Origin of the sequence: Streptomyces sp. NPDC056231, assembly GCF_048270745.1 — a bacterium.
In the GTDB taxonomy this organism is placed as follows: domain Bacteria; phylum Actinomycetota; class Actinomycetes; order Streptomycetales; family Streptomycetaceae; genus Streptomyces.
The window spans coordinates 57,672-98,590 of sequence record NZ_JBLVKW010000020.1; the positions used below are offsets into that span (position 1 = coordinate 57,672).

At 70.1% G+C, this 40,919-nt stretch carries 43 protein-coding genes and 1 pseudogene (1 of these 44 only partly in view); 21 read left to right on the plus strand and 23 right to left on the minus strand.

Annotated features, from left to right (window positions below; all coding sequences use genetic code 11):
• The 4 genes from ACNPQM_RS17955 to ACNPQM_RS17970 form a co-directional block, all read right to left on the minus strand.
• Positions 1–1,592: the 5' portion of an ABC transporter substrate-binding protein gene (locus ACNPQM_RS17955; RefSeq protein ID WP_418084775.1), read on the minus strand. Its footprint begins 133 nt before the window's first position; 1,592 of the gene's 1,725 nt are visible here — the first part of the coding sequence; the start codon lies at positions 1,590–1,592; its stop codon lies beyond the left edge, outside the window.
• A gap of 232 nt (positions 1,593–1,824) precedes the next feature.
• A complete protein-coding gene (locus ACNPQM_RS17960; RefSeq protein WP_358860501.1) occupies positions 1,825–1,920 on the minus strand; it encodes an Ms4533A family Cys-rich leader peptide in 96 nt (31 codons plus the stop codon).
• Positions 1,921–2,076: 156 nt separating this feature from the next.
• Positions 2,077–3,444: a DUF3152 domain-containing protein gene (locus ACNPQM_RS17965; RefSeq protein ID WP_418084776.1), complete on the minus strand. Its 1,368-nt coding sequence runs from the start codon at positions 3,442–3,444 to the stop codon at positions 2,077–2,079.
• A complete protein-coding gene (locus ACNPQM_RS17970) occupies positions 3,429–4,391 on the minus strand; it encodes an alpha/beta fold hydrolase (RefSeq protein WP_418084777.1) in 963 nt (320 codons plus the stop codon). Before ACNPQM_RS17970 ends, ACNPQM_RS17965 begins: the two co-directional genes overlap by 16 nt.
• Before the next feature lie 110 nt (positions 4,392–4,501).
• Here ACNPQM_RS17970 and ACNPQM_RS17975 point away from each other — a divergent pair, with 110 nt between their 5' ends.
• The 4 genes from ACNPQM_RS17975 to ACNPQM_RS17990 all read left to right on the plus strand — a co-directional run bounded on the left by ACNPQM_RS17975 (position 4,502) and on the right by ACNPQM_RS17990 (position 6,441).
• Positions 4,502–4,717: a hypothetical protein gene (locus ACNPQM_RS17975; RefSeq protein WP_358860504.1), complete on the plus strand. Its 216-nt coding sequence runs from the start codon at positions 4,502–4,504 to the stop codon at positions 4,715–4,717.
• A 168-nt stretch (positions 4,718–4,885) separates the two neighbouring features.
• Positions 4,886–5,527, plus strand: a complete 642-nt coding sequence (locus ACNPQM_RS17980; RefSeq protein WP_030915445.1) for a TetR/AcrR family transcriptional regulator — start codon at positions 4,886–4,888, stop codon at positions 5,525–5,527.
• A 148-nt stretch (positions 5,528–5,675) separates the two neighbouring features.
• Complete coding sequence (locus ACNPQM_RS17985; protein WP_418084778.1) at positions 5,676–5,903, plus strand: DUF3107 domain-containing protein; 228 nt, start codon at positions 5,676–5,678, stop codon at positions 5,901–5,903.
• A 268-nt stretch (positions 5,904–6,171) separates the two neighbouring features.
• Positions 6,172–6,441 carry a hypothetical protein gene (locus ACNPQM_RS17990; RefSeq protein WP_418084779.1) on the plus strand — a complete coding sequence of 90 codons (270 nt, stop codon included), beginning with the start codon at positions 6,172–6,174 and terminating at the stop codon, positions 6,439–6,441.
• Between the two features lie 18 nt (positions 6,442–6,459).
• Here ACNPQM_RS17990 and ACNPQM_RS17995 read toward each other — a convergent pair whose 3' ends face one another.
• Positions 6,460–7,194, minus strand: a complete 735-nt coding sequence (locus ACNPQM_RS17995; protein WP_358860507.1) for a ferritin-like fold-containing protein — start codon at positions 7,192–7,194, stop codon at positions 6,460–6,462.
• A 475-nt stretch (positions 7,195–7,669) separates the two neighbouring features.
• On the opposite strand from ACNPQM_RS17995, the gene ACNPQM_RS18000 reads away from it, so the two are divergent.
• Both ACNPQM_RS18000 and ACNPQM_RS18005 read left to right on the plus strand, forming a co-directional pair.
• Positions 7,670–9,517, plus strand: coding sequence for a DEAD/DEAH box helicase (locus ACNPQM_RS18000; RefSeq protein ID WP_418084780.1), 1,848 nt, complete (start codon positions 7,670–7,672; stop codon positions 9,515–9,517).
• A 170-nt stretch (positions 9,518–9,687) separates the two neighbouring features.
• Positions 9,688–10,527 (plus strand): alpha/beta fold hydrolase, encoded by an 840-nt coding sequence (locus ACNPQM_RS18005; protein ID WP_418084781.1) that lies wholly within the window; start codon positions 9,688–9,690, stop codon positions 10,525–10,527.
• Between the two features lie 89 nt (positions 10,528–10,616).
• Here ACNPQM_RS18005 and ACNPQM_RS18010 read toward each other — a convergent pair whose 3' ends face one another.
• On the minus strand, positions 10,617–11,504 hold the full coding sequence (locus tag ACNPQM_RS18010; protein ID WP_358860510.1) for an NYN domain-containing protein: 888 nt from the start codon (positions 11,502–11,504) through the stop codon (positions 10,617–10,619).
• Positions 11,505–11,714: 210 nt separating this feature from the next.
• Here ACNPQM_RS18010 and ACNPQM_RS18015 point away from each other — a divergent pair, with 210 nt between their 5' ends.
• Positions 11,715–11,867, plus strand: coding sequence for a hypothetical protein (locus ACNPQM_RS18015; protein WP_358860511.1), 153 nt, complete (start codon positions 11,715–11,717; stop codon positions 11,865–11,867).
• Positions 11,868–11,945: 78 nt separating this feature from the next.
• Here ACNPQM_RS18015 and ACNPQM_RS18020 read toward each other — a convergent pair whose 3' ends face one another.
• The 3 genes from ACNPQM_RS18020 to ACNPQM_RS18030 form a co-directional block, all read right to left on the minus strand.
• On the minus strand, positions 11,946–12,551 hold the full coding sequence (locus ACNPQM_RS18020) for a MarC family protein (protein WP_358860512.1): 606 nt from the start codon (positions 12,549–12,551) through the stop codon (positions 11,946–11,948).
• A 114-nt stretch (positions 12,552–12,665) separates the two neighbouring features.
• Positions 12,666–13,532: a PHP domain-containing protein gene (locus tag ACNPQM_RS18025; protein WP_358860513.1), complete on the minus strand. Its 867-nt coding sequence runs from the start codon at positions 13,530–13,532 to the stop codon at positions 12,666–12,668.
• A gap of 107 nt (positions 13,533–13,639) precedes the next feature.
• A complete protein-coding gene (locus ACNPQM_RS18030; RefSeq protein ID WP_418084782.1) occupies positions 13,640–14,284 on the minus strand; it encodes a DUF6758 family protein in 645 nt (214 codons plus the stop codon).
• Between the two features lie 157 nt (positions 14,285–14,441).
• Here ACNPQM_RS18030 and ACNPQM_RS18035 point away from each other — a divergent pair, with 157 nt between their 5' ends.
• Complete coding sequence (locus tag ACNPQM_RS18035) at positions 14,442–15,674, plus strand: MFS transporter (RefSeq protein ID WP_358860515.1); 1,233 nt, start codon at positions 14,442–14,444, stop codon at positions 15,672–15,674.
• An 88-nt stretch (positions 15,675–15,762) separates the two neighbouring features.
• Here ACNPQM_RS18035 and ACNPQM_RS18040 read toward each other — a convergent pair whose 3' ends face one another.
• The gene (locus ACNPQM_RS18040; RefSeq protein ID WP_418084783.1) at positions 15,763–16,398 is read right to left on the minus strand and encodes a suppressor of fused domain protein; all 636 of its coding nucleotides are present in this window, start codon (positions 16,396–16,398) and stop codon (positions 15,763–15,765) included.
• A 408-nt stretch (positions 16,399–16,806) separates the two neighbouring features.
• Between ACNPQM_RS18040 and ACNPQM_RS18045 the strand changes: the two genes are divergently transcribed.
• Positions 16,807–17,922, plus strand: coding sequence for a magnesium and cobalt transport protein CorA (locus ACNPQM_RS18045; RefSeq protein ID WP_358860517.1), 1,116 nt, complete (start codon positions 16,807–16,809; stop codon positions 17,920–17,922).
• Between the two features lie 13 nt (positions 17,923–17,935).
• Positions 17,936–18,454 (plus strand): hypothetical protein, encoded by a 519-nt coding sequence (locus ACNPQM_RS18050; RefSeq protein ID WP_358860518.1) that lies wholly within the window; start codon positions 17,936–17,938, stop codon positions 18,452–18,454.
• A gap of 17 nt (positions 18,455–18,471) precedes the next feature.
• Here the strand turns inward: ACNPQM_RS18050 and ACNPQM_RS18055 are convergent, their stop codons facing one another.
• Complete coding sequence (locus tag ACNPQM_RS18055; RefSeq protein ID WP_358860519.1) at positions 18,472–19,236, minus strand: hypothetical protein; 765 nt, start codon at positions 19,234–19,236, stop codon at positions 18,472–18,474.
• 202 nt (positions 19,237–19,438) lie between these two features.
• On the opposite strand from ACNPQM_RS18055, the gene ACNPQM_RS18060 reads away from it, so the two are divergent.
• From ACNPQM_RS18060 to ACNPQM_RS18070, 3 genes are read left to right on the plus strand one after another with little or no spacing between them, the layout of a single operon-like run.
• Positions 19,439–20,713, plus strand: coding sequence for a magnesium transporter MgtE N-terminal domain-containing protein (locus tag ACNPQM_RS18060; RefSeq protein WP_418084784.1), 1,275 nt, complete (start codon positions 19,439–19,441; stop codon positions 20,711–20,713).
• Positions 20,703–21,260, plus strand: coding sequence for a DUF1003 domain-containing protein (locus tag ACNPQM_RS18065; RefSeq protein WP_358860521.1), 558 nt, complete (start codon positions 20,703–20,705; stop codon positions 21,258–21,260). Before ACNPQM_RS18060 ends, ACNPQM_RS18065 begins: the two co-directional genes overlap by 11 nt.
• Positions 21,261–21,304: 44 nt before the next feature.
• Positions 21,305–22,438 carry an Mrp/NBP35 family ATP-binding protein gene (locus ACNPQM_RS18070; RefSeq protein WP_418084785.1) on the plus strand — a complete coding sequence of 378 codons (1,134 nt, stop codon included), beginning with the start codon at positions 21,305–21,307 and terminating at the stop codon, positions 22,436–22,438.
• A 292-nt stretch (positions 22,439–22,730) separates the two neighbouring features.
• Here the strand turns inward: ACNPQM_RS18070 and ACNPQM_RS18075 are convergent, their stop codons facing one another.
• From ACNPQM_RS18075 to sigE, 5 genes are all read right to left on the minus strand, one after another.
• The gene (locus ACNPQM_RS18075) at positions 22,731–23,390 is read right to left on the minus strand and encodes a hypothetical protein (RefSeq protein WP_358863153.1); all 660 of its coding nucleotides are present in this window, start codon (positions 23,388–23,390) and stop codon (positions 22,731–22,733) included.
• Between the two features lie 119 nt (positions 23,391–23,509).
• Positions 23,510–23,986 (minus strand): sec-independent translocase, encoded by a 477-nt coding sequence (locus ACNPQM_RS18080; RefSeq protein WP_358863152.1) that lies wholly within the window; start codon positions 23,984–23,986, stop codon positions 23,510–23,512.
• A 99-nt stretch (positions 23,987–24,085) separates the two neighbouring features.
• Entirely contained in the window at positions 24,086–25,801 is a 1,716-nt protein-coding gene (locus ACNPQM_RS18085; RefSeq protein ID WP_418084786.1) for a trypsin-like peptidase domain-containing protein, read from the minus strand.
• A gap of 110 nt (positions 25,802–25,911) precedes the next feature.
• Positions 25,912–26,907: an anti-sigma factor family protein gene (locus tag ACNPQM_RS18090; protein WP_358863150.1), complete on the minus strand. Its 996-nt coding sequence runs from the start codon at positions 26,905–26,907 to the stop codon at positions 25,912–25,914.
• Positions 26,904–27,665: an RNA polymerase sigma factor SigE gene (gene sigE / locus ACNPQM_RS18095; RefSeq protein WP_358863149.1), complete on the minus strand. Its 762-nt coding sequence runs from the start codon at positions 27,663–27,665 to the stop codon at positions 26,904–26,906. The genes ACNPQM_RS18090 and sigE overlap by 4 nt, the downstream gene beginning before the upstream one ends.
• Positions 27,666–27,846: 181 nt before the next feature.
• Between sigE and ACNPQM_RS18100 the strand changes: the two genes are divergently transcribed.
• The gene (locus ACNPQM_RS18100) at positions 27,847–28,512 is read left to right on the plus strand and encodes an O-methyltransferase (protein ID WP_418084787.1); all 666 of its coding nucleotides are present in this window, start codon (positions 27,847–27,849) and stop codon (positions 28,510–28,512) included.
• 98 nt (positions 28,513–28,610) lie between these two features.
• On the opposite strand, the gene ACNPQM_RS18105 is transcribed toward ACNPQM_RS18100, so the two are convergent.
• Positions 28,611–28,778: a DUF3117 domain-containing protein gene (locus ACNPQM_RS18105; RefSeq protein ID WP_003966491.1), complete on the minus strand. Its 168-nt coding sequence runs from the start codon at positions 28,776–28,778 to the stop codon at positions 28,611–28,613.
• Positions 28,779–29,090: 312 nt separating this feature from the next.
• Here ACNPQM_RS18105 and ACNPQM_RS18110 point away from each other — a divergent pair, with 312 nt between their 5' ends.
• Complete coding sequence (locus tag ACNPQM_RS18110; RefSeq protein WP_358863147.1) at positions 29,091–29,906, plus strand: enoyl-CoA hydratase/isomerase family protein; 816 nt, start codon at positions 29,091–29,093, stop codon at positions 29,904–29,906.
• 85 nt (positions 29,907–29,991) lie between these two features.
• Here ACNPQM_RS18110 and ACNPQM_RS18115 read toward each other — a convergent pair whose 3' ends face one another.
• Together ACNPQM_RS18115 and ACNPQM_RS18120 are read right to left on the minus strand one after the other, a co-directional pair.
• Positions 29,992–30,579: a DNA-3-methyladenine glycosylase I gene (locus ACNPQM_RS18115; protein WP_418084788.1), complete on the minus strand. Its 588-nt coding sequence runs from the start codon at positions 30,577–30,579 to the stop codon at positions 29,992–29,994.
• Positions 30,576–31,115 (minus strand): cell division protein DivIVA, encoded by a 540-nt coding sequence (locus ACNPQM_RS18120; protein ID WP_418084789.1) that lies wholly within the window; start codon positions 31,113–31,115, stop codon positions 30,576–30,578. Before ACNPQM_RS18120 ends, ACNPQM_RS18115 begins: the two co-directional genes overlap by 4 nt.
• A 62-nt stretch (positions 31,116–31,177) precedes the next feature.
• Between ACNPQM_RS18120 and folP the strand changes: the two genes are divergently transcribed.
• Positions 31,178–32,050: a dihydropteroate synthase gene (gene folP / locus ACNPQM_RS18125; protein ID WP_418084790.1), complete on the plus strand. Its 873-nt coding sequence runs from the start codon at positions 31,178–31,180 to the stop codon at positions 32,048–32,050.
• 117 nt (positions 32,051–32,167) lie between these two features.
• Here folP and ACNPQM_RS18130 read toward each other — a convergent pair whose 3' ends face one another.
• Positions 32,168–32,926: a TIGR00730 family Rossman fold protein gene (locus ACNPQM_RS18130; RefSeq protein ID WP_366133917.1), complete on the minus strand. Its 759-nt coding sequence runs from the start codon at positions 32,924–32,926 to the stop codon at positions 32,168–32,170.
• 93 nt (positions 32,927–33,019) lie between these two features.
• The gene (gene dapE / locus ACNPQM_RS18135; protein ID WP_418084791.1) at positions 33,020–34,099 is read right to left on the minus strand and encodes a succinyl-diaminopimelate desuccinylase; all 1,080 of its coding nucleotides are present in this window, start codon (positions 34,097–34,099) and stop codon (positions 33,020–33,022) included.
• A gap of 166 nt (positions 34,100–34,265) precedes the next feature.
• Here dapE and ACNPQM_RS18140 point away from each other — a divergent pair, with 166 nt between their 5' ends.
• Complete coding sequence (locus ACNPQM_RS18140) at positions 34,266–35,204, plus strand: hypothetical protein (protein ID WP_358861928.1); 939 nt, start codon at positions 34,266–34,268, stop codon at positions 35,202–35,204.
• Between the two features lie 405 nt (positions 35,205–35,609).
• Positions 35,610–36,035 (plus strand): ATP-binding protein, encoded by a 426-nt coding sequence (locus tag ACNPQM_RS18145; protein WP_358861929.1) that lies wholly within the window; start codon positions 35,610–35,612, stop codon positions 36,033–36,035.
• 72 nt (positions 36,036–36,107) lie between these two features.
• On the opposite strand, the gene dapC is transcribed toward ACNPQM_RS18145, so the two are convergent.
• Both dapC and fdxA read right to left on the minus strand, forming a co-directional pair.
• Positions 36,108–37,205: a succinyldiaminopimelate transaminase gene (gene dapC / locus ACNPQM_RS18150; protein WP_358861930.1), complete on the minus strand. Its 1,098-nt coding sequence runs from the start codon at positions 37,203–37,205 to the stop codon at positions 36,108–36,110.
• A 150-nt stretch (positions 37,206–37,355) separates the two neighbouring features.
• Positions 37,356–37,676 (minus strand): ferredoxin, encoded by a 321-nt coding sequence (fdxA, locus tag ACNPQM_RS18155; protein ID WP_037688837.1) that lies wholly within the window; start codon positions 37,674–37,676, stop codon positions 37,356–37,358.
• 117 nt (positions 37,677–37,793) lie between these two features.
• Between fdxA and ACNPQM_RS18160 the strand changes: the two genes are divergently transcribed.
• The 3 genes and pseudogenes from ACNPQM_RS18160 to ACNPQM_RS18170 form a co-directional block, all read left to right on the plus strand.
• Positions 37,794–38,795 (plus strand): GNAT family N-acetyltransferase, encoded by a 1,002-nt coding sequence (locus tag ACNPQM_RS18160; protein WP_358861931.1) that lies wholly within the window; start codon positions 37,794–37,796, stop codon positions 38,793–38,795.
• 10 nt (positions 38,796–38,805) lie between these two features.
• The gene (locus tag ACNPQM_RS18165) at positions 38,806–39,642 is read left to right on the plus strand and encodes a tetratricopeptide repeat protein (protein WP_418084792.1); all 837 of its coding nucleotides are present in this window, start codon (positions 38,806–38,808) and stop codon (positions 39,640–39,642) included.
• A gap of 423 nt (positions 39,643–40,065) precedes the next feature.
• Positions 40,066–40,919: pseudogene (locus ACNPQM_RS18170) on the plus strand (hypothetical protein); the annotation flags it as partial.

A 40,919-nucleotide genomic window follows, 5' to 3' on the forward strand; every position in this document is an offset into this window, starting at 1 on the left:
TTCTTGTCGAGTGCGCCCCAGCGCTTCGCGGCCGCGCCCAGATCGGTCAGCTTGTTGATCTCGTCGACCTCCTTGTTGACGGAGGCGTCGTCGAGCTGGGAGGCGTTGAAGTTGTAGCCGTTCTTGACGATCTGGCGTCCGTCGAAGATCGGTGCGAGGAACGGACCGCCGGACGGCCAGTCGGCACCCCAGCCGGTGAGGAAGAAGCCGGGCTCGCTCTTCACGTTGTGGATCTTGTCCGAGTAGGCGTTGCCCTCCAGACCCTCCAGCTCGACCGTGATCCCGGCCTTCTTCAGCGCCTCCTGGACGGCGGTGGCGATCTCCGGGCTGGTGGCGAAGTTCTTCTCGTTGGAGTGCGTGAGCGTGATGGTCAGGCCCTTGGCGTAACCGGCCTCCTTCAGCAGCTCCTTGGCCTTGGCCGGGTTGCCGGTGCTGCCGGCCGGGAAGGCGTCGTACGCGCTGTAGCCGAAGGACGCCTGCTCCGGAAGGAAGGTGGTGGCGGGCTCGGCGAGCGAGGAGCCACCGGCCGCGTTGACGACCGAGGTGCGGTCGACGGCGTACGAGATCGCCTGGCGCACCTTCGGGTTGTCGAACGGCTTCACCTTCGGGTTGAAGGCGATGTAGTTCGTGTATCCGAAGTGGCCGGTGCCGACACGGGCGGCGAGCTTCTTGTCGCCGGTGACCTTGGCGAGCTCGGCCGGCCCGAGGTTGGTGTCGGTGGTGACGGCGGCTGCGTCCGCGCCCCGGGAAGCGGCGAGCCGCTGGTTGATGACGGCGGAGTCGAGTCCGGAGCGGACATCGATCCGGTCCGGGTACGCCTTGCGCTCCTCATCGGTGGCGGCCGACCAGAACGTGTTGCGCTCCAGGACGAGGCGCTCGCCGTCGCCCTCGTTCTTGACGACCTTGTACGGACCCGAGGAGATCGGGTGGTTCTCGTACTTCGTGCCGGTGTCCTTGGCCTTCGGCACCGGGGTCGTCTGGGTCTGCGTCGCCAGGTAGGGGAACTCGCCCTCCGGCTTGTTGAGGTGGAAGACGATCGTCTTCGCGTCGGGCGTCTCGATCGAGGCGAGGCCCTTCTTGTCCTTGTACGGGCCCTGGTAGTCGGCGCCGCCGATCAGCCAGTCGCGCAGGTAGGGCGCACCGCCGGAGAGTTCGGCAGCGAAGGAGCGCTCGATGCCGTACTTGATGTCGGCGCTCGTGATCGCGGTGCCGTCCTCGTACTTCAGGCCGTCCTTGAGCGTGTACGTCCAGACGGTGGCGTTCTTGCTGGGCGTGCCCAGGTCGGTCGCCAGGTCGGGTACGACCTTCGCGCCGGCCGCGCCGTCCTCCCGGTTGCGAGTGGTCAGCGTACGGAAGACCAGTGACGGGACGTTGCCGCCACCGGAGGTGTAGAGCCGCGCGGGGTCGAAGTCCTCCTGCGCGCTCGTGTTGAGGACGGTGAGCGTGCCGCCCTTGGCGGGCTTGCCCGCCGCGCCGGATGTGCCGTCGCTGCCCTTGCTGTCCTGGGGCCCGCACGCGGCGGCGCCCGAACCCACGACGAGAACCACGACGGCCGCTGCCACGCGGCGCGATATGACGGACGGTTGACGCATCGGAAGATGACCTCTCGGAGTACTGCTGACGGAAGAAGGCTGAACAGGGATCCGTGCAGGCAGCAGCGAGGGTGCGGGGTGGAACAAAAGGTCAAGGATCAGGATGAACCGGACCGGGACACCAAGACTGCCGCGCCTGCGGACGGAGTACGCCCGGCGCGGCAGTCGGGAAGAACCGTTCCCTGCGAGACAGGGCTCGGGGAAAGGGGGGCGACGCGCGCTCAGGCAGGCGTCAGCAACAGTGAATGTCGGCGACGCTGTGCCCGGTCACACCGATGAGCGCCAGCTCAATGGCGGCGCGTTCGAAGGTGACGGGCTTGCGTGACATGCCGAGAAATATGCGCGACGGCACCCTTGATGTCAACGCGGAATAAGACATCCGTCCCACATGTCGGACAACCTCTCCAAGGGTCGGACACTCGGACCGATCGCGGGCATCGGCCGGGAGGCAGCCGGACGGGGCCGAAGGGTGGTCCGGCCGGACTCAACTACGCGGATACACCCAGGCGTTGGGGCGGCACTTGATGCCGTCGATATCGAGGGACTTGGTCTGCTGCTGCATCACGGGAGCCAGGGCGCCCGGCGTGCGGCAGCTCATATGATTGTGACCCAGCCGGTGGCCGACCTCGTGATTGATCAGCATCTGGCGGTAGGAGAAGAGCTTCTCCGGGCCGAACGTCGACGATCCCTGCGCCCAGCGATAGGCGTTGATCATCACGCGCTCGGTCGCCGCCGAATCGCACGAGACGTTGTCCTCGGTCGTATCGAGACCCGACTTCCGGCACCAGTCACCGGTGGTTCCCGGGCTGGCCAGAGTGATCACGAAATCCGGATCGCCCTTGGAGATCCGCTCGAAAGTCATGATGCCGCCGTGCGCCCAACTACGGTCGTCATTAAGAGTTTTCTGCACCGCCTCGGCAAAAAGTCCGGCGTCGAGACCGAGCCCTTTCTCGACATCGATCCGGTAGCGGTACTTATGCCCCCGGCCCGGCGCCTTCGCGGTTCCCGGGACCGTCTCGAAGCGTCCGGAACCCTTGAGTTCCGGAGCGAGTGGATAGGCCATGGCCATCTTCTGCTCGTACGAAAGAGGTGCGGCCACCGCCGCTTTCGGCGCCTGCCGGTCGTCCGAGCGGGAGGAGGTGTCCTCACCCCTGTCCCGGTCGACACCCGTCCCGGGTGCGGCCATGCCGACCCGCCCGCTGCTGTCGTGCGCGACCTGGCCGGCCACAACCACCGCCAGCACGGCGGTCACGGCGGCGGCCGCGACACCGGTGACGGTGCGCCCCTTGCCGCTCCTGGTGACCGGCGGGGCATAGGCGTCGCCGGGCGACGGCTGCTCGCCCCCGTCGCCCACCGAGGTGAACGGGCCGACCGGCGGGGCCGGTGGGGCGGACGGGGAACGAGGGGCCCGGGGCGCGGGCGGTGCGTCGAAGGCGTCGACGAACTCGCGCCGCGGACCCGGTATGAGCGACCGCGTACCAGCCGCGGGCTGCCGGTCCGGCGCCTCCTGCGGCACCGGCCGGGCCACGGGCCGAGACGTCTGCAGCGCCCCCGGCCGCCCCGGAGCCTGCCGGTCGCCGACCACCGGCCGCGGTCCGGTCCCCCAGCCGCCGCCCGGCTCGCGCTGCTCGGGATGGCCGCCGCGCACCTGCGGGACCCCCCGGGACGGAGTGTGCCCGTCCCCGCCGGGCGGCGCTTCGGCCACCTTCCTGCGCCGTCCGCTGCCGGGCTCCACCCGGATCGCCTCACGAGCGCCGCCGCGGTCAGCCGCGGCGGCATCGATATCCGGTTCGTCGGCTTGGGGCCCTTTTCGGCTGTGTCGTCCCACGCCCCGGATCAGCTCCCGCCGCATTCGTCGAGCAGTTCCCGGAACGCCTGGGCGACCGCTTCCGGGTACTCCATCATCGCCACGTGCCCGGCATCGGGCAGTGTCAGCAGCCGCGAATCGCGGAAGGCCGCGGACGCTCTGCGTGCCATCCGGTACGAGACGAGCTGGTCCCGTCCGCCGTACACGAGCTGGGTCGGTGCGAGCACACGCTCGGCCTGGCGCCACAGTCCGTGCTGCCCGCCCAGCGTGTACGCATCGACGATGCCGCGCGCCGAGCGCGCCATCGCATCCCAGAAGTACGGCAGTTCCAGCCGTCGCTCCATTTCCGCCACCGCTTCGAGGAAGCCGACTTCGGAGACGCGTGCCGGATCGCCGTAACAGAGTGCCATGACTCCGCGCGTCCGTTGTTCCGCCGTCATGTCCCTGGTCATCCGGGAGAACAGGGATGCGACCCCCGGAACGGCGAGCAGTCCGGTCGGTACGGCGGGCCATTGCACTCGGATCTCGGGCAGCGCCGGCGAGACAAGAGTGAGCGTCCGCACCAGATCGGGGCGGACGGCCGCGACCCGGGTGGCCACCGCGCCGCCGAGCGAATTGCCGAAGAGATGGACGGGTCCGCGCTCCCCCGCGTCCAGAAGCCGGATCACCGCACGGGCGTGCCCGGTGACCGAATAATTGCCGTCGTCCGGCGGCGGGGAGTCCCCGAAGCCGGGCAGGTCGACCGCCTCGCCGTCCACCACGTCCTGGAGCAGCGGCATCAGCGCCGACCAATTCTGCGAGGAGCCGCCGAGCCCGTGCACGTAGAGCGCGGGCGGCAGCCCGGTCCGCTCCGGCGGCCGGGCGCGAACATTCAGCGTCAGGCCGGGGAGCGCGACGGAGCGCAGCTCCTCCCCTTCGGCGACCCGGACGGTGCTCACCGCGGGGGCCGCCGCAGCGGCGGCTCGGACTCCCGGCAGCTTGGTCGATGACATGCGGCAATGTTACGAGACGATCACGCTGTGGTTCATGTGTTCGCCGTCACAGATCGCATAGCGCCGTCCCCGGGTAGCTCCTACGCTCGAGTCTAAGGAAGGGAGTCACCATGACGGTCGACCCCAGCGACCCGGAGACCTTCGAGAAAATTCAGCCGGACGAGCCGGACCCGGAGGCACCCGAGGCTGACGCGGCCGAGCAGCAGGCCGATCTCCAGCCGAGGAGCGACGATCCGCTCACGGACATCGACCGGGACACCGCAAACGAGGCGGACGCGGCGGAGCAGGCGCGCGTCGTAGCGGAGGACGAGGACGATTACCGCTGATACGCCCCGCTTTGCCGTGCAGGTCGACGAATCTGTGGCTACCGCAGCCGTCCGGTCCGTGAAATTCTGCGTCCGCGCCGCGCGTACCCGGGTTACTCAAAAGTACGATGGCTGTACGGCGCAGCGTGCAGAAAAAGGCTGTGTTCGATCACAATTTTGGGAGGCGGCGTGACAGCCATCGAGCAGACAGAGGCGGCGCGCCCGCGGGGTACTCGCCTGCCTCGCCGCGCCCGACGCAATCAGCTGCTGGGCGCCGCGCAGGAGGTCTTCGTCGCGCAGGGTTACCACTCCGCCGCGATGGACGACATCGCCGAGCGGGCCGGTGTCAGCAAGCCGGTGCTCTACCAGCACTTCCCGGGCAAGCTGGAGCTCTATCTGGCTCTGCTCGACCAGCACTGCGAATCGCTGCTGCAGGCGGTCCGTACCGCGCTGGCGTCGACGACGGACAACAAGCTCCGGGTCGCCGCGACGATGGACGCCTATTTCGCATACGTCGAGGACGAGGGCGGCGCCTTCCGGCTGGTCTTCGAATCGGACCTGACGAACGAGCCGGCGGTACGGGAACGGGTCGACCGGGTCTCGCTGCAGTGCGCGGAGGCGATCTCCGACGTCATCGCGGGGGACACGGGGCTCTCCAAGGACGAGTCGATGCTGCTCGCGGTCGGTCTGGGCGGCGTGTCGCAGGTCGTCGCCCGGTACTGGCTGTCCAGCCAGTCGGCGATCCCGCGCGACACGGCGGTACAGCTCCTCACCTCGCTGGCCTGGCGCGGCATCGCCGGGTTCCCCCTGCACGGCATCGATCAGCACTGACGTCCGATCGGCGCTCCTCCGCATCCGCGGTACGTGTTCGCTGCGGGCGTTGCCTGCCGACCTCTGACAGCTCCGCTCACCGGGCTAATGTGTGGTGCGTACGGCGCGGCTCACGCGCAAGAGGACTGACCGTCGGAGGGACATAGCCGTGGAGGTCAAGATCGGCGTGCAGCACGCACCCCGGGAGATCGTTCTGGAAAGCGGGGTTTCCGCCGAGGAGGTCGAGAGCGCGGTCGCCGAGGCCCTGACCGGCAAGACGCAGCTGCTCAGCCTCACGGACGACAAGGGCCGCAAGGTCCTGGTGCCGGCCGACCGGCTCGCCTATGTGGAGATCGGCGAGCCGAGCACGCGGCGGGTGGGGTTCGGCGCGCTCTAGTGCCCCTCCCGGCAATGTTTGCCGGTCACGGCACTAGGGACAGAGGCACGGCAATGCGAAGCGGCCCGGGGGGGTATCCCCTCCGGGCCGCTTCTGCGTTCCGCCGCTGCTCCGTTCCGGTTGCCGCTGTGCGGCACCTGTGCGGAACCTGCCCGGGGAGGGTTGCGTTCCGCGGCCCACGGGTAGTACGGGCTACGACCGTTTCGCCCTCCCCCATCGCTCTGGAAGCAGGGGAGACACCCCTCCGCAACCCTCGAGGTGATCATCTGTGATCTGGGAATCCCTCGGCTCCGTCGCGCTTGGACTCGCCCTCTCCTGGGCGGCGCTCCGCTCGCTGTCCGGCCGGCTCCCGTCCCGCCGTGCCGTCTACGCCACCGGTGCTCTGGGTGCCCTGTTCGGCGCGTATCTGATGCACTCGGTGCTGGGACCAGGACACGTCCTGCCCACCCTGATCGGCGCGGCGCTGATCGGCGCGGTGACGCTGTCGCTGCTGATCCGCCCGCGCGGCCGCCGTCTGAGCCGATCAGCGGCGGCCTGAGGGGCCGTCGGCGGTCTGTCAGGCAGCCAGTCCGAGCGCGGCCATCCGCTTGGTGTGCGCCTCGGTGATCCGCGAGAACATCCGGCCGACCTCGGCCAGGTCGAACCCGTCCGCCACCCCGCCCACCAGCATCGTCGACAGCGCGTCGCGGTCGGCGACCACCCGCTGGGCCTGGGAGAGCGCCTCCCCCATCAGCCGCCGCGCCCACAGCGCGAGCCGGCCGCCGACCCGCGGGTCGGCCTCGATCGCGGCGCGCACCTTCTCGACAGCGAAGTTGCCGTGGCCCGTGTCGTCCAGCACGGCGAGGACGAGCGAGCGGGTGTCCGAGTCGAGGCGGGCGGCGACCTCACGATAGAAGTCACTGGCGATCGAGTCGCCGACGTACGCCTTGACCAGACCCTCCAGCCAGTCCGACGGGGCGGTCTGGCGGTGGAAGTCGTCGAGCGCCTTGGCGAACGGCTCCATGGCCCCGGTCGGCTCGGTGTCGATCGCGGTCAGCCGGTCCGTCAACCGCTCGAAGTGATGGAATTCGGCGGACGCCATCTTTGCCAGCTCCGCCTTGTCGGCCAGCGTCGGCGCGAGTTTTGCGTCCTCGGCGAGCCGCTCGAAGGCCGCCAGCTCCCCGTACGCGAGTGCTCCCAGCAGATCCACGACCGCTGCACGGTACTGCGGCTCTGCGGATGCGGTGGCCCAGTCCTGGGCGGCGATTCCGGTGGGCGCGGGGGCTTCAGTGGCGTTGTCAGGCGTCTCCATGAACCGCAGAATAGCCCGCCCATCGAAGGATGGAAGGGCCTGGTCAGCCAGTGGCATCACACCGTTCCAATGAATTCGCCCAACACACATGCGCGAATCCGGGGTACAGTGGTATTGCGGCTACTGAGTATTCTGGATGTACCGGTGGCGCGAAATTGAATGAGGATGCCCGGTCGGTGGCCCGATCGGCTCCGACCCGACAGCCCTCCCAGCGGGGCGTACGCCACGTACGACCGCAGATGAGGGGCCCCCTCAGCGGCACGAGCGCTCGAGCGACGGCAGTGGTCCCGCGCCACCCGGCCCATCCACGGCCGGATGACCAACCCCGGCACGGTACGACCCCCAGCGTTCGCCTCGGACCGCGTCTCACAGAAGAGGCAGCACCCTGACTACGTTCCGAGACCTCGGGATTCTTTCCGAGACGGCCGAAGCCCTTGAGGCCGTCGGCATTGTGTCCCCCTTCCCCATCCAGGAGATGACGCTCCCCGTCGCACTCTCCGGCTCCGACGTGATCGGACAGGCCAAGACCGGTACCGGCAAGACGCTCGGTTTCGGTCTTCCGCTGCTGGAGCGCGTCACCGTCCCCGCGGACGTCGAGGCGGGCCGGGCCAAGCCCGAGCAGCTGACCGATGCACCGCAGGCGCTGGTCGTCGTCCCCACGCGTGAGCTCTGCCAGCAGGTCACCAATGACCTGCTGACCGCCGGCAAGGTTCGTAACGTCCGCGTTCTCGCGATCTACGGCGGCCGTGCGTACGAGCCGCAGGTCGAGGCCCTGAAGAAGGGCGTCGACGTGATCGTCGGCACCCCGGGCCGCCTGCTCGACCTGGCCGGCCAGCGCAAGCTCGACCTGTCGCACGTGCGTGCCCTCGTCCTCGACGAGGCCGACGAGATGCTCGACCTGGGCTTCCTGCCCGACGTCGAGCGGATCATCACCATGCTGCCGCCGGCCCGCCAGACGATGCTGTTCTCGGCGACCATGCCCGGTGCGGTCATCGGCCTCGCGCGGCGCTACATGTCGCAGCCGACGCACATCCGCGCCACCTCGCCCGACGACGAGGGCGCGACCGTCGCCAACATCTCGCAGCACGTCTTCCGCGCCCATTCCATGGACAAGCCGGAGATGGTCTCGCGGATACTGCAGGCCAACGGCCGTGGGCTGGCGATGATCTTCTGCCGCACGAAGCGGACCGCCGCCGACATCGCCGAGCAGCTGGAGAAGCGCGGTTTCGCCTCCGGCGCAGTCCATGGCGACCTCGGCCAGGGCGCCCGTGAGCAGGCGCTGCGCGCCTTCCGCAACGGCAAGGTGGACGTGCTCGTCTGCACCGATGTCGCGGCCCGCGGTATCGACGTCGAGGGCGTCACGCACGTCATCAACTACCAGTCGCCGGAGGACGAGAAGACCTACCTCCACCGCATCGGCCGGACCGGCCGTGCGGGCGCCAAGGGCATCGCGATCACGCTGGTCGACTGGGACGACATCCCGCGCTGGCAGCTGATCAACAAGGCCCTGGACCTGGAGTTCAACGACCCGGTCGAGACGTACTCCACGTCGCCGCACCTGTTCGAGGAGCTCGACATCCCGGCCGGCACCAAGGGTGTGCTGCCGCGCGCCGAGCGGACCCGTGCGGGTCTGCGGGCCGAGGAGATCGAGGACCTGGGCGAGACGGGCGGCCGCGGCCGCAAGTCGTCCGCGCCGTCGGCTTCTGCCGCACGGGAGGAGCGGGCGCCGCGTACACCGCGTCAGCGTCGTCGTACGCGGGGCGGATCCGCGCTCGCGGAGGGCACCGCTGCCGCGGTGCCGGCGCCGGCCACGGAGCCCGTGCAGGCCGCAGTGGCAGCGCCCGCCGATGACGCCCCGGTGGAGCCGCGTACGCCGCGCCGCCGTCGCCGTACGCGGGTCGCGGTCCCGGATGTCGCGGCCGAGGCAGCGGTGGCCCTGGCGGAGACTCCGGCCGTCGCCGGGACACCGGCCGTGGCCGAGGCGGAGGTCGAGGCCAGGCCGCGTCGCCGGCGGACCCGCACCGTCACCAAGCCTGCGGACGAGGTCGACTTCCAGATCGCACCCATGGCCGAGCCGGTGGTGGAGGCGAAGACGGTGACGAAGCCGCGGCGCCGCGCCCGGATCGTCGCCAAGCCGGCCGAGGACGAGGTCGACTTCCAGATCGCGCCGATCGCCGAGCCCGAGCGGGAGAGGCCGCGTCGGCGGACCCGGGCCGCGGCGAAGCCGAAGGCGGAGACCGCGGTGGAGGTTCCAGTCGCGGAGGGCGAGGCCAAGCCGCGGCGGCGGCGCGCGCCGCGTACTGCGGCCAGGACCGAGGGCTGAGGACACGCCGATGGTCGTTCGGGGCTCTGCCCCGGACCCCGCTCCTCGACTGCCGGAGGGGCTTGATCGTGCCGGACGGGCTTGAGGACATCCTCAGGCCCGTCCGGCGTTTGAGGTCGGCTCGAGGGCGCAGTCGGCCCATCCGGCCGGTGAGGACATAGCCTCGTGTCATGAGTCGGCCGCCCACCTTCACTCCGCCCCCCCGCACCCGCGCCCACGCGCTGCTCACCGCGCGCGGAGCCTTCGCCGTGCTGGATGCCTCACCGCCCGCCGAACCGCGCGGCACCGCCCTTCTGCTGCCCGGATACATGGGCAGCAAGGAGGACTTCATCGCGCTCCTCGAACCGCTCTCCGCCGCCGGCTACCGCATCGTTGCCGCCGACGGGCGCGGGCAGTACGAGACCGAAGGAACGGACCGTCAGGACGACTATGGGCAAAGCGAGTTGGCTCGTGACGTACTCGCGCAGGCCGACGCGCTCGGTGGCTCCGTGCATCTTCTCGGGCACTCACTCGGCGGGCAGATCGCCCGCGCCGCCGTGCTGCTCGACGCCTCACCGTTCCGTTCGCTGACCCTGATGTCGTCCGGCCCCGCCCAGGTGGTCGAGGCCCAGCAGCTCAAGGTGAAGATGCTCAGCGACGCGCTCGCGACGCTGAGCATGGCCGATGTGTGGGACGCGATGCGTGCCCTCGACCCGCCCGAGGACGCGGCGGCGGCGAACGACGAGGGGCTGCGCCGGCGCTGGCTGCGCCACCGCCCCGCCCAGCTGATCGCCACCGGGCGGCAGCTGGCGACCGAGCCGGACCGGGTGGCCGAACTCACCTCCGTACCGCTGCCCTTCCATGTGCTCTCCGGCGAGCGCGACGACACCTGGCCGGTCCCGTTGCTGGACGAGATGGCGCAGCGGCTCGGCGCGCACCGCAGCCGGATCGCGGGCGCCGAGCACTCCCCCAACACGGACCGCCCGGAGCAGACCGCCGCCGCGCTGACCGCCTTCTGGGACGGCGTGTAGCTCAGACCGACCGGTCTCAGACCGGCCGGCACATGGGGGGTGGGAGAAGGACCGGCCCCGCGACGCCGCCTCCCATGTGCCGGCCGGTCTCAGTACTGCGCCTGCAGGTGCTGCCAGAAGCCGTCGCGCAGCGCCCGGCGCAGATGGGCGTGGCCGCGCAGCGAGTGCTGGAGCACCCGTTCGGCCTCGACCAGCAGGTCCTGGTCCACGGAGCCCGGCAGATAGGGGTGTCCGGGCAGCAGGTCGGCGAGGGCGTCGCGGCCGCGCGCGGAGAGCCAGGTGGCGGCGATCTGCGCGCCGACGAAGCGGACGTCCTCGCGGGAGGGGGCGGGAGTGTCGTCCTCGTACGTGGTGACGGGGCGTCTGGTGACGTACGGGCGGCAGAACTCCAGGTCGAAGGTGCGCTGGCTGTCGACCTCCCAGAGCAGCGGTTCGGCCTGGTTGCGCCCTTCGCCCGCCTCGATGCCCCAGAGGTGGACCCGGGCCCCGTATCCCTGCGCCGCCTCGACCGCGGACACCAGGTCCTCGTCGCCGCCGACGAGCGCCGCGTCGCTGATCGCGCGGTGCCGGGCGAGGGATTCGAGGTCGGTGCGGATGAGTGAGTCGACGCCTTTCTGCTGGTTGTTGGCGTTGAGGTTGCCGAGTCTGACCTTGACGTCGGGAAGTTCGGCGATGGCCTGCTGCTCGGCCGTGTGGATCCGGCGCCTGGCCCCGTCGTACCAGTACACGCGCAGCAGTCTGCTGTCCGCGAAGATGGTGCGGGCCTTGTCGATGAAGGCCTCGATCAGCCCTTCCGCGTCGAGGTCGAAGGAGCGCCGGTCCTCCGTGCCGGTGACGAGCAGCCCGGCCGCGGCGTACACATAGCCCGCGTCCACGAAGATCGCATGGGTCGAGGGGGTTTTGGACACCTCGGCGAGCATGCGCTGGAGCAGCTCGTTGGTGCGTTCCAGGCGTTCGCCGATCTCCGCCCCGTTCATGCGGACCTCATGGCCCGCGCACGGCCGGTTTCCCGCTGGTACTTAGACATCCAAAAAATTTCCTTAGCGTAGGGAATGTTTGCCTGCGGCAAGCCGTTGTACACCTTGTGGAGCGCGGGACGCCGATGTCCGAGGCTCCACATCCTTGCGGACGGATCACCCGTCCCCCCAGTAGTTCTCCAGCAGGAGGATCGGACGAAGGGAAGCCATATGCGCTTCGAGATCATGCGACTCGACGATGTCGACGGTACCGCCGTGGACAGCACCGTCGTGGACGCCGCCTCCGTCAACCGGATCGTGCAGCAGGCCGCCTCGATAGGCCAGCGCATCTATATCCGCCCGGCCGAGACCTCGGCTTCGTAACGCCTCACCGACGTACAAAGACGAAGCGCCCCCGCACGGAAGGTCCGTGGCGGGGGCGCTGTGGTGTCCGGGGCCGCGTCAGGAGCTCTGGATGACCTGGGTGACCCCGTTGATGATCTGCTGAACGGCGATGGCCGAGAGCATCATTCCCGCGAGCCTCGTCACCAGGACGACACCGCCGTCCTTGATCACACGGATGATCAGCAGCGAGTAGCGCATGGTCAGCCAGAGCACCAGGTGCATGGCGACGATCGCCGTCCAGACCGAGAGCTGACTCCCGAAGCTGTCGGCGTGCTGCACCGCAAGGATCACCGAGACGATCGCGCCGGGGCCGGCGAGCAGCGGCATGCCCAGCGGCACGAGCGCGACATTGACGTCCTTCGTCTGCGTCGGTTCGTCGGTCTTGCCGGTCAGCAGATCGAGCGCGATCAGCAGCAGGAGCAGCCCGCCCGCGATCATCAGGGCGGGAACGGAGACATGCAGATAGTCGAGGATCTGCTGGCCGAGCACACCGAAGACGGCAATCACTCCGAAGGCGACGGCAACCGCCTGGAGCGCCATCCTGCGCTGCATCTTGGCGGGCCGGCCGGCGGTGAGGGCGAGGAAGATCGGGGTGATTCCAGGTGGATCCATAATCACAAAAAGCGTGAGAAATAGGGATCCGAAGACAGCAACGTCGAACACAGTGAGGCCTTGCGAGAAGAGAGCGGGTCGAGAGGGGGACGTTCACAGCGCGCAGCCGTGAGCGGCCGGGCGAGCGAGAAAAGGTGAAGGGGGACGAGATGCGCGGACAGGCGGCTACGCGTTGCGGGGCCCGCCGGTGCCCGGCACCGGGAAGGCTCCCGTGGCACGCCGGGTGATCTCGCCGTAGATCTCCGGGTCGGTGGTGTACTCGCCGAGCTGTACGGTTTTCCGGCTGCCGTGGTAGTCGCTGGAGCCGGTGGCCAGCAGCCCCAGTTCCTTGGCGAGCCCGCGCAGCCGGGACCTGGTCGGCTCGTCGTGGTCCATGTGGTCGACCTCGATGCCGTCGAGACCCGCGGCGGCGAACCGTGCGATGGCTGCCTCGGGCACCACTTCGCCGCGCTTGACGGCGAGCGGGTGGGCGAAGACGGTGACGCCACCTGCGGCCTTGACCAGCCGGATCGCGTCGAACGGGTCGAGCTCGTGCTTCCGTACGTACGCGCGCCCGCCGTCCGCGAGCCATTCGGGCGTGAAGGCGTCGGAGACCGTCTCGACGACACCGAGCTCGACGAGCGCGGTGGCGATGTGCGGCCTGCCGACCGAGCCGTCCCCCGCGATCCGGGCGACCTGCTCCCACTCGACCGGGACGCCGAGCTCCTGGAGCTTGCGGACCATGGTCTGCGCGCGCGGCACCCGGTCGTCCCGTACCAGCTCGCGTTCGCGCGCCAGTTCCGGCTCGTCGGGGTCGAAGAGGTACGCGAGCATGTGCAGCCCCACACCGTCGACCCGGCAGGAAAGCTCGGCGCCGGTGACGAGGGTGAGGCCCTCGGGGAGCGCGGCGATCGCCTCGGCATGGCCGCGGGCGGTGTCGTGGTCCGTGAGGGCGACGACGTCGAGGCCCGCGGCAGCGGCGTTCCGGACCAGCTCCGCGGGGCTGTCCGTACCGTCCGAAGCGGTGGAGTGGGTGTGCAGGTCGATGCGCACGACGCGTACTCCAGTGCTCGCAGCCGGACAGGGGGACTGCCCCAGGATAACCGGCATTCGAACAGCGCCCGGCCGGTCACGGCAGAGCGCGGGCGCACGTCCGGCGGTCAGGGCCGGTCGAGCAGCCGTGGTGTGAGCGCCCCGCACGGCACGAGTTCGGCCTCCGCCCCGGCCTCGCGCAGGTCGGCCAGTATCAGTTCGTCGTACATCAGCAGCCCGGACTGCTCGGGCCAGACGATCGCCCAGAGCCAGAGCCCGCGCGCCTCACCGACGAAGACCGCCCGGTCCTCGGGGGCACCCTTGACGTGCCAGAGCGAGGTGGGGCGTCCGGCGGCGAGCACCTTGGCGTCGGGAGGTCCGTCGACATCGAGGGACGCGCCGGGGTCGGGGCCGTCGATCCCGGCGTAGCGCGCACCGAGTCCGACCCCCAGCTCCTCGGCGACGAGCAGCAGCTCACCCATACCGCCGAGTGGACCGGGACCCGAGCAGGCGACGACGGTGGCGCGGCCGCCGCTCCGGTCGTCGCCCGCGTACGAGACACCGGTGAACAGCCAGCCGACGGGCAGCGGCCAGGGCATCCACACCGGCACCCGGGCGCGGGCCACCACCACCCCGAGCGCCTCGACACTGGGCGGGGTCACCGGCTGCAGCGGATACACGGCGCCATGCACCGCGCACTGCCAGGTGTCGGCGAAAAGACCGGGCGCCCTGACCCGGCCTCCGCACTTCGGGCAACTGGGTTCGCCCCTCATAGCGACCAACGGTCCTCCCAGGCTGTCGCCGCGTCAAGGACGATCACCCGTCCGCAGCGTGGCTCCCACCAGGGAAAATAGATGTAACTTGCACTCATTAGCTTCTCTAACTTATTCTGTGCACAACGCATCGATCTAGTGGAGAGTGAGAAGGCCCATGCAGGGAGAGGATCCGTTCGATCAAGGAGCGGGCAGCATCCTGCGCCAGCCGAAGGCCGTCTGGGCCACCGCGGGCGCCTCTGTTGTCGCGTTCATGGGGATCGGGCTGGTGGACCCGATTCTGCCGTCCATCGCCAAGGGTCTCGAGGCGACGCCCAGCCAGGTGTCCCTGCTCTTCACCTCGTACTTCTTGATCACCGCTGTCGCGATGCTGGTCACCGGCTTCGTCTCCAGCCGGATCGGCGGCCGCAAGACCCTTCTGACCGGCCTCGCGCTCGTCGTGGTCTTCGCCGCACTCTCCGGCACCTCGTCGTCCGTCGCGGAACTCGTCGGGTTCCGCGCCGGCTGGGGACTCGGCAATGCGCTCTTCGTCTCGACCGCGCTCGCCGTGATCGTCGGAGCGGCGGCCGGCGGCAGCTCGGCGGCGATCCTGCTGTACGAGTCGGCGCTCGGCCTCGGCATGGCGTGCGGGCCGCTGCTCGGCGCGCTGCTCGGCGACGCCAGCTGGCGCTACCCGTTCTTCGGCACCGCGGCCCTGATGGCGATCGGCTTCATCTGCATCACGGCGTTCCTGAAGGAACAGCCGAAGCCCGCCCGCAAGACCTCACTGCTCGACCCGGTCAAGGCGCTCGGCCACGGCGGCCTCGCCTCCGTCGCGACCTCGGCGTTCTTCTACAACTACGCGTTCTTCACGATCCTGGCGTTCACGCCGTTCGTGCTGAACATGACGCCGTACAAGTCCGGAGCGGTCTTCTTCGCCTGGGGTCTGCTGCTCGCCGTCTTCTCGGTGCTCGTCGCACCCCGGCTGCAAAAGCGCCTCGGCTCGCTCAAGGTGCTCGGCGCCTCACTGGTGCTGCTCGCCGCCGACCTGCTGATCCTCGGCTACGGCAACCACACCACGGCCATCGTCTGCACGATCGCCTCCGGCGCCTTCATCGGCATGAACAACACCGTCTACACGGAGCTGGCGCTCGGTGTCTCGGACGCACCGCGCCCGGTGGCGAGCGCGGGTTACAACTTCGTCCGCTGGTTCGCCGCGGCGGCCGCCCCGTACCTCGCCCCGAAGATCGAGGAATGGAGCAACATCCACATCCCGTTCGTGGTCGCCGCGGTCGCGGCCGTCGTCGGCGCCGCCGTCGTCTGGGTCCGGCGCACGGCACTGACCCACGAGGCAACGGAGCTGGAGCCGAAGCACGCCACCGAGGACGGTGTCACGGCCTTCGCCAACTGACCTCTGCACGAACCCTGTTCCGCCCCGCCCGCGGCTCCCCCTCCTGGCCGCGCGGCGGGGCTTCCCCCATGCCCGTATGGCGTTCGTCTCAGTCCAGGGTCACGGAGGTACGCAGCGGATCCCGCAGATCCGTCCCGTGCGACAACCACCGCTCCTGGAGCTCCTGCGCCCCGCGGACCCGCTTCCACGCCGCCTCGTTGGGCGTCATCGGCAGCAGCGGCAGGAACCGCACCGGCTCCATCGGCCCGCCCGTCTCCCGGCCGCCACCCCCCACGGAGCCGCCGCGCGGCACAGACTCATTCAGTTCCAGGTCCTCGACCAGCCCGCCCGGCTCGGCGACCAGTACGGAGCTGAACGGCGCCCCGGGCCAGAGCGGTTCACCCAGGTCCAGCGAGGTGCCGGGAGCCACGATCAACCCCTCGACCTGCGGGGAAGCCGCCAGCACGGCCAGTGGGCGGAGCACCTTGTCGGTGTCGGCGAGCCCGGCCCGCACGGAGAGGATGAGCTCGGCGCGCGGCCCCTTCACGGGGTCTGCGAGGGCCGCGGTCGGATCGGACATCGGCTGGGCGGACATGCCCAGCGTGGCGTAGCGCACCACATCACCGTCGACGAAACGGAGTACCTCGATCCGGTCCGTGCCGAGAAACGTCACCGCGGCGCGCGCGTCCGGTTCACCGAGAGCCGTACGGAGCCGGGCCTCGACCAGAGCCAGAATTTCTTCCATGCCGCGAGCATAGGACGCGTATGGAATGGGCAAAGTAAGGGATTGGCCCGGAGTCGGCTGATAGTCTTGGCCGCTGGTCGGGACAGCACGCAGAAGCGTCGCTCTCAGTCCCGACAACACGTCATCCCCCACGGGGGACCGGCTGGAGGAGGTGGGGCTGCAATGGACCGAAGTCGATCGTGCAGTACCAACCGCTCTTCCGCCCCACACCCTTCTTCGGTGTTCTGACGCCTCCCTCGTCAGAACCCAGGGCGTTGCGCACGACGGAAGAGCACTTCTTTTTGCCTGTCTGTAGCGAACGCCGTCATCGCGCCGCCGCGGTGCCGCCCGCTTTGCGGATGTGAGCACACGTCCCCATTCCGGGCTGTTCCACGCGCCCGACGACGGCCCTCCGTGAAGGAGCCAGCCATGTCGATGATCCGTGACCTGCGCGCCGCCGTGCGCCCGTCCCTGCGCAAGACCAACGCACTGCACAACAGTTACGACACCACCCGTGACCCGTCCGCCTCCAGCGCGGTCGTCGACTGCGCGGTCTACCGCGACGGACGCCGCGTGGAGAGCGCCGGCTGCCTGACCCCGCACGAGGCGATGCTTCGGGTGCGCGAGGACGGCGGCTTCGCCTGGATCGGCCTGCACGAGCCGACCGAGGAGGAATTCGCCGGGATCGCCCGGGAGTTCGGCCTCCACCCGCTCGCTGTCGAGGACGCCGTCCACGCCCACCAGCGACCCAAGCTGGAGCGGTACGACGACACGCTCTTCACCGTCTTCAAGACCATCCACTACGTCGAGCACGCCGAGCTCACCGCGACCAGTGAGGTCGTCGAAACCGGCGAGGTGATGTGCTTCACCGGCCGGGACTTCGTCATCACCGTCCGGCACGGCGGACACGGCTCGCTGCGGGCGCTGCGCCACCGGCTGCAGGACGACCCGGAGCTGCTCGCCAAGGGACCTTCGGCGGTCCTGCACTCCATCGCCGACCATGTCGTCGACGGCTACATCGCCGTGGCCGGCGCCGTCCAGGACGACATCGACGAGGTGGAGATCGAGGTCTTCTCCACCCCGGCGAAGGGCAGCCCGCGCGGCTCCGACGCAAGCCGGATCTACCAGCTGAAGCGTGAGGTCCTGGAGTTCAAGCGGGCCGTCTCCCCGCTGCTGCGGCCGATGCAGCTGCTCAGCGAGCGGCCGATGCGGCTGGTCGATCCGGACATCCAGAAGTACTTCCGGGACGTCGCCGACCACCTGGCACGGGTGCACGAAGAGGTCATCGGCTTCGACGAACTGCTGAACTCGATCCTGCAGGCCAACCTGGCGCAGGCGACCGTCGCGCAGAACGAGGACATGCGCAAGATCACGTCCTGGGCGGCCATCATCGCCGTACCGACGATGATCTGCGGCGTCTACGGCATGAACTTCAAGCACATGCCGGAGCTGCGGTGGACGTACGGCTATCCGATGGTGTTGGGCGTCATCGGGGTCGTCTGCTTCTCCATCCACCGCACACTCAAGCGCAACGGCTGGCTCTAATACAGTTGACGGCATGACTGCTGCTGCCGCTGACTCGCTGCTCGGACCGGCCCTCGTCGAGGAGGCCACCAAGAAGTCCGGTCTGATCTGGGTGCGGGGTACCGGGCCCGCGCGGGCGCTGTGGCACGTATGGCACGAAGGCGCGGCCCATCTCGTCGGGGACGGCCCCGGCGAGCAGCCGCTCCCGGCCGGTCTCACCGACGGGTCCGCCGCAGAGGTGACCGTGCGCAGCAAGGACAAAGGCGGCCGGCTGATCGCCTGGACCGCCGCCGTGACGGAGCTCGCGCCGCACTCCGAGGAGTGGGAGGCCGCGGTCGCCGAACTCAAGGGCAAGCGGCTGAACGCGCCGGACGCCGAGCAGATGACCGAGCGCTGGGCGCGCGAGTGCCGGATACTGCGGCTGACGCCCGGCGAGTTCCGTACGGAGCTGCCGGACGTCTCGCACGCGGCGGCGCCGCTGCCGACTCGGGCGACCACCCGCCGCCCTGTCCCCGACGCCCTCCCGCGGTTGCTGCGCAAGCGCCGCCGCTGAGGGCCGTCGTCGTAGCGTCACGAGGTCGACTTGGGGAGCTGCTGCCCGTAGTCGACCGTGTCGTCCTTGGCCGGGGCTTCCAGCGGGAAGTCCTTGCCCCAGTCGGCGAGCGTGATGGTGCCCCCGCCGGCGGCACGGGCGAACCGCAGCGGATACGGCGTGCCCTTCAGCGACACGTCGAGCGCCCCGCCCTCACCCTTGCCGCCCAGGATCTGGATGGTGCGGACCGAGCCGACCTTGCCGCGGTCGCCCTTGTTGACCTTGCCGTGCAGCGTGAGCATGCCGTCGAGCAGGGTCTTCATGTCCGTGAAGCCGCGCAACTGCTTGTACGTCGGGTCGTCCTGCGGGACCTTCACATACTTGTCCTGGAGCTTGTCCCCCGCCGCTGCACCGGAATCGTGGCTCTGTTTGTCCTTCTCCTCATGGCTCCAGAAGCCCGAGTCGGCCTTCAGATAGACCTGGTCACCGATCCGCAGCAGCTCGAACGTGCTGGTCTTCGAGGTGACGGAGCCCGTGCCGCCGTCCTCCTTGAGCTGCATGTCGAGCTTGTACGTACCGCCTTTGCTGACCAGGGTCCCGGCCAGCCGCACCGCGTCCGCGGAGTCGGCTGCCGCCCGCGCCTTCTTCTCGATCTGGGTCGCCGAGAGTCTGCCGACGCCGTTGGTCCCCTTGTCCGGATCCTCGTCTCCGCACCCCGCCAGGGCTGCTGTCAGCCCCGCACAGAGCACGACAGCAAGACAGGTCCGGCGGCGGGTCCGGACGGGCGGGACAAAAGAGGTCACTGGCGCACTGCCTCTCATCTGCATCTCGGGGGCTGGCAGACCGCAGCGTACCTGTGTCGCGTACGCCGTCCGGCGCAGAGCCGTACGGACTGCTCACCGGGCCGATCCGGAGCGGTACGGGCTAGCCTGATCCCGTCATAACGGTGCAATTCATCCCTGAACGGACCATCCCCTCTCCACGGGACGGAAGGAGGCGCAGAGCATGGCGGCAGGTGCACCCCGGGTCTTCGTCTCGCACCTTTCCGGCGTGCCGGTCTTCGACCCCACCGGGGACCAGGTGGGCCGGGTCCGTGATCTGGTCGCGATGCTGCGGGTCGGCGGCCGGCCGCCCCGGCTGCTCGGCCTGGTCGTCGAGGTGCTCAGCCGCCGCCGCATCTTCCTCCCGATGACCCGGGTGACAGGTATCGAGTCCGGTCAGGTCATCACCACCGGCGTGGTCAACATGCGGCGCTTCGAACAGCGGCCCACCGAACGCCTGGTGCTCGGCGAGTTCCTCGACCGGCGGGTCCGCCTCGTGGAGACCGGCGAGGAGGTCACCGTTCTCGATGTCTCCGTGTCGCAGCTCCCGGCCCGCCGTGACTGGGAGATCGACAAGTACTTCGTGCGCAAGGGCAGGGGCGGGGCGCTGCGGCGCAAGGGCGAGACCCTGACGGTCGAATGGTCGGCGGTCAGCGGATTCTCACTGGAGGAGGACGGTCAGGGCGCCGAATCACTGGTCGCCACGTTCGAGCAGCTCCGGCCGACCGACGTGGCCAACGCGCTGCATCATCTGTCGCCCAAGCGTCGGGCCGAGGTCGCGGCCGCGCTCGACGACGACCGGCTCGCCGACGTCCTGGAGGAGCTGCCCGGGGACGACCAGGTGGAGATCATCGGCAAGCTCCAGGAGGAGCGCGCCGCCGATGTCCTGGAGGCCATGGACCCGGACGACGCGGCCGACCTGCTCTCCGAACTGCCCGAGGCGGACAAGGAGCGGCTGCTGACGCTGATGCGGCCGGACGACGCGGCGGATGTACGACGCCTCATGTCGTACGAGGAGCGGACCGCGGGCGGTCTGATGACCACCGAGCCGATCATTCTGCGGCCGGACGCGACGGTCGCCGACGCACTCGCGCGGGTCCGGCAGGCGGACCTGTCCCCGGCGCTCGCCGCCCAGGTGTACGTGTGCCGCTCCCCCGACGAGACACCGACCGGCAAATACCTGGGCACCGTGCACTTTCAGCGGCTGCTGCGGGATCCGCCGTACGCCCTGGTCAGCTCGATCGTCGACAGCGATCTCGTCCCCCTCACACCGGACACTCCGCTGCCGGACGTGACGAGCTACCTGGCCGCGTACAACCTGGTCTCCGTGCCGGTCGTGGACGAGAGCGGATCACTGCTCGGCGCAGTGACCGTCGACGACGTCCTCGACCACCTGCTGCCCGAGGACTGGCGGGAGACCGACTTCCACGGCGGGGAGGAGATCGCGCGTGGCCGGTGAGGACCGCTCGAAGGGGGCGCCAGCGGGGGCCTCGGGCATTGCGCGCCCGCCCCGTTCCCGGCTGGACCAGCCGAAGTCCCCGCGTCGTCGGCTGCTGCCCGAATACGACCCCGAGTCGTTCGGCCGGCTCTCCGAACGGATCGCCCGCTTCCTGGGCACCTGGCGGTTCATCGCCTGGATGACAGTGGTCATCATCGTCTGGGTGCTGTGGAACGCCTTCGCGCCCGTGGGGTGGCGGTTCGACGGGTACCCGTTCATCTTCCTGACTCTGGTCCTGTCGCTCCAGGCCTCGTACGCGGCCCCGCTGATCCTTCTCGCGCAGAACCGGCAGGCCGACCGGGACCGGGTCACCTACGAGCAGGACCGCAAGCAGAACGAGCGCTCCATCGCGGACACCGAGTACCTCACGCGCGAGATCGCGTCGCTGCGGATGGGGCTCGGCGAGGTCGCTACGCGCGACTGGATCCGCTCCGAACTGGACGACCTCGCGAGGGGCCTGCACGACCAGCAGGCCCTGTACCCGGCCGAGAGTGACGAAGACCGCTGACAGGGCTACTCGCGCGTAGCGACAGGCGCCGTAACATCGTCGGTATGGCTACCGAAGACGCGGTGCGCGAAGCACTGGCGACAGTGAACGACCCCGAGATCCACCGACCGATCACCGAACTCGGCATGGTCAAGTCGGTCGAGATCGCAGCTGACGGTGCGGTCGCTGTCACGGTGTATCTCACTGTCTCCGGCTGCCCGATGCGCGAGACCATCACCAAGAACGTGACCGATGCGGTGGCGAAGGTCGAAGGCGTCACACGGGTCGACGTCACGCTCGACGTGATGAGCGACGAACAGCGCAAGGAGCTCACGTCCTCGCTGCGCGGCGGTACGGCGGAGCGCGAGGTGCCGTTCGCCAAGCCCGGCTCGCTGACCCGGGTGTACGCGGTGGCGTCCGGCAAGGGCGGCGTCGGCAAGTCGTCGGTGACGGTGAACCTGGCAGCGGCGATGGCGGCCGACGGCCTCAAGGTCGGCGTCGTGGACGCGGACATCTACGGGCACAGCGTGCCGCGGATGCTCGGCGCGGACGGCAGGCCGACCCAGGTCGAGAACATGATCATGCCGCCGTCGGCGCACGGCGTGAAGGTCATCTCCATCGGCATGTTCACCCCGGGCAACGCCCCGGTGGTATGGCGCGGACCGATGCTGCACCGCGCACTGCAGCAGTTCCTCGCGGATGTGTACTGGGGCGACCTGGACGTCCTGCTGCTCGATCTGCCGCCGGGCACCGGTGACATCGCGATCTCCGTGGCCCAGCTCGTCCCGAACGCCGAGATCCTCGTCGTCACGACCCCGCAACAGGCCGCGGCCGAGGTGGCCGAGCGGGCCGGCGCGATCGCCGTGCAGACCCACCAGAAGATCGTCGGCGTCGTCGAGAACATGTCGGGCATGCCGTGCCCGCACTGCGACGAGATGGTCGACGTGTTCGGCACCGGTGGCGGCAAGAAGGTCGCCGAGGGCCTGACGAAGACGGTCGGCGCGGAGGTCCCGGTGCTCGGCTCCATTCCGATCGACGTACGCCTGCGCGAGGGCGGCGACGAGGGCAAGCCGGTGGTCCTCTCGGACCCGGATTCCCCGGCCGGCAAGGCCCTGCGCACGATCGCCGACAGGCTGGGTGGCCGCCGGCGCGGCCTGTCGGGCATGTCGCTGGGCATCACCCCCCGCAACAAGTTCTGAGCCGCGGCCCCCTGACGGGGCCACAGCACAACCGCCGGGCAGGGCACGGGCCCCGCCCGGCGGCACTGCCGATCCCGTTCGGCGATCCAGGACGTGTTTCGAAAGGAGCGTCGTCCGCCCGTAGGGCGGGCCGGGCGGCGTCCGGTGCGTGCGACCGCAAGGCGGAGGATCGCCCCGATACCGGTCGTATCGGGGCGAGCCCGACAACGCGGCGAGCGTGCGTGCCGGACACCGCCCGGCAGACGGGACTTTCGAAACACGCCCTAGCCGGGCACCCCGGCCACCGCACCCGCTACGCGTACGCCGCGATGTCCTCGATTACGGAGAACCCCAGCCCGTACGCGCTCATCCCGCGCCCGTACGCTCCGATGTGCACCCCGCCCGGCGCCGACCCCGCCAGCACCCACCCGAACTCGGACTCCCGGTAGTGGAACGGCACCGGAACACCGTCCACCGGCAGGGACAGCACCGACCACTCGGGCCCGTCCAGATCGTCGGCGAGCTCGAACGCCGTCTCCGTCTGCTGGTCCATCCAGTCGTCGCGCAGCGTGTGGTCCAGCTGCGAGGGCCACGTGTAGGCCAGCAGACCCGAGCCCGCCAGCCACGCCGCCGACGACACCGTGGTCGCCTCCAGCACCCCCGTACCGTCGCCACTACGCCGTACGGGACTGCTCGCCACCGTCACCACGACCGCGAACCGCTGCTTCTCGCCGCTGGAGTCACCCCGTACCACCGGCTCCTCACCGTGCCCGGTCGAACCGTGCTGCACCGTGCCGTCCGCCGCCGTACCGACCTGCATCAGCCAGCGCGGCCCGGTGAAGGCCTCGTCCAGTCCGTACCAGGGGAAAGACGCCTGCAGATAGCCGTCGACCGTACGCCGGGTCGCCGGCACGCCCTCTGCGGTGACTGTGCTGGGCGCACCTTCCGCGCCTGCCCGACTCGTCGTCTCCATCTGCCTGGCCGCCTCCTCGATCCCTAGGGGTCCGCAGCGGCCCGCCCCCCTCGGGCGTCCTCGCAACCGGACAGATGGAGAATAGCGATACCACCCGGGCGAGCCGGGATTGACCGGCGTCAGGTGGCGTCTGCGTCGAAGGGCGGGTGATCGTCCTTCGGGGGCTGCTCGCGCTTCTTGAGCAGGTCGGGGGCGCCCGGGGAGCCGTTCGCCGCAGTGACCGCCGCGCTGCCCGACACGCCGCCCGCGGAGTCCTTGGACGCGCTCTCGCGACCGTGGACCGCGTCGGTGACCTCGGCCATCTCCTTACGGAGGTCGAAGCTCTCGCGGATCTCCTTCAGCCCGAGATCGTCGTTTCCGTCCATGAGCTGCTTGCGGACGAACGTCTTCGGGTTGAGGTCCTCGAACTCGAAGTCCTTGAACTCCGGGCCGAGCTCCGTACGGATGTCCTCCTTGGCGCTCTCGGAGAACTCACGGATCTTGCGGATGAAGCGTGAAGCGTCCTGGATGACCTTGGGCAGCTTGTCCGGGCCGAAGATCAGCACACCGAGGACCACGAGCGTCACCAGCTCTAGCGCGCCTATGTCATTGAACACCTTGTAGCTCCTCGTGTTCCCCGAGCCCAGGTCGGATGAGGTCCGGGCCCGGCCAACGGTACCCGGCCGGGCTGTCCGCACGGTAGCGTCCCACGGCCATCACGTGCCGGTTGCCGACCCCAGGACCAAAGTCATGGACAGGTCTTTACCACTGCGGGTCAGACCGAGGTCCAGTCGGTCACCCGGACGGTGCGCGCGGATCTTCACGATCAGCTCCTCGCCGCTGTGCACCCGCTGCCCGTCCACCTCGGTGATGACGTCGCCCGGCCTGATGCCGGCCTTCGCCCCAGGACCGCCCGGTGTCACCGCGGGCTTGCCCGCGGCGCCCTTCGCACCGACCTTGGCGCCGTCACCGGTGTACTTCATGTCCAAGGTCACACCGATCACCGGATGCGTGGCTCTACCGGTGTTGATCAGCTCCTCGGCGACCCGCTTGCCCTGGTTGATCGGGATGGCGAAGCCGAGGCCGATGGAACCTGCCTGGCCGCCCTCGGTCGACGAACTGTTGTCGGCGGCGCGGATGGCGCTGTTGATGCCTATGACATGGGCGTCGGTGTCGACGAGCGGGCCCCCGGAGTTGCCCGGGTTGATCGGGGCGTCGGTCTGCAGCGCGTCGACGTAGCTGATGTCGCTGCCGTCGCCCTTCTCGCCGCCCGCGGTGATCGGCCGGTCCTTGGCGCTGATGATGCCGGAGGTGACGGTGTTGGACAGGTCGAAGGGGGCTCCGATGGCCACCACCGGGTCGCCGACCTGCACATTGTCGGAATTGCCCAGCGGCAGTGGCTTGAGTCCGGAGACGCCGGTGACCTTGACCACGGCCAGGTCGTAGCCGCTGTCCTTGCCGACGACCTCGGCGCGCGCGGTCTCGCCGCCGCTGAACGTCACCGTGATGGAACCGGAGGAGCCGGCCGGGGCGACGACATGGTTGTTGGTGAGGATGTGGCCCGACTTGTCGAGGACGAAGCCGGTGCCGGTGCCGGATTCGGTGGTGCCGCTGACATGGAGGGTGACCACGCTGGGCAGGGCGCTGGCGGCGATGCCCGCGACGCTGTCGGGGGCACGGCCGCCGCTGTTCCTCGCGGCCTGCGGAAGCTCGACCGTGGTCAGACCGCCGTTGCGCTCGATGTAGGCACCGATGCCGCCGCCGATGCCGCCCGCCACCAGGGCGAGCAGCAGTGCGCCGACGAGCAGGGAGCCACGTCGGCTCTTCCTGCGCCCGCCGTCCGACCCGAGCGGGGAGCCGGGCTGGGTCAGCGGCTGCTGGGGCGCACCCCAGGGGTCGTACTGCGACCACTGCGAGGACTGTGGCGGCTGGGGCGGGGGTGTGAAGGCCGGGGCAGGGCCCGGGAGGGGCGCGGGGGCCGTGGGCATGCCTGCGCCGTTCGTGCCGGTGCCTGCGTACGGCGGCGGTACGGGAGTGCCGTGCGCCGGTGTCGGCACCGGGCGCTGTACGGGTGGTGCGGGCGCCCAGGGGCCGGGGCCGCCGTACGGCGGGGTGCTGTACTCATCGGGCTCGTGCAACGGCTTCACCGCAGGCACCGGCGCTCGGGCCGTCGCCGCGGGTGCATGCGCCCCGGGCTCGGGCGTCACCGGTGCGGGTGTCACGGGCTCGGGCGGTGCGGGCTGGGCGGGGAGTACGGGCGCCGGGCTCGCGTCTGCGACGACCCCGGTGTCCGGGTCACCGGCCGGTGTGCCCACGGGCCGCACGTCCTCCGCCGGGGCGGGAGCCTCCTGCGGCGCTGACGCGGTGGCGCGCCCCGAAGTGGGGCGGCTCCACCACTTCGCCTTCGGCCCGGTGGGCTTCCCGTCGTCCATGCTCTCCCCGCAACCGCCACAACTGGCCTCTGCACGCGCCCGAAAGGACGTCCCTCCCGGAATTCCTCCGTGGATTCAACCAGGTTTACGAATCGCTGCGCAGACCCCCGTCAGCGCTGGGCGGAAAGCGGCAGACGGCGATCGACGGAGGTGGGCAGGGCGGCCGCCGACGTCGGTGTCCAGGACTCGGTCGGCGAGGGCATGGGGGAGACGGGGTTCCGGCCGCTTCCGAGCGCGTGCGTGAACAGCGGGCTGGTGGCGGTCGGTCGTATCAGGGGGGACGCGGACACATCCGTCAGTACCGCCGCGGCGAAGGGGTTGGCCGTGAGCCGGCCGGTGCCGAACAGGGCGGGGACGGGTGCCGCGGTATTCGGCGGCTGGGCCGAGGGGCCGATCATGGAACCGTCGCCGGGCACGCCGGACGTGCCGAGGCTGCTGCCACCGCGACGGCTGGTCACGCTGCTGCTCTCGGTCCGTGCGGCGGCATCGAGCGGGGTCACGTTGTTTCCGGCGCCCTCGGCGCGGGTCGCGGCGCCGGAACCCGCTCCTGTCGGCAGGGCGCCACCCAGCGCGATGGCTGCCAGCGAGACGGCACTGGCAGCCGCGAAGGCGAACCTGCGGCCGCGCCACGGCGACCGGTCCCCCTCCCGGCCCACCTCATGGATCCGGAACGCCGAACGCGATCCGCCGGCCGGAAGCACGGCCGGTGAGCCGTGCGGCGTCCCGAGGTAGCCGAAACGGTCCAGCTGCGACTTTCCCGAAGGCGGATCGGTGCGGCTGCCGGGGGGCTGCATCACCGGGAAAAGCCCGTCGGCGAACCGCCCGGAGCCGCCGAATGGTCTTCCTTGGGTGTCGTCGTCACCGCCCGGTCCCCCGGGAAGGCCCTGCAGCCGGGCGAGGAACCCCTCGGACGGCGACGGCGGGGCGGACTGCGCGAAGACACTCTTGAGCCGCCGCTGGGCGGCAGCCTCGGCCTTGCACTTCACGCAGGTCGCGAGATGGGCGAGCACCCGCTCGCGGGCGTCATGTTTGAGCTCACCGTCGACGAGCGCGGCAAGGCGGTCCCCCAGGTGCTGTTCCGCAGGGGTCGGACCTGTACCACTCACGCCGGCCCGCCCTCCACTGCCACCACGGCTCCCGCCAGCGAGCGCTGCTCGGCGCGGGCCTCGGGAGAGCGGTGCTGCAGAGCCTTGCGCAGGTGCGAGCGGCCGCGGTGAATACGGCTGCGCACGGTACCGAGCTTCACGCCGAGGGTCGCGGCGATCTCCTCGTACGAAAGTCCCTCGATGTCGCAGAGCACGACCGCGGCACGGAATTCGGGCGCAAGGGTGTCCAGCGCCTGCTGTACGTCCGCGTCGAAGTGGGTGTCGTTGAAGACCTGCTGCGGGGACGGCTCACGGCTCGGCAGCCGCTCGGCGGCGTCGTCACCGAGGGAGTCGAAACGGATCCGCTGCTTACGGCGGACCATGTCCAGGAACAGGTTGGTCGTGATGCGGTGCAGCCAGCCCTCGAAGGTGCCGGGTGTGTAGGTCGACAGCGAACGGAACACCCGGACGAAGACCTCCTGAGTGAGGTCCTCGGCATCGTGCTGGTTTCCCGTCAGACGGTAGGCAAGGCGGTAGACACGACCGCTGTGCGTGCTGACGATCTCTTCCCATGAGGGCGGCATCCACGCCTGGGAGTCCGCATCTGAGGCGAAGGTCGCGGTGGGTGCGGAGTCGTTGGAAGAACGGTCAGCAATCTTGGTCACGGATTTCGGCTCACCCGCCGACCTGAGCAAGCGCCGTAGCACTCGTCCCCGATCCACAGGCGCAGCCGCACCTCCCCTGTCGGCTCTGGTGGTGTCCAGTGGAGCCCCTACCATAGCCACCTCGCCCGTTAGCTCCGGATAAACCTTTATTGCCGGGGTCCGGGATCATCCCCGGGAACCCGCCGGCCCATGATCCGGGGCCCGGTCTGCGGGCCGGATCCATGGGCTTTCCCCTGCCCTTTCCTAACGCCCGGTCCCATCTGCGGGTTCCCGGGTACAGCGGATACAGTCACCGTTGCGCCAACTACGGGGACAGGAGAGGGTCATTACCGCCAACCGGCAGACGAGCTGGGCGTTCGCCGACGCCTTTGTCGCCGAGGACGAAGCACTGCGCTGGGCCAGAGACCGGGCCCGGGAGGCAGGGCTCCGCTCGGTGTCACCGGGCACCGGCGCCGCGCTGCGCTTGCTCGCTGCCACGACCGACGCCAAGGCGGTGGCCGAAATCGGCACCGGAACCGGCGTGTCCGGCATCTATCTGATGCACGGGATGCGGCCGGACGGGGTGCTGACCACGGTCGATCCGGAGCCGGAGCGGCAGCAGTTCGCCCGCCAGGCCTTCCGGGCTTCGGGGTTCGCGGCCAATCGGGCCCGTTTCATCCCCGGCCGCGCCCTCGACGTACTTCCGCGGCTCGCGGACGGCGGATACGACCTCGTCTTCTGCGACGGCGACCGGCTGGAGAGCCTGGACTACCTCGCTGAATCGTTGCGCCTGCTGCGACCTGGCGGTCTGGTCTGCTTCGAGGGCGTCTTCGCGGACGGCCGTACGGTCGACTCCGCGGCGCAGCCGGCGGAGGTACTGCGGCTGCGGGAGCTGCTGCGGGCGGTGCGGGAGAGCCAGGAGCTGATGGCCACGTTGTTGCCGGTGGGCGACGGGTTGCTCTGCGCCGTCCGGCGTGGGTGACCGTTCGCCGTTCCGTGCCCCTAGGGTGTGTTCCGAATGCATCACTGCCCCGGCACGGACCCGTGCCGGGGCAGTGATGAAGCGTGGGCGCCTCTGCGTCAGCCGACGACCTTCTTGAGGGCGTCGCCGAGTGCATCGGCCTCGTCCGGAGTCAGCTCCACAACAAGCCGACCGCCGCCTTCGAGCGGAACGCGCATGACGATGCCCCGCCCCTCCTTTGTCACCTCGAGCGGGCCGTCGCCCGTCCGCGGCTTCATGGCCGCCATGCTCGTTCCCCTTCCTGAAACCAGCTCATAACAACCGGCGGCCCCATGACAGGCGCTGTCTCACCGGCATCGAACACATTGCTTCCAGGCCATTATCCCGCATCACAGACCCCCGTGACCAACATCGGTCTGCATCGCTTGCGCAACGCGCTCTCGCAAAACCACCCAATTCGGCGATCCGACTGCGATACTCCGTCGCCTTCGCCCCTCCATCGGGGCGCAATTGTTAGACGCAGGTCACATGCTCCCCCTCGGTGATGTCGGCCATGCTTGCCTGGACAGGCATTGCCCGAGGTGCAAAGGGGACATCACATGGCGGACCACGCGGCCGACACCGTGCTCTACGAAGTGACGGACGGACTCGCAACGATCACGATCAACCGTCCCGACGCGATGAACGCCATGAACACAGCCGCCAAGGCGGCCCTCCGTGACGCGCTGCAGTCAGCTGCGGCCGATACCGCTGTCCGGGCGGTTCTGCTCACGGCGGCCGGCTCGCGCGCCTTCTGCGTCGGCCAGGACCTCAAAGAACACGTCGCCACGCTGACCGCCGTCCGGGAGTCGGGTTCCGGCAATGCGCTGAGCACCGTGCAGGACCACTACAACCCCGTCGTGCGGGCGATCACCGAGATGGAGAAGCCGGTCGTCGCCGGGGTGAACGGGGTCGCCGCCGGCGCGGGCTTCGGCTTCGCGCTCGCCTGCGACTACCGGGTGGTCGCCGACAGCGCCTCGTTCAACACCTCGTTCGCCGGGGTCGCCCTCACCGCCGACTCAGGTGTCTCGTGGACGCTGCCCCGGCTGATCGGCCAGAGCCGCGCAGCCGACCTGCTGCTCTTCCCTCGTTCCATCTCGGCGCAGGACGCGTACGAGCTGGGCATCGTGAACAGACTGGTGCCCGCAGCCGATCTCGCCGCGGAGGCCCTGGCAGTGGCCCGCAAGCTGGCGGACGGCCCGACGGTGGCGTACGCCGCACTCAAGGCGTCGCTGGCCTACGGCGCCGGCCACACGCTGAGCGAGACGCTGGAGAAGGAGGACGAACTCCAGACCAAGGCGGGCGCCTCCGAGGACCACACCATCGCGGTGCAGGCGTTCCTGGACAAGGCGAAGCCGAAGTACCTGGGCCGGTAGGGCCTCGCGGGGGTCGGTCCGGGCCAGGAGGCGTGGACGGTTGCTCACCGGTGGGTGGCTTCCTCCACGGCACCGCCGACCCGCCCTACGCCCCCGTGCCGCGGGCCACGCAGTCGGCCAGGTGGTCATCGACCAGGCCGCACGCCTGCATCAGGGCGTAGGCCGTGGTGGGGCCGATGAAGCGCAGGCCGCGCCTCTTGAGGTCCTTGGCCAGCGCGGTGGACTCCGGCGTGACCGCCGGGACGTCGCCGAGGGTGCGCGGGGCGGGCCGGGTGGCCGGGTCCGGGGCGTACGACCAGATCAGTTCGTCCAGCTCGCCGTCCGGCCATGCGGCCAGCACCTTGGCATTGGCGAGCGTCGCCTCGATCTTCGCGCGGTTGCGGATGATCCCGGCGTCGGCAAGGAGGCGTTCCTTGTCGGCGTCGGTGAACTCCGCCACCGCACGGATCTTGAACCCGGCGAAGGCGCTGCGGAATCCTTCCCGGCGGCGCAGGATCGTCAGCCAGGACAGCCCGGACTGGAACGCCTCCAGGCAGAGGCGCTCGAACAGGGCGTCGTCGCCGCGGACGGGGCGGCCCCATTCCGTGTCGTGGTAGGCGAGGTAGTCATCGGTGGACAGTCCCCACGGGCAGCGCAGCCGGCCGTCCACGCCCGCTTCGGCGCCGCCGCTCATCGCTGCGGCTCCTCGCCGGACCGGGGCCCGGACTCCGGACCGGGCGGCGGCTCCTCACCGGACGGGGGCCAGGAGGGCGGCTCCGGCTGCCGGTCGGGCTGCTCCTCGGACTGCGGCGCTGACCGGGGTGCCCGCTCGGACCGCGGCCGGTCCTGCGGCTCCTTGAGGAGCCCGACACCGCCCACCGCCGTCGCCTGCGCTCCGGCGAGCGCCGACTCCAGCTCGGCGATCCGCGCGTCCCGCTCGGCGAGCTCGGCGCCCAGCCGGCCGAGCACGTCGTCGACGTCGGCCATCCGGTATCCGCGTGCCGTCACCGGCAGCCGCAGCGCCTCGACGTCCGCGCGGCCGACCGGACGGGTCGCGGGCAGCGGGTCGGTCAGCTGCTCGGGCGCCACGTCCTGCAGGACAGCGCTCTTCCCTCCGCCGACCACCGCGAGGGTGACTGCGGCCACGACCACCACCATCGCCAGCAGCAAGAACCAGAACACACGCATCTCCCCTGGGGCGGAAAACCTGTCCGGCTCCGATCGTGCCATGCGGTACTGACAGTTAGGGTCGCAGGCGGCGGCGGGGGATCTATCCAGAGGAGAAACACAGGATGCGAAGCGGTGCGCTCAGGCTGGGACGGCGCGAATTCGGGGCGCACGAGCCAGTGATCATGGCGATCGTGAACCGTACTCCGGACTCCTTCTACGACCAGGGCGCGACCTTCCGCGACGAGCCCGCGCTCGCCCGGGTCGAGCAGGCTGTCGCCGACGGCGCCGCGATCATCGACATCGGCGGGGTGAAGGCCGGTCCCGGCGAGGAGGTGACCGCCGCGGAGGAGGCACGCCGCACCGTCGGGTTCGTCGCCGAGGTACGGCGGCGCCACCCCGATGTGGTGATCAGCGTCGACACCTGGCGCCACGAAGTCGGTGAGGCGGTCTGCGAGGCCGGTGCCGATGTGCTGAACGACGCGTGGGGCGGTGTCGACCCGAAGCTCGCGGAGGTGGCCGCGCGGCACGGAGCGGGGCTGGTGTGTACGCACGCGGGCGGAGCCGAACCGCGGACCCGGCCGCACCGGATCGCGTACGACGACGTGATGGCGGACATCCTGCGGGTGACGGTGGGGCTGGCCGAGCGGGCCGTGGAGCTCGGGGTCAGGCCGGACGGCATCATGATCGACCCCGGTCATGACTTCGGGAAGAACACCCGGCACTCGCTGGAGGCGACGCGTCGCCTCGGTGAGATGACGGAGACCGGCTGGCCCGTTCTCGTCTCCCTGTCCAACAAGGACTTCGTCGGGGAGACGCTCGACCGGCCCGTGAAGGAACGGGTCATCGGGACGCTGGCGACGACCGCGGTCTCGGCGTGGCTGGGCGCGCAGGTCTACCGGGTGCACGAGGTGGCGGAGACGCGACAGGTGCTGGACATGGTGGCGTCGATCGCAGGGCACCGGGCGCCGGCGGTGGCCCGGCGCGGGCTGGTCTAGCGGCGGCGGGGCGGGCCCGGGGCGGCGGGGACGCTGCGCGAGACGTGTCCCCCTGCCCGCCCCTTCCGGATCCGGGGCGCTGCCCCGGATCCCGCTCCTCAGACCGACCGGAGGGACTCACCGAGGCCAGTGGCCGACTTCCTTCGTGACCAGCTCGACCGCCTCGTGCACGTCGTCCGTGACGTGAAACAGCAGCATGTCCCTCTCGGACGCCTTCCCCTGCGCCACCACCGTGTTCCGCAGCCAGTCCACCAGGCCGCCCCAGTACGCGGTGCCGAAGAGCACAATCGGGAAGCGGGTCACCTTGCCCGTCTGGACGAGGGTGAGCGCCTCGAAGAGCTCGTCGAGTGTGCCGAGGCCGCCGGGCAGGACGACGAAGCCCTGCGCGTACTTCACGAACATCGTCTTGCGGACGAAGAAGTAGCGGAAGTTCACGCCGATGTCGACGTGCGGGTTGAGCCCGGACTCGAAGGGCAGCTCGATACCGAGGCCGACCGAGATGCCCTTCGCCTCCCGCGCCCCCTTGTTCGCCGCCTCCATCGCTCCGGGACCGCCCCCGGTGATCACCGCGAAACCGGCCTCGACCAGCGCCTTGCCGATCTGTACGCCCGCCTCGTAGTCCGGACCGTCCGCCGGGCTGCGGGCCGAGCCGAAGACGCTGATCGCGCTCGGCAGCTCGGCCAGCGCGCCGAAGCCCTCGACGAACTCCGACTGGATGCGCATCACCCGCCAGGGATCGGTGTGCACCCACTCGGAATCGCCCTCGGAGTCCAGCAACCGCTGATCGGTGGTGCCGGGCTGTACCTGTTCCCTGCGGCGCAGTACTGGACCGAGCCGCTGCTCCTCGGGGACGTGAGCTTCTTCGGGGTTGCCCATGGCCTGCTCCCTCCGACGACGTGCCGCCATGACGACGTGCTGTGTCAGGTCAGGGTAGATCCATGGAGGTTACCGGCAGGGGAATGCCGCCGGTCAGCTGGTGAGCCAGGAGCGGAGCCGGTCCTCGCAGTGGGTGATCCGGTCGACCGCCACGTGCTCGTTGCGCTTGTGCGCGAGGACCGGGTCACCGGGCCCGTAATTCACGGCGGGGACGCCCAGCGCACCGAAGCGGGAGACGTCCGTCCAGCCGAACTTCGGCTTCGCGGTACCGCCGACGGCCTCCACGAACGCCTTGGCCGCCGGGTGGGAGAGGCCGGGCATCGCCGCGCCGGAGTGGTCGTCGACGGTGAACTCGACGACGCCGCAGTCCGCGAAGACCTCGTGGACGTGGGCGAGGGCTTCCTCGGGGCTGCGGTCGGGGGCGTACCGGTAGTTGACGACGACGGTGCAGGCGTCCGGGATGACGTTGTTGGCGACGCCGGCCTCGATACGGACGGCGTTCAGACCCTCGTGGTACTCCAGCCCGTCGATGACCGGCCGGCGCGGTTCGTAGGCGGCGAGGCGGGTGAGGATCGGAGCGGCCGCGTGGATGGCGTTGGACCCCATCCAGCTGCGCGCGGAGTGCGCCCGCTCCCCTTCCGTACGGAGAAAGACCCGCAGGGTGCCCTGGCAGCCGCCCTCGACCTGGGCGTCGGACCCTTCGAGGAGGACGGCGAAGTCGCCCGCCAGCCAGTCGGGGTGGGCGTCTGCGACATGGCCGAGCCCGTTGAGGTGCGCGGCGACTTCTTCGTTGTCGTAGAAGACGAAGGTGAGGTCGCGGTTGGGCTCGGGCACGGTCGCGGCGATCCGCAGCTGGACGGCGACGCCCGACTTCATGTCGGAGGTGCCGCAGCCCCAGAGCACGCCGTTCTCGTCGAGCCGGGACGGGACGTTGTCGGCGATCGGCACGGTGTCGATGTGTCCGGCGAGTACGACGCGCTCGTCGCGGCCGAGGTTCGTCCGGGCCACGACGTTGTTGCCGTGACGGTCGACGGTCAGGTGCGGGAGCGTGCGCAGGGCCGTCTCGATCGCGTCGGCCAGCTCCTTCTCGTCCCCGCTGACGGACGGGAAGTCGACGAGGCGGGCGGTGAGGGCCGGGCCGTCCAGGGTGAGGTCAAGGGTGCTTTCGGGCATGGTCCCGACCCTAAGGCCTGTCCGGCCCTGATCCGCCGGGCGGCCCGGGGACTGTCTTTCGGACCGGGCCGGATCGCGGACCCCGCGAGCCCGGCATGATCCGGCAGGAAAGCCCTTGAGGGACTTCGGCCTCGGCCCCGGCCGGGCCCTCCAGTACGGTTGGCGCGTGCCCCGGACCCCCTCCTCCGCCCGCCGACACACCGGCCGCAGCCGCCTCTTGCGTATCGCAGCGGCCTTTGCCGTACTCGTGGCCCTGGCCGGCTATCTGACCATTCAGTACATCTCGGGCAACAAGGGCGTCGAGCGGTGCACCGTGCAGTCCGCCGACGGCTCGACGGGCCGGGGACGTACGTACCGGCTGAGCCTGGAGCAGGCCGCGAACGCCGCGACGATCTCCGCGGTCGGAACCACGCGGGGGATGCCTGAGCGTGCGGTGACGATCGCACTGGCGACGGCGTTGCAGGAGTCCGGGCTGCGCAATATCTCGCACGGCGACCGGGACTCGCTGGGACTGTTCCAGCAGCGCCCCTCGCAGGGCTGGGGCACCGAGAAGCAGATCCTGGACCCGGTCTACTCGGCCGGGATGTTCTACCAGCATCTGGCCGAGGTGCCCGGTTACTCACGCCTGCCGCTGACGGTCGCCGCGCAGCGGGTGCAGCGCAGTGGTTTCCCGCAGGCGTACGCGAAGCACGAGCCGGATGCCGCGCTGCTGTCCGCCGCGCTGACCGGCCGTACGCCCGCCGCGCTGACCTGCACGCCGACGCAGACGGCAGCGGGGCCCGCCGATGCGGCACAGGTGCGGTCGGCGCTGGTACGCGCCTTCGGCAAGGGTGTGCTGCCCCCCTCGGGGAAAGCGGGTGACGGGGCGTCGGGCGCGCCGGCGGCCGCGGGAACGGTCTCGGTGCCGGTGAAGGCGCGGACCACCGGGGAGGGCGGCAGGGCGCAGCGCGGCTGGGAGCTCGCGCACTGGGCGGTGGCTCAGGCCGAGTCGCTGGGCATCGACGAGGTCGCGTACGCGGGCCGGGTGTGGAGGACCGGGTCGGGCTGGCGGACGGACCGCGAGGAATCAGGCACCACACAGGTCCGCATACAGCTTGTTCGCTAAGACTAAGAGGGGCTCACAAAATGGGAGTCCCGCTGAGACCGGTCGGTCTCAGGCGTGCTTCGAAAGTCCCGCCTGCCGGACGGTGCGACGGGGCAACGCATGCCGGGAGGGACATCAGTGCGAAGTATCCCTCGCAGGGGCCATCCAGCCCGTCCGGAAGCCGTCGTCACCACACGCCTCCGAGACTCTCCCTTTCATACGCCATTTCCCTTGCAGCAAAAGGGAAGCGGCGGCTCGTCCGGCGTTCGGGAAATGCAAGGTTTGCCCGGGTTCCTCCGTTGTGGATTATGTGACGCATTGCCGACTCTTTACTTCGGTCCACCGCAACCTCCCCCGCCCCCATGACGGTTGTCACTGCGTCCGGTCAACGGACAGACAGATTCCACATCCCGTCGAAGGAGCATCATGTCCCTCCCCCTGACCCGTCGGATCGCCCGTGCCGCGCTGCTGATCGCGGCGGGTGCAGCCCCCGTGGTCGGTGCGGCCGGCGCCGCAGGTGCCGCGGAGCTCCCGCAGGCCCCGGAGCTCGGCGGTCTGACGACCGTCGACGGTGCCGGTCTCGGCAAGACCCTCGACGGCGCGTCCGAGCAGGGCGCCAAGGTCGCGGGTGCCACCGGCGGCAAGATCGTCGGGACGGCCGTCCCGGCCGCGCGCAAGACCGTCGGCAGCACGGGCAGCAAGGCCGCCCCCGCCGCGCAGAAGGTCGCCGGTGAGCTGGTCGGCGGGGCCACCCGTGCGGCGGCCAAGGGCAGTCTGCCGGCCGGCGGTCTCGCCGGTGGCGGTCTGCCGACGACGCAGGGCCTGCCCACCCACGGTCTGCCGATCGGCTGACCCCGTACCGGACATGCAAGAGGGCCTCGGAAGTGCGTGCTCCCGAGGCCCTCGCGCCTGTCCGGTACGGGGTCAGGACAGCCGCTTGACCGCGGCTGCCACACGTTCGTCCGTCGCCGTGAACGCCACCCGTACGAAGTGGTCACCCGCCGGTCCGTAGAAGTCGCCCGGCGCCACCAGGATGCCGAGCTCCGCAAGGTACGCCACGGTGTCCCAGCAGGGTTCGTCGCGGGTCGCCCACAGGTAGAGGCTCGCCTCGCTGTGCTCGATCCGGAAGCCGTGGGCCTCCAGCGCCGTCCGCAGCGCGGTACGCCGGTCCGCGTACCGGGTCCGCTGCTCCGCCACGTGCGTGTCGTCTCCGAGCGCCGCGACGGTGGCGGCCTGGACCGGGGCGGGCGTCATCATCCCGCCGTGCTTGCGGATCAGCAGCAGTTCGCCGAGGACGGCCGCGTCGCCCGCGATGAACGCCGCACGGTATCCGGCGAGGTTGGAACGCTTGGAGAGCGAGTGGACGGCGACGATGCCCTCGTACGTGCCGCCGCAGACATCGGGGTGGAGCACGGAGACCGGTTCGGCCTCCCAGCCGAGCTCCAGGTAGCACTCGTCACTGAAGACCAGCACGTCGTGCTCGCGCGCCCAGGCCACGATCCGGATCAGCTCGTCCTTGGACAGGACCCGGCCGGTGGGGTTGGACGGCGAGTTCAGCCAGAGCAGCTCGAGCCCTGCCGGGTCGAGCTCGGTGGGGTCGTCGTAGACGACGGGCTCGGCGCCGCAGAGCCGGGCACCCACCTCGTACGTCGGGTAGGCGAGCCGCGGGTACGCCACCCTGTCGCCCGCGCCGAGGCCGAGCTGGGTCGGCAGCCAGGCGACGAGTTCCTTGGAGCCGACGACCGGCAGCACGTTCTCGTGCGCCACCGAGACCGCGCCGAGCCTCCGCTCCACCCAGCCGGTGAGGGCGTCGCGGAGTTCGGTCGTCCCCCACACCGTCGGATAGCCGGGGCTGTCCGCGGCGGCGACGAGCGCCTGCTGGATCAGCTCCGGCACCGGGTCGACGGGCGTGCCGACGGAAAGATCGACGATGCCGTCCGGGTGGGCCGCAGCGGTCGACTTGTAGGGCGCGAGCTTGTCCCAGGGGAAGACCGGGAGGCGGGAGGAGACTGCTGCGGACACGGCTCTCTGCTTTCTCGTACGAGGGTGACGAGGATGGTTCGGGTGGTTCGTGCGGCGCCGGGTCCGCCTGCGGCCCGGACCGGAAAACACCTCGGTCCCGCACGGTGACGAGCCGTACGGGACCGGGGCGGCGCACGTGCTGACCGCTGCTTACTGGTTCTGCGGCGGCAACGCTGCGATGAACGGGTGGTCGCGCTCGATCAGACCCAGCTTGGAGGCACCACCCGGCGAACCGAGGTCGTCGAAGAACTCGACGTTCGCCTTGTAGTAGTCCTTCCACTCCTCCGGGGTGTCGTCCTCGTAGAAGATCGCCTCGACCGGGCAGACCGGCTCACAGGCTCCGCAGTCGACGCATTCGTCCGGGTGGATGTACAAGGACCGCTGGCCCTCGTAGATGCAGTCGACGGGGCACTCTTCGATGCAGGCCTTGTCCTTTACGTCGACACAAGGCTGCGCGATGACGTAGGTCACGCTGTCGTTCCTCCTCGGTAGGGCGTTGGCTCTCGCGCGGGAGCGCGGCGTCGTCGATGCCCGCACCTAGTATCTCCGTTCCTGGGCACGAACCGAACAGGAGGGGCGGAGAGAGCTGTGGAATTCACCATCGGCGGACAGGCTGAGGTCCGGATCACCCCGGCTGACGTGGGCAAACGGGTATCAGTCCGACGTCGTTCGGAGGGCGGCGCGGCGGGCTGGAAGTTCACCGACACCGTCGGGGTTCTCACATCCTGGAACAATCATGTGCTGTCAATCACACCGAAGAGCGGCGAATCCGTCCACATCGAGGAATCCTCGCTGGTGGCGGGTAAGGTCGTCCCGTCCGCGCCGGCCCGGCGCCGGGGTCCGTCGGCCACGTTCGCCGAACTCGCCCACGTCTGTGCCCGCGCCTGGCAGCCGGTGGAGAGCGAACCGCTCGGGAACTGGCAGCTGCGCGCGGCGGAGGGGTTCACCCGGCGTGCCAACTCCGTACTGCCGCTCGGCGATCCGGGGGTGCCGCTCGACGAGGCGCTCGCACGGGTGGAGCGCTGGTACGAAGCCCGCGGGCTTCCCGCGTACATCCAGACCGCGACGGGTGCGGAAGGCACACAGGAGAAGCTGTGCGCGGAACTGGAGGAGCGCGGATGGCGGCGCGAGGTCACGGCACAGGTGCGGATCGCGGCTCTGGCGCCGATCGGCGATCTGGATGCAGACGTTGCGCGGGTGCGGCTGAGCCGGGAGATCGACGAGGCATGGCTCTCCCGGTACCAGCGCTTCCGCACTCCGAGCCCGCGTGTACTGAAGGTGCTGGCCAGCGGGCCCTCGGTGTGGTTCGCGACCGTGCCGGGTGATGTGGCGGGCGAGGCGCCTGCCGCGATCGGACGGTGTGTCGTGGACGGGCGCTGGGCGGGCTTCATGGCCGTCGAGGTCGATGCCGCGTACCGGCGGCGGGGCCTGGCCTCCGCCGTCATGACCGCACTGGCCCGGCAGGCGCTGGACGAGGGTGCGTCGGCGGCGTGGCTGCAGGTGGAGGCGGAGAATGAGGGGGCACACGCGCTGTACGACCGCATGGGCTTCGTGACCCATCACCTGTACCACCACTTCCGGTCCGCGTAGGGGCAGGAGCATGTCTCCCATGAACCCAGGGCTGAACCCACGCCGACAGTTCGCCGAGGAGGCCCGCGCCGAACGCCCCGACCTCGCCCTGCTCTGCCTGCTGCTGGCCGCGGAGGCCGACCCGGCGCTGAACGCGGACGGGATCGACGCTGCACAGATCGAACTGGACCGGCTGGCGGGACTGCTTCCGTACGGGGCACGGAGCGGGCGCGCGTGGGCCTCGGCGGTGGCCGAACTGCTCGGCGAACGCTGCGGATTCGAGGGCTCATCGACGGACTACCAACGGCTGCAGTCCTCGCTGCTGCACGAAGTGCTGCGGCGCCGCCGCGGGCTGCCGATCCTGCTGTCGGTGGTGTGGATCGAGGTGGCGCGGCGGGCGGGTGCCCCGGTGTACGGGGTGGCGCTGCCGGGTCATTTCGTCGTCGGGTTCGGCGATCCGGCGGAACAGGTGCTGGCCGACCCGTTCGCCGGCGGCAGGCCGATGACCGGCCAGGACGCGCAGCTTCTGGTGACGGGGACAACCGGGGCACCACTCGAGCCGTCGATGCTGGTGCCGGCCCGGCCGCTGGAGATCGTGCTGCGGATCCTGAACAACATCAGGGCGTGGGCGGCTGCCCGCCCGGAGTGCACGCGAGTGGCGCTGTGGGCGGTGGACCTGTCACTGCTGCTGCCCTCGCATCCGGCGCGGCTGCGCTACGAGCGGGCGCAGTTGCTCGTACAGAGCGGGGAGTTCCTTCGCGGGGCGGAGGAGATGGAGGAGTACGCGGAGCTGGTGGAGGCGGTGGAGCCGACGGCGGCGGAGATGGTTCGGGGGCGGGCGCGGGCGGCGCGGGCCTTGCTGAATTAGAGGAGCTGACACCATGGGAGCGCGGGCCGGGCGCCTCGCCGGCCCTGCAGGGCCGCTGGGGTGACGCGGAGGGCAGCCCCGGGTGATCACTCACGTACAGGACATCGTCAACCAGGCGTCGCCGCAAGTGAGTTCGAGCCAACTGCGAGGGTCTCGCCGCCCCGATCGCACGGTGCGTCACGATGAAGGAATGTCAGCAAATGAGTGGGTCTGCTGCACCAAACCTGATTACGCCATGATGTGCAGTCCGATGGGTGATTATCTGTAAATCGCCACTCGAAGGGCTCATGGCGTAGCCCCAATGAACAGATTCCCGATGGCGCCGAGTCGCATTCCGGTTAACGGTGGATCACGTCGCAACTGCGTCACTTTGAGCCGACAGCCCGTCACTCATCGCAGTCGCGTCGAAAGGAATGTGTTCAGATGCGCTCTGCCCGCACACTGTTCGCTTCGGCCGCGATCACCGCGGCCCTAGCCATCACGAGTCCCGCTGCCCACGCCATCACCTTGACCGATGGCTGGGACGGCGGTTCCTCCTCCAGCAGCGATGAACACGGCGACCGCGGCGACGACCGCGGCGATGAGCACGGCGACCGCGGCGACGACCGCGGCGATGAGCACGGCGACCGCGGCGACGACCGCGGCGAAAAGGGCCACCACGGCCACAAGGGTGGCCACGGCGAGAAGGGCGAAAAGGGCGACCGCGACGACGAGGGCGAGAAGGGCGACGACGAGGGCGAAAAGGGCCACCACGGCGACAAGGGCGACTGGGGCGACAAGGGCGAAAAGGGCCACCACGGCGACAAGGGCGACTGGGGCGACAAGGACGAGAAGGGCCACCACGGCAGCAAGGGCGAAAAGGGCGGCTGGAGCAAGGGCGACAAGCCCCGCGGCGGCGTCCACACCGGTGGCGGCGCCATGGCCATGACGGTGGCCAAGGAGTGGCAGCCCGGCAACGACTCCGACGGCAACGGCGACGAAAGCAGCGACGAAAGCAGCGACGAGGGCACCTGGGGCGACGGCGACTACAGCGACGGCGACAAGGGCGACTTTGGCGAAGAGGGCGACAAGAGCGACAAGGGCGAAAAGGGCCACCACGGCGAGAAGGGCGACGACGAGGGCGAAAAGGGCCACCACGGCGACAAGGGCGACAAGGGCGGCTGGGGCGACAAGAACGAAAAGGGCCACCACGGCAGCAAGGGCGAAAAGGGCGGCTGGAGCAAGGGCGACAAGCCCCGCGGCGGCGTCCACACCGGTGGCGGCGCCATGGCCATGAC

Coding starts and splice junctions, on each gene's coding strand:
- ACNPQM_RS17960 (WP_358860501.1), bottom strand. CDS start 1,920: ATGTCACGCAAGCCCGTCACCTTCGAACGCGCCGCCATTGAGCTGGCG.
- ACNPQM_RS17965 (WP_418084776.1), bottom strand. CDS start 3,444: ATGCGGCGGGAGCTGATCCGGGGCGTGGGACGACACAGCCGAAAAGGG.
- ACNPQM_RS17970 (WP_418084777.1), bottom strand. CDS start 4,391: ATGTCATCGACCAAGCTGCCGGGAGTCCGAGCCGCCGCTGCGGCGGCC.
- ACNPQM_RS17975 (WP_358860504.1), top strand. CDS start 4,502: ATGACGGTCGACCCCAGCGACCCGGAGACCTTCGAGAAAATTCAGCCG.
- ACNPQM_RS17995 (WP_358860507.1), bottom strand. CDS start 7,194: ATGGAGACGCCTGACAACGCCACTGAAGCCCCCGCGCCCACCGGAATC.
- ACNPQM_RS18000 (WP_418084780.1), top strand. CDS start 7,670: ATGACGCTCCCCGTCGCACTCTCCGGCTCCGACGTGATCGGACAGGCC.
- ACNPQM_RS18005 (WP_418084781.1), top strand. CDS start 9,688: ATGAGTCGGCCGCCCACCTTCACTCCGCCCCCCCGCACCCGCGCCCAC.
- ACNPQM_RS18010 (WP_358860510.1), bottom strand. CDS start 11,504: ATGAACGGGGCGGAGATCGGCGAACGCCTGGAACGCACCAACGAGCTG.
- ACNPQM_RS18015 (WP_358860511.1), top strand. CDS start 11,715: ATGCGCTTCGAGATCATGCGACTCGACGATGTCGACGGTACCGCCGTG.
- ACNPQM_RS18030 (WP_418084782.1), bottom strand. CDS start 14,284: ATGAGGGGCGAACCCAGTTGCCCGAAGTGCGGAGGCCGGGTCAGGGCG.
- ACNPQM_RS18035 (WP_358860515.1), top strand. CDS start 14,442: ATGCAGGGAGAGGATCCGTTCGATCAAGGAGCGGGCAGCATCCTGCGC.
- ACNPQM_RS18040 (WP_418084783.1), bottom strand. CDS start 16,398: ATGGAAGAAATTCTGGCTCTGGTCGAGGCCCGGCTCCGTACGGCTCTC.
- ACNPQM_RS18045 (WP_358860517.1), top strand. CDS start 16,807: ATGTCGATGATCCGTGACCTGCGCGCCGCCGTGCGCCCGTCCCTGCGC.
- ACNPQM_RS18050 (WP_358860518.1), top strand. CDS start 17,936: ATGACTGCTGCTGCCGCTGACTCGCTGCTCGGACCGGCCCTCGTCGAG.
- ACNPQM_RS18060 (WP_418084784.1), top strand. CDS start 19,439: ATGGCGGCAGGTGCACCCCGGGTCTTCGTCTCGCACCTTTCCGGCGTG.
- ACNPQM_RS18070 (WP_418084785.1), top strand. CDS start 21,305: ATGGCTACCGAAGACGCGGTGCGCGAAGCACTGGCGACAGTGAACGAC.
- ACNPQM_RS18075 (WP_358863153.1), bottom strand. CDS start 23,390: ATGGAGACGACGAGTCGGGCAGGCGCGGAAGGTGCGCCCAGCACAGTC.
- ACNPQM_RS18085 (WP_418084786.1), bottom strand. CDS start 25,801: ATGGACGACGGGAAGCCCACCGGGCCGAAGGCGAAGTGGTGGAGCCGC.
- sigE (WP_358863149.1), bottom strand. CDS start 27,665: ATGGTAGGGGCTCCACTGGACACCACCAGAGCCGACAGGGGAGGTGCG.
- ACNPQM_RS18105 (WP_003966491.1), bottom strand. CDS start 28,778: ATGGCGGCCATGAAGCCGCGGACGGGCGACGGCCCGCTCGAGGTGACA.
- ACNPQM_RS18110 (WP_358863147.1), top strand. CDS start 29,091: ATGGCGGACCACGCGGCCGACACCGTGCTCTACGAAGTGACGGACGGA.
- ACNPQM_RS18115 (WP_418084788.1), bottom strand. CDS start 30,579: ATGAGCGGCGGCGCCGAAGCGGGCGTGGACGGCCGGCTGCGCTGCCCG.
- ACNPQM_RS18120 (WP_418084789.1), bottom strand. CDS start 31,115: ATGGCACGATCGGAGCCGGACAGGTTTTCCGCCCCAGGGGAGATGCGT.
- folP (WP_418084790.1), top strand. CDS start 31,178: ATGCGAAGCGGTGCGCTCAGGCTGGGACGGCGCGAATTCGGGGCGCAC.
- ACNPQM_RS18130 (WP_366133917.1), bottom strand. CDS start 32,926: ATGGGCAACCCCGAAGAAGCTCACGTCCCCGAGGAGCAGCGGCTCGGT.
- dapE (WP_418084791.1), bottom strand. CDS start 34,099: ATGCCCGAAAGCACCCTTGACCTCACCCTGGACGGCCCGGCCCTCACC.
- ACNPQM_RS18145 (WP_358861929.1), top strand. CDS start 35,610: ATGTCCCTCCCCCTGACCCGTCGGATCGCCCGTGCCGCGCTGCTGATC.
- ACNPQM_RS18165 (WP_418084792.1), top strand. CDS start 38,806: ATGTCTCCCATGAACCCAGGGCTGAACCCACGCCGACAGTTCGCCGAG.